The following is a 57,671-nucleotide window of genomic DNA, read 5'->3' as shown; positions in this document are numbered from 1 at the left end:
CGGGTGCTCAGCCACTCGCTGAAGGTCACGCCCTCCAACCACTTCATCAATCTGCAGCAGGATCCCTACGGCAATTATCTCGCCCGCTACGTCTTCCCGGACCCGGTAACGGAGCTCAAGATCGAGGTCGACCTCGTTGCCGACATGACGGTCTACAACCCGTTCGACTTCTTCGTCGAAGAAGAAGCGACCAAATGGCCCTTCGATTATCCCGAAACGATCCGCGAGGATCTGTCGATCTACATGACGCCCGAGCCGGCCGGCCCGCGCCTGAAAGCGCTGCTGCCGACACTCGACTGGTCGCCCGGACAGGCGACGGTGGATATGGTCGTCGGCCTGAATGCCCGCCTGCAGCGGCAGATCGGCTATGTCATCCGCATGGAAGCCGGCGTGCAGACGCCGGAGGAAACGCTGGAAACAGCCAAGGGCTCGTGCCGCGACACCAGTTGGCTGCTCGTCCAGATCCTTCGCCATCTCGGCCTCGCCGCCCGCTTCGTCTCCGGTTACTTGATCCAGCTGACGCCGGACCTGAAGGCGCTCGACGGCCCCTCCGGCACCGAGGTCGATTTCACCGACCTGCATGCCTGGGCCGAGGTTTACCTGCCCGGCGCCGGCTGGGTCGGTCTCGATCCCACATCGGGCCTCTTGACCGGCGAAAGCCACATTCCGCTGGCCGCCACGCCGCATTACCGCAACGCCGCACCGATCTCCGGCGGCTACTTCGGCGAGGCCGAAACCGAATTCGCCTTCGATATGAAGGTCTCGCGCGTCGCCGAACACCCGCGTATCACCAAGCCCTTCTCCGACGAAAGCTGGGAGGAGCTCAACGAACTCGGCGAGAAGGTCGACCGTGTCCTCGAAGCAGAGGACGTACACCTGACGATGGGCGGCGAGCCGACCTTCGTTTCGATCGACGACTTCCAGTCCGAAGAGTGGAACACCGCCGCCGTCGGCCCGACCAAGCGCGAAAAGGCCGACAGCCTGATCCGCCGGCTGCAGGAGCGCTTCGCCCCTGGCGGCTTCCTGCATTACGGCCAGGGGAAATGGTATCCGGGCGAAAGCCTGCCGCGCTGGACCTTCTCGCTCTACTGGCGCCGCGACGGCAAGCCGATCTGGCAGAACCTCGATCTGGTCGCCGCCGAAGGCAGGGATACCGGTGTTGCGGCCGAGGATGCCGAAAAGCTGCTGACGGCGATCGCAAAAGAACTGGCGATCAAGCCCGACATGGTGCAGCCGGCCTTTGAGGATCCGGCCGACTGGATCATCAAGGAAGGCAATCTTCCCGACAATGTCGATCCGGCGAATTCGAAGCTGAAGGATCCCGAGGAACGCAACCGCATCGCCCGCGTCTTCGATCGTGGCCTCACCGTCCCCACCGGTTACATCCTTCCGGTCCAGGCATGGAACGCCAGGGCCGCTGAAAGCCGGGTCTGGGTCAGCGAGAAATGGCGCACCCGCCGCGGCAGGATCTTCCTTGTGCCTGGCGACAGCCCGATCGGCTACCGTCTGCCGCTCGGCACCCTGCCCTATGTCCCCCGGGCACGCTATCCCTATATCCATCCCGCCGATCCGACGATCCCGCGCGAACCACTGCCTGACGTTTTCATACCGGCCGGCCGCGCCATGCCGGAAGCCTCCTTCCACGCCGGCGAGAACAATCGCAGCCGGATCGAACAGACGCTTGGAGAAATCGGCGGCGCCGTACGCACCGCCATGTCGGTCGAGCCGCGTGACGGCAGGCTCTGCGTCTTCATGCCGCCGGTCGAGCGGATCGAGGATTATCTCGAGCTGATCGCCGCTGCCGAAAACGCTGCCGCCGAGCTCAAGCTTCCCGTTCATATCGAAGGTTATCCGCCGCCGCAGGACGAGCGCATCAACGTCATCCGCGTCGCCCCGGATCCCGGCGTCATCGAGGTCAACATCCATCCGGCATCCAACTGGAAGGATTGCGTCGATATCACCACGGCAATCTACGAGGAGGCCCGCGCCACCCGGCTCGGCGCCGACAAATTCATGATCGACGGCCGTCATACCGGCACCGGCGGCGGCAACCATGTCGTCGTCGGCAGCGCCAATCCGAACAACAGCCCCTTCCTGCGCCGTCCGGATCTGTTGAAGAGCGTCGTCCTCCACTGGCAGCGCCACCCCTCGCTCTCCTACCTCTTCTCCGGCATGTTCATCGGCCCGACCAGCCAGGCGCCGCGCATCGACGAGGCTCGCCACGACAGCCTCTACGAGCTGGAGATCGCCATGGCGCAGATCGCCGCTCCCGGCCGCGGTCAGCCGCCGCTGCCCTGGCTCGTCGACCGCCTGTTCCGCAATCTCTTGACCGATGTCACCGGCAACACCCACCGCGCCGAGATCTGCATCGACAAGCTGTTTTCGCCCGACGGCCCGACCGGCAGGCTCGGCCTCATCGAGTTCCGCGGCTTCGAGATGCCGCCGAACGCACGCATGTCGCTTGCCCAGCAATTGCTGGTGCGCGCGCTGATCGCCCGCTTCTGGGTGAACCCGGTCGACGGGAAGTTCGTCCGCTGGGGCACGACCCTGCACGATCGTTTCATGCTGCCGCATTTCGTCTGGGCCGATTTCCTCGACGTGCTCGCCGATCTTCGCGAAAACGGCTTCGACCTCAGCCCGGAATGGTTCAAGGCCCAGCTCGAATTCCGCTTCCCGTTCTGCGGCGAAGTCGAATACGAGGGCTCGAAGCTGGAACTGCGCCAGGCGCTGGAGCCTTGGCATGTCATGGGCGAGGAAGGCGCGGTCGGCGGCACCGTCCGCTACGTCGACTCCTCCGTCGAGCGCCTCCAGGTGCGGTTCGAAACCAGCAATACGGCCCGCTACACCGTCACCTGCAACGGCCGCACGCTGCCGCTGACGCCGACCGGCACCTCCGGCGTATCGGTCGCCGGCGTCCGCTACAAGGCATGGCAGCCGGCCTCCGGTCTGCATCCGGTCCTGCCGGTCAACACGCCTTTGACTTTTGACATTTATGATACATGGTCGAAGCGTTCGATCGGCGGCTGCATCTATCATGTTGCCCATCCGGGCGGCCGGACCTATGACACCTTCCCGGTCAACGGCAACGAGGCGGAAGCAAGGCGGCTCGCCCGCTTCGAACCGTGGGGGCATACGGCAGGCGGCTATATCCCGCGCGCCGAGACGGGTTCGCTTGAATTCCCGCTGACGCTGGATCTGCGGCGACCCGCCGGAATTTGAGCCGGGATCGAGGCCAAGGGCTGAGGCCGGGGTTGGGATGTGAGTTTGATGGGTAAAAGGCCCGCAGCGGAGCGCAGGGGTGAGGCAGAGGATCGCATCGGCAAGGATGCGGCCTTCGACTATGCGCCGCTTCCCGGCACTGCCGACGAGATGGTCGACAATAATGGCGTCGTCCGCCCCGTCTGGCAGCGTTTCCTCTCGCATCTCGGCGCAATGCCGGAAAAGGATCTCACCGAGCGTTTCGCCCGCGCCGACCGCTATCTCAGAGATGCCGGCGTCTTCTACCGCGCCTACGGCAGCAAGGGCACCGGCGAACGCGCCTGGCCGATCTCGCATATCCCGGTGTTGATCGACGAGCGCGAATGGCAGGCGCTGTCGGCGGGCCTCGTCCAGCGCGCCGATCTGTTGGAAGCGATCGTCGCCGATATCTATGGCGACAATCGGCTGGTGGAGGAAGGTGTCCTGCCGCCGGCACTGATCGCCGCCAATCCCGAATTCCAGCGCCCGCTCTCCGGCATCAGACCGGCATCCGGCCACTATCTGCATTTCTGCGCTTTCGAGATCGGCCGCGGGCCTGACGGCAACTGGTGGGTGCTCGCCGACAGGACGCAGGCGCCATCGGGCGCCGGTTTCGCGTTGGAAAGCCGCGTCGCCACCACCCGCGCCTTCTCGGATATCTACGCCGAAACCCCGGTCCACCGCCTCGCCTCCTTCTTCGGCGCCTTCCGCGATGCGCTGCAGGGCATGAAACATTCCGGCGACGATCGCATCGCCGTGCTGACGCCGGGCCCGGCCAACGAGACCTATTACGAGCATGCCTATATTGCCCGTTATCTCGGCTTCATGCTGCTCGAGGGCGAGGATCTGACCGTGGTCAAGGGCCGCGTCATGGTGCGCACCGTCGCCGGCCTGAAGCCGATCGGCGTGCTCTGGCGCCGTCTCGATTCCGCCTTCGCCGACCCACTGGAGTTGAACCAGAATTCGCATATCGGCACGCCCGGCCTCGTCGAAGCCTTGCGCACCGAAAGCGTCACCATCGTCAATGCGCTCGGCACCGGCATTCTCGAAACCCGGGCGCTTCTGGCCTTCATGCCGACCATCTGCCGCCGTCTGTTGGGGCAGGCTCTGCGGCTGCCCTCGATTGCGACCTGGTGGTGCGGCCAGGAGGAAGAGCGCGAGCACGTCGCCAAGAATATCGAGAAGATGGTGATCGGCCCGGCCTATTCCCGGGCGCCCTTCTTCGATGACGACGGCGAATCCGTGCTCGGCTCGTCGCTGCGGGCGACCGCCAGGGATTCCATCACCGATTGGCTGAGTTCGGACGGCCCCAAGCTGGTCGGCCAGGAGGTCGTCACACTCTCGACGACGCCCGCCTGGGTGAACGGCAAGCTGGTGCCGCGGCCGATGTCGCTACGCGTCTTCGCCGCCCGCACCGCCGACGGCTGGCAGATTATGCCCGGCGGTTTTGCCCGCATCGGCTCCGGCGCCGATGTCGCGGCGATCGCCATGCAGTCGGGCGGCGCGGCCGCCGATGTCTGGATCGTCAGCGACAAGCCGGTCGAGCGCCACACGCTGCTGCCGGCCGAAGGCAGCTTCACCCGCAACATGCCGGGCAGCCTGCCGAGCCGGGCGGCCGACAACCTGTTCTGGCTCGGCCGCTATATCGAACGCGCCGAAGGGGCGTTGCGCATCCTGCGCGCCTGGCATGCGCGTTATGCCGAGGCCGCCGATCCGAGCCAGCCGCTGCTCGCCGACGTCTCGGCCTATCTCGCCGCCGTCGATATCGATACTGCCGAAGCCGTGCCGGAAACGCTCTTACGCAACATCGACAGCGCCGTTTATTCGGCGAGCAACATCCGCGACCGTTTCTCGCCGGACGGCTGGCTGGCGCTGAATGATCTGGCCAAGACGGCCCGCCGTTTCCGTGTCACTGTCACTGCCGGCGACGACGCCAGCCACGCGATGACGATCCTTCTGCGCAAGCTCGCCGGTTTTGCCGGCCTCGTGCACGAGAATATGTACCGCTTCATGGGCTGGCGCTTCCTCTCGCTCGGCCGCTATATCGAGCGCGGCCTGCACATGACCCGCCTGCTCGGCCACATGTCCGGCCCGGAAGCGCCGGACGGCGCGCTCGACATGCTGCTGGAGATCGGCGACAGCGTCATGACCCACCGCCGTCGCTACAACGTCAATACGGCTCGGCTGACGGTCACCGATTTGCTGGCGCTCGATCCGCTCAACCCGCGCTCGGTGCTCTTCCAGGTGAACGAGATCCACCACGAGGTCGAGCAATTGCCGAATGCCCTGATCAACGGCCAGATGTCGCCCTTCTACCGCGAGGCGATGCGGCTTCATTCCGGCCTGGCGGTGATGACGCCGGAGGGCATGGGGCCCGAGGTCTATCAGCGGTTCGAACGCGAATTGGAGCAGCTTTCCGACCTGCTCGCCCAGACCTATCTCGGGTGACGGCAGTGCTTTACGACCTCTCGCTCCGCATGGGTTACATCTACGACGTGCCGGCCTCCGGCGCTCGCCACATCATGCGCCTGATGCCGCTGTCGCTGACCAATCGGCAACGCCTCGTCGCCGGCTCGATCACGATTTCGCCGACGCCGGACGAGCAGTCGCATTTCGTCGATTTCTTTCAACACCCTGCCACCGCCTTCATGCTGCGCGCGCCGCACGAGGAGCTCGACATTCGCATGCAGGCCCGCGTGCAGGTCGAAAGCCAGCCCATCGCCGCCGATTTCTCGCCGCTGCTTGCCGAGCTGCCCGAGGAGATAGCAGGCATCTGGTCGCTGGCGCCGGATTCGCCGCACCACTTTCTCGGCGACAGCCCGCGCCTGACGCAGACGCGCGAGATCGCCGACTATGCACGAAGCTGCGCCAAGCCCGATCTGACGGCGATGCAGATCGCTCATGCGCTCTGCACCCGCATCAACAAGGATTTCACCTACGATCCCGACGCGACGACGGTCGACACGACACCGCTCGAGGCATTCAAGCTGAAGCGCGGCGTCTGCCAGGATTTTACCCACGTCATGATCCTGGCGCTGCGAAGCCTCGGCATACCGGCAGGTTACGTCTCCGGCTTCCTGCGCACCATTCCCCCGCCCGGCAAGGAACGCCTGGAAGGGGCCGATGCCATGCATGCCTGGGTCAGAATCTGGTGCGGCGAGACGATCGGCTGGATCGAGCTCGACCCGACCAACGACATCCCCGCCGGCACCGACCACATCGTCGTCGCCTATGGGCGCGATTATTCCGACGTCGTCCCCGTTATCGGTGTGTTGAAAAGCTATGGCGGCCAGCGCGCCGTCCAGGCGGTCGACGTGATCCCGCTGAAATAAGCCAATCCCAAAACTGGAAAAAACCGGCGATTCGTTAAAATTCTATTGACGCCGTAAGGTCGGCGTAAAGAACCAGCATGCGTTAATCACCTGACAGGGTTTCCAGTTGGGTGAACATGATGAGCACCTTCTTTTTGCATCCCTGCCTGCGTCGCATGTTCAGCGATCGAGGCGGTAATTTCGGTATCATGACGGCGGTTTTGGCGCCGGTTCTTCTCGGTGCTGCCGGCATGGCGGTCCATGTCGGCGATATGCTGCTCTCCAAGCAGCAATTACAGGAAGCCGCCGATTCGGCGGCGCTTGCGACCGCCACCGCGCTGGCGAATGGCACGATCCAAACCTCTCAGGCCGAAACCTTCGCGCGGAATTTCGTCGCAGGGCAAATGGCGAATTATCTGCAAAGCGGCGTCGATATTAAAAGCGCGACGGGCGTTACCGTGCAGACAAACACGTCGGGAAATTCGACATCCTACCAGGTGACGGTTTCGCCGAGCTACGACCTGACGGTCAATCCGCTGATGCAGGCGGTCGGCTTCACCACGCAGCACCTTTCGACATCAGGCACGACGGTTGGCGGCCATTCCCAGACCCAGACCCAGGGCTCCATCTCGATGTATCTGGCGCTCGACAAATCAGGATCGATGGGAGAAGACACGGCGACTGTCAACGAGGAGGATCCCACGGAATCCTATACCTACCCCTGCAATCCCCATTATAACAAGAAGGGCAAGGAAGTCTGGGACACCTGCACCGGCAGCCGCGCAAACTACTATACGAAAATAGAAGCGCTGAAGATGGCCGCCGGCAACCTCTTCGTCCAGTTGAGCAGCGCCGATCCCAACGCCCAATATGTCCGCACCGGCGCGGTATCTTACGATATCGTTCAATACGCACCCAGCAGTCTCGCCTGGGGAACTGTTGGTGTTTCGAGCTATGTCAATGCGCTTCAGGCAGGAGGCGGCACGAATTCCAGCGGCGCGATGGGCACTGCCTATTTGTCCCTGACGGCAAAGAATGCTGCGGGGAACGACGCCGAAGACTCCGCCCACCAGCTGAAGAGCGGGCAGATACCCAAGAAGTACATCGTCTTCATGACGGACGGCGACAATAACAACGACAGCAGCGGCGGCCGTTCATATGACACGCTGACCAAGGCGACATGCGACACGGCCAAGTCCAAGGGCATTGTGATCTATACGATCGCCTTCATGGCGCCCGAGGGCGGACAGGCGCTGCTGCAGTATTGCGCCTCAGACGCCTCGCACTATTTCCAGGCGGAAAAAATGGAAGACCTTTTCGCCGCGTTCAAAGCGATCGGAGCGAAGGCGTCCACTCAAGTGACGCGCCTGACGAACTGACGATACTGCCAACCGAAAGCCGATCAAAAAAGCCGCGCCGGAACAAACCGGCGCGGCTTTTCGTTATCGCTATCCCATCCATCTGATCGGGAAAAGTGTTTGAAATCAATCCTCTCGAACCCCGTGAATATGAAGGTTTGGCAAATTTTTCGTTTGCCCAAATCCTTTGTTGCAAGTGCTTCCTAACGATGCATAAACTGTGGTCCGCGCAAGCGACAAATCGATTAAATCAGGCATAACACCCTGAAACCAAATTAAAATTGGCGAGATCTGACCATGAATACCGTTTCCAAGCCGGTTATCCCTTCTCCCGCTCCCCGCAGTTCAAGGCCGGAAATTCTCGCTGAAGAAATCATCGAACGTCTGACTTACCGCATCGGCAAGGACGCCAAGGTGGCAAAGCCGCATGACTGGCTGACGGCGACGATCCTGGTGGTGCGCGACCGCATCATCGACAAGTGGATGGCCTCCACCCGCGAGGTCTACGCCACCGGCGCCAAGCGCGTCTATTATCTTTCCCTCGAATTCCTGATCGGCCGCCTGATGCGCGACGCCATCTCGAATCTCGGCCTGATGGAAGAGGTGCGCGATGCGCTCGCCTCGCTCGGCGTCGATGTCAACGTCATTGCCGGACTTGAGCCGGATGCCGCACTCGGCAATGGCGGCCTCGGGCGTCTCGCCGCCTGCTTCATGGAGAGCATGGCGACGGTCAACGTCCCGGCCTATGGCTACGGTATCCGCTATGTCCATGGCCTCTTTCGCCAGCAGCTGGCCGACGGCTGGCAGGTGGAACTGCCCGAAAACTGGCTCGCCCACGGCAATCCCTGGGAGTTCGAGCGTCGCGAGAGCTCCTATGAAATCGGCTTTGGCGGTTCCGTCGAATTCATCACCACCCATGACGACCAGCCGCGTTACGTCTGGAAACCGGCCGAGCGCGTCATCGCCGCCGCCTTCGACACGCCGGCCGTCGGCTGGCGCGGCAAACGCGTCAACACGCTGCGCCTCTGGTCGGCGCAGCCGATCGATCCGATCCTGCTCGATGCCTTCAACGCCGGCGACCACATCGGCGCGCTGCGCGAAAGCAACAAGGCCGAAAGTCTGACCCGGGTTCTCTATCCGGCCGACGCAACCTCGGCCGGTCAGGAATTGCGCCTGCGTCAGGAATTCTTCTTCTCGTCCGCTTCGCTGCAGGACATCCTGCGCCGCCACCTGCAGCAATATGATGATTTCACCTCGCTGCCGGACAAGGTGGCCATCCAGTTGAACGACACCCATCCGGCCGTCTCGGTCGCCGAACTCGTGCGTCTGCTCTGCGACGTGCACGGCATGGATTTCGAACAGGCCTGGGAGATCACCCGCCACACCTTCTCCTATACCAATCACACGCTTCTGCCCGAAGCGCTGGAAAGCTGGCCGGTACCGCTGTTCGAGCGTCTGCTGCCGCGCCACATGCAGATTGTTTATGCGATCAACGCCAAGATCCTGCTCGATGTCCGCAAGACCAAGAACTTTTCCGACAGCGAAATCCGCTCGATCTCGCTGATCGAGGAAAGCGGCGACCGCCGCGTGCGCATGGGCAACCTCGCCTTCATCGGCTCGCATTCGATCAACGGCGTCTCGGCGCTGCACACCGACCTGATGAAGGTCACGGTCTTTGCCGACCTGCACAAGCTCTATCCCGACCGCATCAACAACAAGACCAACGGCATCACGCCGCGCCGCTGGCTGCAGCAGTGCAATCCCGGTCTCACCGGTCTGATCCGCGAGGCAATCGGCGACGAGTTCCTCGATAATGCCGAAAAGCTGCGCCCGCTCGAGGCGCATGCTTCCGATCCGAGCTTTCAGCAGAAGTTCGCGGCGATAAAGCGGGCCAACAAGGTGGCGCTCTCCAACCTCGTCGCCAGCCGCATGGGCGTGAAGCTCGATCCGTCGGCGATGTTCGATATCCAGATCAAGCGCATCCACGAATATAAGCGCCAACTGCTGAACATCATCGAAGCCGTCGCCCTCTACGACCAGATCCGTTCGCATCCGGAGCTGGACTGGGTGCCGCGTGTCAAACTCTTCGCCGGCAAGGCGGCGCCGAGCTACTACAACGCCAAGCTGATCATCAAGCTGATCAACGACGTCGCCCGCACCATCAACAACGACCCGTCGGTGCGCGGCCTCTTAAAGGTCGTCTTCGTGCCCAACTACAATGTCTCGCTCGCCGAGGTCATGGTTCCGGCCGCCGACCTCTCCGAGCAGATCTCGACCGCCGGCATGGAGGCATCCGGCACCGGCAACATGAAGTTCGGCCTCAACGGAGCGCTGACGATCGGCACGCTCGACGGCGCCAATGTCGAGATGCGCGACAATGTCGGCGAAGACAACATCGTCATCTTCGGCCTCAGGGCCGACGAGGTTGCCAAGGTCCGCAGCGACGGCCACAATCCCCGCGCCATCATCGAGGGCTCGCGCGAACTCTCGCAGGCGCTCTCCGCCATCGGCTCCGGCGTCTTCTCGCCCGATGATCGCAACCGCTACACGGCGCTGATCGACGGCATCTATTCGCACGACTGGTTCATGGTCGCCGCCGATTTCGACGCCTATGCCCAGGCTCAGCGCGACGTCGACCAGATCTGGACCAACCAGTCCGACTGGTACACCAAGACGATCAACAATACGGCGCGGATGGGCTGGTTCTCTTCCGACCGCACGATCAGGCAATATGCAGACGAAATCTGGAGAGCCGGATGAAAACGCCGAAAACCATCCCTGAAGTAAAGCTTTCCTGGGAAATTTCGGCAGATGAAATCACGGCGATCCTTGCCGGCTCGCATTCCAATCCCTTTGCCGTCCTCGGTGTGCACCTGGCCGGCGACGCCTTCGTCGCCAGGTGTTTCATCCCGGGCGCCGAAGATGTGACCGCCATGACGCTCGACGGCGGCGTCATCGGCGAGCTGAAGCAGTTGCATGCCGACGGCTTCTTCGCCGGCCCCGTTTCGCTGACCAGGCTGCAGCCGGTGCGCTACCGCGCCCGGCGCGGCGATGCCGAATGGGCCGTCACCGACCCCTACAGCTTCGGGCCGGTGCTTGGGCCGATGGACGATTATTTCGCCCGCGAAGGCTCGCACCTGCGCCTGTTCGACAAGATGGGCGCCCACCTCATCAAGCATGATGGCGCCCAGGGCATCCATTTCGCGGTCTGGGCCCCGAACGCGCAGCGTGTCTCCGTCGTCGGCGATTTCAACAATTGGGACGGCCGCCGCCACGTCATGCGCTTCCGCTCCGATAGCGGCATCTGGGAAATCTTCGCCCCCGACGTGCCGATCGGCGTTGCCTACAAATTCGAGATCCGCGGCCAGGACGGCGTACTGCTGCCGCTGAAGGCCGATCCCTTCGCCCGGCGCAGCGAGCTCCGACCGAAGACCGCCTCGGTCGCCGCCGCCGATCTGGAGCAGGTTTGGGAGGACGAGGCCCATCTGAAGCACTGGCGCGAAACCGACAAGCGCCGCCAGCCGATCTCCATCTATGAGGTGCATGCCGCCTCCTGGCAGCGCCGGCAGGACGGCACGATGCTGTCCTGGGACGAGCTCGCCTCCAGCCTCATCCCCTATTGCGCCGACATGGGCTTCACCCATATCGAATTCCTGCCGATCACCGAGCATCCCTACGACCCCTCCTGGGGTTACCAGACGACCGGTCTCTACGCCCCGACCGCCCGTTTCGGCGAGCCGGAAGGTTTTGCCCGTTTCGTCAATGGCTGCCACAAGGTTGGCATCGGCGTCATTCTCGACTGGGTGCCGGCGCATTTCCCGACCGATGAACACGGCCTCGGCTGGTTCGACGGCACCGCACTCTACGAGCACGAAGACCCGCGCAAGGGCTTCCACCCCGACTGGAGCACGGCGATCTATAATTTCGGCCGCACCGAGGTCGTTTCCTATCTCGTCAACAACGCGCTCTACTGGGCCGAGAAATTCCATCTCGACGGTCTGCGCGTCGATGCCGTCGCCTCGATGCTCTACCTCGATTATTCGCGCAAGCACGGCGAATGGATTCCGAACGAATATGGCGGCAACGAGAACCTCGAAGCGGTGCGCTTCCTGCAGGATTTGAACATCCGCCTCTACGGCAATCATTCCAACGTTATGACCATCGCCGAAGAATCGACCTCCTGGCCGAAGGTCTCGCAGCCCGTGCATGAGGGCGGCCTCGGCTTCGGCTTCAAGTGGAACATGGGCTTCATGCACGACACGCTGAGCTACATGAAACGCGATCCGATCCACCGCAGGCACCATCACAACGAACTCACCTTCGGCCTGCTCTACGCCTATTCGGAAAATTTCGTCCTGCCGCTCTCGCATGACGAGGTGGTCCATGGCAAAGGCTCGCTGATCGCCAAGATGCCGGGTGACGACTGGCAAAAATTTGCCAATCTGCGTGCCTACTACGCCTATATGTGGGGCTATCCCGGCAAGAAGCTGTTGTTCATGGGCCAGGAATTTGCCCAGTGGAGCGAGTGGAGCGAGGCGAAATCGCTCGACTGGAACCTGCTTCAGTATCGTATGCACGAGGGCATGCGGCGCCTGGTGCGCGACCTCAACTTCACCTACCGCAGCAAGCCGGCGCTGCATGAGCGTGACTGCGAGGGCGAGGGATTTGAATGGCTGGTCGCCGACGACCACCAGAATTCCGTCTTTGCATGGCTGCGCAAGGCGCCGGGCCAGAAACCGGTTGCGGTCATCACCAATTTCACCCCCGTCTATCGCGAGAACTATACGATCCGCCTGCCGTCCGCAGGCCGCTGGCGGGAAATCCTGAACACCGATGCCGACATCTACGGCGGCAGCGGCAAGGGCAATGGCGGGCGCGTGCAGGCCGTCGATGCCGGCGGCGACATCACCTGCTCGATCACCTTGCCGCCCTTGGCGACAATCATGCTTGAACCTGAAAATTAGTGACTGGTGGGAGGAGAAAATGGTAGAAAAGCGTGTTCAGCCACTTGCCCGCGATGCAATGGCTTATGTTCTGGCCGGCGGCAGGGGGAGCCGTCTCAAGGAACTCACCGATCGGCGTGCCAAGCCTGCCGTCTATTTCGGCGGCAAGGCCCGCATCATCGATTTCGCGCTGTCGAACGCCCTGAACTCCGGCATCCGCCGCATCGGCGTTGCCACGCAATACAAGGCGCACTCGCTGATCCGTCACATGCAGCGCGGCTGGAACTTCTTCCGCCCTGAGCGCAACGAAAGCTTCGACATCCTGCCTGCCAGCCAGCGCGTCTCCGAGACGCAGTGGTATGAGGGCACTGCCGACGCGGTCTACCAGAACATCGACATCATCGAGGATTACGGTGTCGAATACATGGTCATTCTGGCGGGCGACCACGTCTATAAGATGGACTATGAATGGATGCTGCAGCAGCACGTCGATTCCGGCGCCGACGTCACCATCGGCTGCCTGGAAGTGCCGCGCATGGAGGCAGTGGGCTTCGGCGTCATGCATGTCAACGAGAAGGACGAGATCATCGCCTTCGTCGAGAAGCCGGCCGATCCGCCGCCCATTCCCGACAAGCCGGATTTCGCTCTCGCCTCGATGGGCATCTACGTCTTCCACACCAAGTTCCTGCTCGATGCGCTGCGCCGCGATGCCGCCGATCCGACCTCGAGCCGCGATTTCGGCAAGGACATCATCCCCTATATCGTCCAGCATGGTAAGGCGGTCGCTCACCGCTTCGCCAAATCCTGCGTCCGCTCCGATTTCGAGCACGAGCCCTATTGGCGCGATGTCGGCACGATCGACGCCTACTGGCAGGCCAATATCGACCTGACGGCGATCGTTCCGGAACTCGACATCTACGACAAGTCCTGGCCGATCTGGACCTATGCCGAGATCACCCCGCCGGCGAAATTCGTCCATGACGACGAAGACCGCCGCGGCTCGGCAACCTCCTCCGTTGTGTCGGGCGACTGCATCATCTCGGGCGCCAGCCTCAACAACAGCCTGCTCTTTACCGGCGTCAGGGCCAACTCCTTCTCCAAGCTGGAAGGGGCGGTCATCCTGCCGAACGTGAAGATCGGCCGGAGGGCGCAGCTCAAGAATGTGGTGATCGACCACGGCGTCGTCATTCCGGAAGGTCTTGTTGTCGGCGAGGATGCCGAACTCGACGCCAAGCGCTTCCGGCGGACGGAAAGCGGCATTTGCCTGATCACGCAACCGATGATCGACAAGCTGGATATCTGACGTATGAAAGTTCTTTCGGTTTCGTCCGAAGTCTTCCCTTTGATCAAGACAGGGGGCCTGGCCGATGTGTCAGGCGCCCTGCCGATTGCTCTGAACGCCTTCGGGGTCGAAACCAAGACCCTCCTGCCCGGCTATCCCGCCGTCATGAAGGTCATTCGCGACCCCGTCGTCAGGCTCGAATTCGCGGACCTGCTCGGAGAAAAGGCGACCGTGCTCGAGGTCCAGCACGAGGGCCTCGATCTTCTCGTCCTCCATGCCCCGGCCTATTACGACAGGCCGGGCGGCCCCTATCTCGATCCGCTCGGCAAGGACTATCCCGACAATTGGCGCCGTTTCGCCGCCCTGTCGCTCGCCGCCTCCGAGATCGCCGCCGGTCTGCTGCCCGGATGGCGGCCGGATCTGGTCCACACGCACGATTGGCAAGCGGCGCTGACCTCCGTCTACATGCGCTATTATCCGACGCCGGAACTGCCGAGCGTGCTGACGATCCACAACATCGCCTTCCAGGGCCAGTTCGGCTCCGAGATCTTTCGAGGTCTGCGCCTGCCCGATCATGCCTTCGCCATCGACGGCGTCGAATATTACGGCACGACCGGCTTTCTGAAAGGCGGCCTGCAAACCGCCCATGCGATCACCACTGTCAGCCCCACCTATGCCGATGAGATCCTGACGCCGGAATTCGGCATGGGGCTCGAAGGCGTGATTGCCACCCGCATCGACAATCTGCACGGCATCGTCAACGGCATCGACACCGATATCTGGAATCCGGCAACCGATCCTGTCGTCCACACCCATTACGGCCCGACGACGCTGAGGAACCGCGACGAGAACCGCCGCTCGATCGCCGAATTCTTCCATCTCGACAATGACGATGCCCCGATCTTTTGCGTCATCAGCCGTCTCACCTGGCAGAAGGGCATGGATATCGTCGCCAACGTCGCCGACGAGATCGTCGGCATGGGCGGCAAGCTCGTCGTGCTCGGTTCCGGCGAAGCCGCGCTCGAAGGCGCGCTGCTCGCTTCCGCCAGCCGTCATCCCGGCCGCATCGGCGTCTCGATCGGCTATAACGAGCCGATGTCGCATCTGATGCAGGCCGGCTGCGACGCGATCATCATCCCATCGCGCTTCGAGCCCTGCGGCCTGACCCAGCTTTACGGTCTGCGCTATGGCTGCGTGCCGATCGTGGCGCGCACCGGCGGGCTGAATGACACGGTGATCGATGCCAATCACGCCGCCCTTGCGGCGAAAGTGGCAACCGGCATACAATTCTCACCCGTGACGGAAACGGGCATGCTGCAGGCAATCCGCCGTGCGATGCATTTTTACGCGGACCGAAAACTCTGGACCCAATTGCAAAAGCAGGGCATGAAATCGGATGTCTCCTGGGAGAAGAGCGCCGAACGCTACGCTGCCCTCTATTCAAGCCTCGTCTCGAAAGGCATGTGACCTAAAATGATCAAGTCCGTACCCACCACGCCCTACCTGGACCAGAAGCCCGGCACGTCCGGTCTGCGCAAGAAGGTTCCGGTCTTCCAGCAGCCGAATTATGCGGAGAACTTCATCCAGTCGATCTTCGATTCGCTGGAAGGCTACCAGGGCAAGTGCCTCGTCATCGGCGGCGACGGACGCTATTACAATCGCGAAGTCATCCAGAAGGCGGTCAAGATGGCCGCCGCCAACGGCTTCGGCAAGGTGATGGTCGGCAAGGGCGGCATCCTGTCGACGCCGGCCGCCTCCCACATCATCCGCAAGTACAAGGCTTTCGGCGGCATCATTCTGTCTGCCAGCCACAATCCCGGCGGCCCGACCGAAGATTTCGGCATCAAGTACAACATCAACAATGGCGGCCCGGCCCCGGAAAAGATCACCGACGCGATCTATGCCCGTTCCAAGACGATCGACAGCTACAAGATCGCCGATTTCGCCGACGTCAATCTCGATCGCATCGGCAAGGACGAACTTCCCGGCGGCATGATCCTCTCGGTCATCGACCCGGTCGAAGATTATGCCGCGCTGATGGAAGAGCTCTTCGATTTCGGCGCCATCCGCAATCTGATCAGCCTCGGCTTCCGCATCGCCTTCGATGGGATGAGCGCCGTCACCGGCCCCTATGCCAAGGAAATCTTCGAAAATCGCCTCGGCGCTCCCTCTGGATCTGTGCGCAATTTCATGCCGCTGCCGGATTTCGGCGGTCATCACCCGGATCCGAACCCGGTTCATTGCAAGGAACTCTTCGATGAGATGATGGGTGATGACGCGCCCGATTTCGGCGCCGCTTCCGATGGCGACGGCGACCGCAATCTGATCATCGGCCGCGGCATCTTCGTCACTCCCTCCGACAGCCTGGCGATCCTTGCCGCCAACGCCAATCTCGCCCCCGGTTACTCCGGCGGCCTCGCCGGCATCGCCCGCTCGATGCCGACCTCGGGTGCTGCCGACCGCGTCGCCGAAAGACGCGGCATCGGCATGTATGAGACGCCGACCGGCTGGAAGTTCTTCGGCAATCTGCTCGATGCCGGCATGGCGACGATCTGCGGCGAGGAAAGCTCCGGCACCGGATCCAGCCACGTCCGCGAAAAGGATGGCCTCTGGGCGGTGCTGCTCTGGCTGAATATCCTTGCGGTGCGCGGCGAGAGCGTCGCCGATGTCGTCACCCAGCACTGGCAAACCTACGGACGCAACTATTATTCGCGCCACGATTACGAAGGCCTCGACACCGATGCGGCGAACGGGCTGATGGACAATCTCCGCAGCCAGCTTTCCACCCTGCCCGGCAAGAGTTTCGGCAGCCTGAAGGTCGAGAAAGCCGACGATTTCGCCTATCACGATCCGATCGACAAATCGGTGAGCGAGCACCAGGGCATCCGCGTCCTCTTCGAAGGCGGCTCCCGCGTCGTCTTCCGTCTCTCCGGCACCGGCACGTCTGGCGCAACCTTGCGTGTCTATATCGAGCGTTACGAGCCGGATTCGAACTCGCCACAACATCGAAACGCAGGAAGCACTCGCCGATCTCATCGCGGCAGCCGACAGCGTTGCCAGCATTCGGGAACGCACGGGACGCGACGCGCCAACCGTGATCACCTGATCCGGGGGAAACATGCGCGGGAACAATGCGGCGCAGGCCGGCGCGATCGTCTTCGATACCGGCGTCGAATTTGCTGTCTGGTCGCATCATGCCGCGCAGGTCGAGCTCTGCCTATTCGACAATGACGGCAACAGGGAATTCGCGCGCCTGCCGATGGCGCGCGACGGCAACCAGGTCCATCGCCTCTTCGTCGATGGCCTCAGGCAAGGCGCCCGCTACGGCTATCGTGCCGACGGTATCTACGCGCCGGACAACGGCCTCTGGTTCGATCCGTCGAAATTGCTGATCGACCCCTACGCCAAGGAGATCGACCGGCCGTTCCGCTACGATCCCCGCCTCGGCATCTATGGCGAAGACAGCCAGGATCTGATGCCGAAGGCGATCGTCACCTCAGATACGCGCGCCGCCGTCGCCAAGCCGCTCTTCAAACCGGGCGGCTTCATTTACGAAGTGGCGGTGCGGCCCTTCACCATTCTTCATCCCGACATACCGGAACACCAGCGCGGTACGATCGCCGCCCTTGCCCATCCCTCGGTCATCGCGCACCTGAAGCGGATCGGTGTCGATGCCGTCGAACTGATGCCGATCACCGCCTGGATCGACGAACGCCACCTGCCGCCGCTCGGCCTCACCAACGGCTGGGGCTACAATCCGGTTGCCTTCATGGCGCTCGATCCCCGGCTCGCCCCCGGCGGCATGACCGAGCTGCGCGAGACGATCGCCGCCCTCCATGCCGAGGGCATCGCCGTTATCCTCGACCTCGTCTTCAACCATACCGGCGAGAGCGACCGCTACGGCACGACGCTGTCGCTGCGCGGCCTCGACAACCTGCATTATTTTCGCCATGTCCAGAATGGCCCGGGCGAACTGGTCAACGATACGGGAACCGGCAACACGCTCGCCTGCGACCATCCCGAAGTTCGCCGTCTCGTCATCGACAGCCTGCGCCATTTCGTGCTCAACGCCGGCGTCGACGGTTTTCGCTTCGATCTCGCGCCCATCCTCGGCCGAACCGCGACCGGCTTCGAGCGCGATGGCGGAACACTTGCCGCCATTCTGGCAGATAATGTGCTCGCCGACCGGATCATGATTGCCGAACCCTGGGACATCGGTCCCGGCGGTTACCAGCTCGGCAACTTCCCGCCGCCCTTCCTCGAATGGAACGACCGGGTTCGCGACGATTTGCGCTGTTACTGGCGCGGCGACCAGTGGAAGACCGGCGCGCTGGCAACCGCGCTTGCCGGTTCTTCCGACATCTTCGCCCGCAATGACGGCAAAGGGACGCGCAGCGTCAATTTCCTTGCCGCCCATGACGGCTTCACGCTGATCGACCTCGTTTCCTATGCCGGAAAGCACAACGACGCCAATGGCGAGCACAATCGCGACGGCCATAATGAGAACCACTCGTGGAACAATGGCGTCGAAGGCGAAACCCTCTACCCCTCGATCCGCAAGCGCCGGATAAACGATGTGATGGCGCTGATATCAACGCTCTTTGCCACCCGCGGAAGCATCATGCTGACGGCCGGCGACGAAGGCGGACGCAGCCAGCGCGGCAATAACAATGCCTATTGCCAGGACAACGAGATCACCTGGCTCGACTGGAAGACATTGAATGAGGATCTCATCGCCCATACCGCCTTCGTCGCCGGGCTGCGCCGCCGCTTCACCGTCTTTTCCGAAACGGATTTCCTGTCGGGAAATGGCGACGTCGAATGGATCTCGGTTTCGGGCGGACCGATGACGGTCGCCGAATGGGAGACGCCGTCGCTCGCCGTCCTCGGCATACTGCTGGCAACCGGTGACCGGGCCTCAAGAGGCAAACGCACCCGGCTTGCCGTGCTCTTCAATCGCTCCGAAAGCCGCGAGCTCTTTACGCTTCCGTCGGAAGGCGAAGCTTGCTGGCGTCAATTGACGCCGGCGGGCGTGAAGATGGCCGCCGCCCGAGTCACCGTCGAGCCACGCTCCGTCGCCTTTTTCATAGAAAAATGACCGGCGCCTCCCATTGGCGCAAATCCTTGTCGCAATCGTCATAAATGCACGATAAGGCTTTGGCGCGGCGGGCTTATCTGACGAGGGAATGCATGGGCACGGAAATTTCACTCTCCGACGTGCGGGGATTGATCGGCATGGAAACGGGCCTTTCGGATTGGATCACCGTCGACCAGACGATGATCGATGCCTTTGCGGGGGCAACGGATGACCACCAGTTCATTCACGTCGATCCCGAGCGCGCCGCCGCCGAAAGCCCCTTCGGCGGCACCATCGCCCATGGCTTCCTGACACTGTCTCTGCTCTCGGCGATGAATTACAACTGTCTGCCGAAAGTGCGCGAGCAGACCATGGGCATCAATTACGGTTTCGATCGCGTCCGCTTCATGACGCCGGTCAAAAGCGGCGCCCGCGTGCGCGGCCGTTTCCTGCTCTCCGACGCCCGCTTCCGCGGCGGCGGCATGCTGATGACCACCTACGAGGTCACGATCGAAATCGAAAACGAGAAGAAGCCGGCCCTGACGGCAAAATGGATCACCATCATCCAGTTCGACCCGAAGGATCGTCCCGAGGACGCGTGAGCCGGATGCGGCTATGATTTCGCAGAATTGAAGACCGCTTCAAGAGCGTGGCTGTCCGGATCGATGTCATCCCAGACCCCGACATAACCGAGAGCGCCGAGGGCGGCATCGTAAAATGCCGCCGACCGCTCTATATCGGGAACGCCGAGGGAGGCATGATGCAGCATTCGTCCTCCCCTCGAATGGGCGCCCTAAACCGGCAGGACTGATCCGGGCTCAATGGCCGGCATCATGAGCCGCCTCGTTGAGCAGCCCGAAGACGAAGTCGGAAAACGACCGCCAGCATTCGACCCGGAACGTCTGTTCATCCGTGCGCAGAAGCACGATTTCCGCCTTGCCGAAGATCGTGCGGGACGCGGCCCCGACCGGAAACGAAGAATGCGACAGATCCTGCGGGCAGCTGGCGGCAAGCGTCTTTTCCGCGCCCGGTCCCGAGACGATGATCGCGACGTTGCGGTGGGAAACGTCGGTCGCCGAATGCACGGCACGGAGGCCGGAAAGCACCGCCATCAGATCGGCGCCATCCTCGTCGATTACCAGCCATTCGTCCGGCCCGATCCAGAGCGCTGAGCGCGCGCCGGCCCGACTGGAGGTCTTCGGAGCGTTCGGCACGGTGAGACCGAGCGCTTTGGTAAGCGCGGTAAGCGATTCCGCCGGGGCGCGCAGTGCCACCCGGCTCGCTGCCGGTGCCACCGTCAGCCGTACCGTTGCGGAGCCGCCGAGACGGCCGGCAAGCACTGGCTTGCGAATTGCGACATCAGCCATGGATGCGGCCTCCTTCCTTGTCAAAGAATACCAGATCCGTCACCTCGACGGCGATCGTCCGGTCCGGCATCGGCACGTAGAGCGTCTCGCCCATCCGCGCCCGGCCACCGGCGACGAGCGCGAAGGCGATCGACCGGCCGCAGCTTTCCGACCAGTAGGCCGAGGTGACGTGGCCGAGCATCGTCATCGGCTTCGGCTCGTTCGGGTTCGCGACGACCTGCGCGCCTTCTTCGAGCACCAGCTTCGGATCCTTGGTGATAAGCCCGACAAGCTGCTTGCGTCCCTCCTTCACGAGGTCCGGCCGCTGCAGGCCGCGAATGCCGACAAAGTCCTTCTTCTTCTTCGAAACGGCCCAGGCAACGCCCGCGTCATCAGGCGTAACCGTCCCGTCAGTATCCTGGCCGACGATGATATAGCCTTTTTCGGCGCGCAGAACGTGCATCGTTTCGGTACCGTAAACGCAGGCGCCGAGCGGTTCGGCGTTGGCCCAGACGGCTTCGAGCACCGACTGGCCATAATCTGCGGGCACGTTGATTTCGAAACCGATTTCGCCGGTGAAGGAGACGCGGAAGAGCCGCGCCGGCACGCCGCAGACCGTGCATTCCGCAACGCTCATATGCGGGAAGGCCTCGTTCGAGAGGTCGACCCCTGCGACCAGCGGCTCGACGATCTGGCGCGCCTTCGGTCCCTGCACCGCAATGACGGCCCATTGCTCGGTGACCGAGGTCAGCCATACCTTCAGGTCCGGGAATTCCGTCTGCAGGTAATCTTCCATATGGTGAAGAACGCGCGGCGCTCCGCCGGTCGTCGTCGTGACATGGAAACGGTCCTCGGCCAGTCGCCCGACGACGCCGTCGTCATAAACGAAGCCGTCTTCGCGGGTCATGATGCCGTAGCGGGCCTTGCCCGGCTTCAGCGTATCCCAGGCATTGGTGTAGATGAGGTTGAGGAACTTCGCCGCATCCGGCCCAACCACCTCGATCTTACCAAGCGTCGAAGCATCGAAGATGCCGGCCGACTCTCGGGCTGTGCGGCATTCGCGCGCGACCGCCTGATGCATGTTCTCGCCGGCACGCGGATAGAACCAGGCACGTTTCCAGTTTCCGACATCTTCGAAAACGGCGCCATGGGCTTCTTCCCACTCGTGCAGCGGCGTCTTGCGCGTCGGATCGAACAACGCTCCGCGCGAATGGCCGATCAGCGTGCCGTAGGTGACCGGCGTGTAGGGCGCGCGGAAGGTGGTGAGACCGACCTGCGGGATTTCCCTGCCGAGCATTTCGGCGGCGATTGCCAGGCCGTGCATGTTGGAAAGCTTGCCCTGGTCCGAGGCCATGCCGTTCGTCGTAAAGCGCTTGATGTGCTCGATCGAATGCATGCCCTCGCGCACGGCAAGGCGGATATCCTTGGCACAGACATCGTGCTGGAAGTCGATGAAGGCCTTGGCGTTGGTTTTCGGTCCGGCGCCTTCGGCGGCACCGATCATACCGCCCGTCCATTCAAAGGCCTGCTCGGCCGAAATTGCGATCTTCTCGCCGCTGCTTCCGCCGGTGGCCTGCGCCATCAGCTCGCCGGCGGCAAGCGATTCCTCGATCGTCCGCTGCAGATCGTCGGTGCCGTTGCAGGCACCGACCGACAGGCAATCCTGCGCGTAGGAGCCGGGCAGGAAACGCTGGCTTTCAGCGTCAAAGGCCACTTTGCCGCGCGACTGCGAGAACAGATGCACGGACGGTGTCCAGCCGGCCGAAACCAGCAGCGCATCGACGGCGATCTTGCGCGGCGAACCGCCGCCGTTGCGCGCCACCGTCATCGACGAGATACGCAGCCGCCCCGCGGTGTTGATGACCGACTGGCCGGCCAGCACGTCAATGCCGAGCGCACGCGCCTCCGCCAGCACCGCCGCGCCCGGCGCCTGCCTGATATCGACGATGGCGGCGATCGAAACGCCCGCGCGCTTCAGATCGAAGGCCGTTTCATAAGCCGAGTCATGCGCCGTGTAGATGCCGACATTCTTGCCGACGGCGACGCCGTAATGGTTGAGATAGGTCCGCGCCGCCGAGGCCAGCATGATGCCCGGCCGGTCGTTGTTCGGAAATACCATGTGCCGTTCGATCGCGCCGTTGGCGAGGATTACCCGCTTGGCCCGGACCTGCCACAGCCGTTCGCGCGGCAGATCATGGGCGGGATTGGCGAGATGGTCAGTGACGCGCTCGGCCAGGCCGACGAAATTGTGGTTGTAGTAGCCAAAGGCAGTCGTGCGCAGCAGCACTTGGACATTGTCCATCGCCTTCAGCTGCGCCACGGCCTTCTGCGCCCAGGTGAAGCCGTCCTGCCCGTCGATCTTGGCGCCGGCATCATGGCGCAGCGCACCGCCCGCCTCCGCCTGCTCGTCGCAGAGGATCACCCTGACGCCGGTCCGGGCCGCGGCCAGCGCCGCCGAAAGCCCGGCAACGCCGGCGCCGACCACCAGTACGTCGCAATGAGCGTAACGGCTGGCATAATGGTCCGGATCGCCTTCCGTCGGCGCAACACCGAGGCCGGCGGCGCGACGGATGAGCGGTTCATAGACATGCTTCCAGGCGGCGCGCGGCCACATGAAGGTCTTGTAGTAGAAGCCGGCGGCGAAGAATGGCGACATCAGATTGTTGATGGCGCCGACATCGCGGGCAAGCGAGGGCCAGCGGTTCTGCGAGCTGACGATCATGCCGTCGAAGACTTCCTGCACGGTGGCGCGCACGTTCGGCTGCTTGCGTGCTGCATCGCGAGCGACGTCGATCAGGGCGTTCGGTTCCTCGGCGCCGGCTGAAAGAATGCCGCGCGGCCGGTGATATTTGAACGAACGGCCGACGAGGTGCACGCCGTGGGCGATCAGCGCCGAGGCGACGCTATCGCCTTCGAGCGCCGTGTAGGTCTTGCCGTCGAAGCTGAAGCGCGCGGTTTTGGCCGGCGTCAGGCGCCCCTTGCCGGCGATACGGTTGACGCCGCTCATTGCGCCTCTCCTTCCAGGGCTTCATATGTCTCGACAGGCGCGTGCTTCTCGGCAGCAGCGCCGACCGCAGGCTTCGGCTCACCGGCCTGATAGGTCATGAGGAACTTGTCGCTCACCGTGTCGCGGACTGCATTGAAGAAACGTCCGCAGCCATGGATGTGCCGCCAGCGTTCGAATATCAGCCCCTTCGGATTGTCGCGCAGAAAGAAATAGGCTTCGAATTCCGCATCCGAGATCGAGGCAATATCTGCGGGCCGCGCAATATGCGCGTCACCCGCGCCGCGGAATTCGAGCTCGGAGCGCTCTTCCTGGCAGTAAGGGCAATGGATCAGCAGCATGTAGGATTTCCTTCTCCTCCACTTCTCCCCAGCGGGGAGAAGGTGCCTGAAAGACGGATGAGGGGGTGAGCGACGAAAGCAGCGAGCGTGAGCACGAAAACACCCATCGTCAGTGCGCCACCGCCGCCGCAGCAGCCTCGTCGATCAGCCGGCCGCTGCGGAAACGCTCCAGCGTCAAGCCGGCGTTGAACTTGTGCGGTTCGTCGCGGGCAATCAGATGGGCGAAAAGATTGGCCGAACCCGGCGTTGCCTTGAAGCCCCCGGTGCCCCAGCCGCAATTGACGTAAAGCCCGGGAACCGGCGTCTTCGACTGGATCGCCGAACGATCCGGCGTGTTGTCGACGATGCCGCCCCACTGGCGCATCATCTTGACGCGCCGGAACATCGGGAAGAGTTCGCAGATGGCATCGAGCGTATGGGTGATGATCTGCAGCCCGCCGGTCTGCGAGTAGGAATTGTACTGGTCGGTACCGGCGCCGATGACGAGTTCTCCCTTGTCGGACTGGGAGATATAGGCGTGCACCGTGTTCGACATGACAACACAGGGGAAGATCGGCTTCAGCGGCTCGGAAACCAGCGCCTGCAGCGGGCTCGACTGGAGCGGCACCCGCACATCGGCCATCTTCATGATCGTTGTGGTGTGGCCGGCCGCCGACACGCCGACTTTTCTGGCGCCGATGAAGCCGCGCGTGGTCTCGACGCCGGTAACGCGCCCATCGGGCGCACGGCGAATGCCGGTCACTTCACAATTCTGGATGATGTGGACACCGCGGTCCGATGCTGCGCGCGCATAACCCCAGGCGACCGCATCATGCCGCGCCGTGCCGCCGCGCCGCTGCAGTGCCGCACCGTTGATCGGGTAGCGCGCGCTGGCGGAGATATCGAGCGGCGGGCAATAGGCCTTCGCCTGTTCCGGCGTCAGCCATTCATTGTCGATGCCGTAGAGCCGGTTGGCGTGGATATGCCGCTTGAACGACTGCTGGTCGTGAATATTGTGCGAGAGCATCATCACGCCGCGCGGCGAATACATCACATTGTAGTTGAGCTCCTGCGAAAGCCCCTCCCAGAGCTTCATCGAATGCTCGTAAATGTGCATGCTCTCTTCATAGAGATAGTTCGAGCGGATGATGGTGGTGTTGCGCCCGGTATTGCCGCCGCCGAGCCAGCCCTTCTCGATCACCGCCACATTGGTGATGCCATGCTCCTTGGCGAGATAATAGGCGGCTCCCAGGCCGTGCCCGCCGGCGCCGATGATGACGACGTCGTATTCGGCGCGCGGTTCTGGTGAAGTCCACTGCTTCTCCCAGCCTCTGTGGCCACGAAGGGCCTCTCGCGCCACGGCAAAAACCGAATATTTCCGCATCCGCCTTCTTCTCCTTCGGGCAAGGACTATTCTCCGTGCCCATACAAATCGCAAATCCAAATGCGGCACAACGGCTCTTTTGCGACGCGCGAGAGCTTTGGTTTTGACACTGAGCGACATGATGTCGAAAAGCGCCCTGTTTTCCAGGACACGCGTTCCGCTTCCTCCGGCATTGGCACAACCAGCAATCCATCGGGGCCGCCGGCTAGCCCTCACCCAAGAGGGCGAGAAGACAAGCAGTTACTAAAATGTTAACTCTCCCCCCTTGCCAGGGTTCTTGTATCATGTGGGGTCAGCGTTCATTCTTCCACGCGCTTCTCATCGCGTTTTGCAGCGCCCAGGCGTCGCCCGCCGCCGAGCCGGTTGGTCAGGCTGTCCTCATCAAGACTGAAGTCACCGGACAGGCCGGACCGATTGAGGTCAATACCAACGTTCACCGTGACGAGCGGATTCGAACATCGCAATCCGGGCTTGGCCAGTTTCTGTTTCGAGACGGCACCAAGCTCGCGGTCGGCTGGGGGTCCTCTGTCGTCATCGACAAATATGTGTTCGACGATACGCAATCGGTCAGAAAGCTCACCATCAAGGCCGCCAAGGGGACTTTCCGCTGGGTCAGCGGCAATTCCAATTCGTCGGCCTATCAGATCCTGACGCCGGCCGGCACGATCGGCGTGCGCGGCACCGCATTCGATTTCTATGTCGGCCCCGACGGCACCACTGCCGTCGTCCTCTTGAACGGCGCGGCCAGCTTCTGCGGCCCCGGTGGCTGTCGCCAGCTGCAGCAACGCTGCGATTGCGTTGTCGCCAAACCGAATGGCGATATGACGGCGGCCGGCCGGGTCGATCGCAACGTCCTTGACAGACTTGGAAACCAGCGTGCCCTGCCTTTCCTTTCCGGCAACCAACGGCTTTCCGGCGGCCTCGGCATGCTCGGCGGCTGCAATATGGCCTCCGTTATGCCGGAAAGAAAAGACAGGACACGGCCTCCGCCGGCAGTTGCGCCTGCTCCGCAGAGGCAGGATGCGCCACAGAGACAGGCCGAGCCGCAAAAGGAGCGACCGAACAAGCCCGACAAGCCTTCCCACGACAAGCCTCATCACGACAGGCCGCACCATGATAAGCCCCACCATGACAAGCCGGATAGACCCGACAAGCATCAGGGCCATGGGAGCCATGACGATGACGGAAAGCCCGGAAATCACGGTTTGGATCATCGGGACCCCGAGCGCCACCATGATGGAGATCGCGACCATAAGAATGATCGAAACCACGACAGAAGTCGGAATTTCAATCGCGGTCGGTGAGGCTGTTTTCGGGATCCTCGCAAGTCAAGGCGTCGGCACTGGGCACCGCCCTTCGAAAATCGCTTCTACTTTTCGGCATCGGCGGCGCTCTTTTCGATCCCCGCAGGCAATTCCCGAAAATGGTCGGTCCTGCTGGGTATCCGCCGATAGAATTCCACCAAACCGCCCACCACCTCATCCGCCCTGAGCTTTGCCGTATCCATAAGTTTGCGGGTATTCTTTGAATGCGAATGCAGGGCTTGCATCAATTGCCGGTGAACGGCATTGAGCGCGGCGAATTCCCGGGATGCCGCCATATGCTCATCGCCGAGGACGGCAAGGATCTTGGTGCGGCTGCTCTTTCCCTTCAGTGGAATGGCGCCGGCGTCGATCAGCGCCATTCCTTTCACTGAGCGTGCAGTGCTGTCGGAGATGAGGATATCGAAGCCTACCTCTTTGCACGACGACTCGATGCGGGCCGCGACGTTGACGGCATCTCCGACAGCCGAATAGTTGAAGCGGGTCTTGGCGCCCATATTGCCGACGCAGGCAATGCCGGTATGGATGCCGATGCCGATCCCGACCTCGTGATCGGAACCGAAGCCGAAGGCGTCGCCGGCGTTCAGGTCGGCGAGTGTCTCGCGCATGGCCAGGGCTGTGCGAACCGCCTTGGTTTCATGATCCGCAACATCGACCGGCGCATTCCAGAACGCCATGATCGAATCGCCGATAAACTTGTCGAGTGTGCCTTCATTGGCGACGACATGACGGCTCAGCGCGTCGAGCAATGTGTTCAGGAAGGCGACGACATCCGTCGGCGCCAGCCGTTCACTCATCTCGGTAAAGTTTCTGACGTCGACGAACATGACCGTCAGCTCGCGGTCATCCCCACCCAGGCGCAATGCGTCGCGGTTATGCTCAATGCGATGGAGCAGCGACGGAGACAGATAATGTCCGAAGGCGCGCCGCACCTCGCGCCTTTCCCGATCGATCACCAGAATGCGGAACGAGGTTGCGGCAAAATGGGTGATCGATCCGCTGACGATCGGCGCCAGCGGATCGAGAAGAAGTCCCGCATAGAGAAATGACAACCACGACGCCACGAGCGCCATTGCCGTAATGAGCAGGCCGCAGACCAGAGCGACGGCGGGACTGACGAAGGTCGTCACCACGACGAGCAGGCATCCGAGCACCGCGATCGTGAGGATTTCCAGCCCGTCCGCCCAGTCGGGCCGCGACAGGAACTGGCCGGAGAGAATCTGCTCGACGGCCTGCGCATGCAGCGAAACGCCAGGGACATTCTCGCCGAGCGCGGTGACGCGAATGTCCTGCAGGCCGGCCGCCGAAGTCCCGACGAAAATGACGCTGCCGTTGATGGCGGCCGCAACCTCGGGGCTGGCGCCTGCACCGGCGAGCACCTGGCGTGCGGAGATATAACGCTCGGCCCGGTCCGGCGTGACATAGAGCCAAAGTTCGCCGGCCGTCGTCAGCGGCACGACGAAGTCGCCGATCTTTGCCGATGTCATAATGCCGGCGCGGTCGGGCGCGCCCGAGAGCACATAGGTCGACACCCCCTGCGCGACTCGCAGCGCCTCGATCGCCAGATTCGGATAGAGCTGCGCGCCATCGGTCAGGAACAGCGGAACCGCCCGAACCACAGGCGAGGGATTGCCCGGATTGAGGCTGATATGGCCAAGCCCCGCTGCATTGGCCTCCAGTTGCGGCCTGAGCGGCGTCGAAGCGTGCAGAAAGGGCGGGGCCGAGACAGGGCTTTCGCCCGTGAAGGCGAAGCCCGCCTTGACGGGCGGGCGGTAACCGCCCTCGTTGGACAAGCCGAAGCCGAGGACGACGGGCTTGCCGGCAATCGAGCCGGCGAATATCTCGTCGTTATCGGGCAGTTTCTCGGCAAGGGAAGGATCGACACCGGCGACCTCGCGAACGATGTTGCGCGGCGACAGCCGGTCCGGCTCGGCAAAGAGAACATCGAAGGCGATGGCCGCTGCTCCCATCTCCGAGAGCCTGTCCACCAACAGGGCCAGCCTGTCCCGCGGCCACGGCCACTGACCGAATTCGCGCAGCGAGGCTTCGTCGATGTCAACCACGCGGACCGGCATCGGTTCGAAGCTTCTCGGAACCAGCCGCTGATATTCGTCGAAGGTCACCCCGCGGATCAGCTTGAAAATCCCCGGATCGCCCGCCCGCAGGATCGTCAGCGCCGCCACGATCGCCAGGCCGACAACCACACCGATTTGCTGCACGCGTGTCATCATCTCACCGGCTGTCCCTCCCGCGGCCGACGGAGCGGCCTGCGTCTGCCGGCAGACAGGCTACGCCGCTTTCGGCCCGAATGCCATTCGCGCACGCGTCCTGGACGCTCCGTTTTCGACCTCTTGCCCTTCGTCTTTCCATCCAGCCGATAAGAAGCGCCGTCAATGAGCCCACGGCTCCGATTTTGGCCAGGCTTTTGCCGGGATGACAAGGCTTCGACCTTGCCGGGCGCCCGGCGAAATGTTCTTGTAGCGATCGAAAATCGCACGCTTTTTCAAGAGAAGGGTAAGGGTCGCCGTGATTTCCGAATCCGCCGCGCGCCGAAGCGGCTACTGGCTGATCGCCGTCGTGCTGGCCATGCTGGCCGGGCTGCCGCTTGCCGTCTGGCTCGACATCAGCGATCTCTCGGGAAATACCTTGCGACGACAGGCGCGTGACATGAGTTCGCTGATATCGAGCATTCGCTCCTATTATTCGGCGAACGTCGTCGGACGGGTTTTGGCCGCGCATGCCAGCGGTGCGACCGCCGGCACGGTCGTCTCCCACAACTACGCCAATATTCCAGGCGCCATTCCGCTGCCGGCAACGCTTTCGCTGGAGCTCGGCGACGTCATCAAGGAACAGCAGGCCAACATCACCTATCGTTTCGTCTCCGATCTGCCGTTCAAGAGCCGCGCATCCCACGAGCTCGACGACTTCGAAAGACAAGCGCTCGCGGCGCTGCGCGCCAATCCGCAACAGACGCTGAACGACCTCACGCGTGTCGGACTGACCGATACCCTGCGGTTCATCACCCCTGTCGTCATGGGCCAGGCCTGCGTTGCCTGCCACAACAGCCACCCGGAAAGCCCGAAGACCGACTGGAAGGTGGGCGATGTGCGCGGCATTCAGGAAGTGATCATCCGGCAGCCCTATGCCAGCAACGTCTTCGCCTTCAAATACCTGCTCTGCTATTTTCTGTTTGTCGCCATCATCGGCCTCAGCTTCATTCTGCTGCAGCGGCAGCAGGCGCGCGCGATCCATAACGCCAACCAGGACCTGGAAGCGGCCAACGAATTCCTCGCCAGCGTCTCGCTGAAGATTTCACGCTACCTCTCGCCGCAGATCTACAAGAGCATTTTCAGCGGGCAGAAGGACGTGGTCGTCCATACCGAGCGCAAGCGCCTGACGATCTTCTTCTCCGACATCAAGGATTTCACCGCGACCACCGAGCGGCTGCAGCCGGAAGCGCTGACGGAGATGCTCAACGAATATCTGACCGAGATGTCGAACATTGCCCTGGCGCATGGCGGCACGGTGGACAAGTTCATCGGCGACGCCATGCTGGTTTTCTTCGGCGACCCGGAAACGAAGGGGCCGGAGGAGGATGCGAAAGCCTGCCTGCGCATGGCCGTCGACATGCAGCGCCGCCTCGGCGAACTAAAGGACAGATGGCGCAGAAACGGCACCGAAGAGCCTTTCGTCGTGCGCATGGGAATCAATAGCGGCTATTGCAATGTCGGCAATTTCGGCAGCAGCGACCGCATGGACTATACGATCATCGGCGCGGAGGCCAATCTCGCCGCCCGCCTGCAATCGATCGCCCAGGGCGGAGAGATCGTCATCAGCTACGAAACCTATGCGCTGGTCAACGAGATCGTCGATGCCCATCCACTGCCGCCGATCACGATGAAGGGCATACAGCGCGAGATCGTGCCCTATGCTGTGGACGGGCTGACGCTCGGCGCGGATCATAAGAGCCGCGTTCTCAGCGAACATCTCGCCGGCCTCGACCTGCATCTGGATATGAGCCGGGTGGAGCCTGCCGACCGCCTTCGGGTCAGGACGGCGCTCAAGGAGGCGATTGCAGCTCTGGATGAAGCCTTGCCGGAGTCGGCGCGATCGAGACAGGATACCGGGCCGGTGTGATTTTTCCGCCTGCCTCCCATATCCGTCTGGACTTCCCCGACCCGATCTGCTATCCCGCATCACCAATCGCAAGGCTGCGGCCGCGCGAACGTTATTTTTTTGCCCCTGGCGCTGCGCCGCCTCAGGCATCAACCAAACCAAAGGAACGTGATTCTCGTGCAGGTACTTGTCCGCGATAACAATGTCGATCAGGCTCTCCGCGCTCTCAAGAAGAAGATGCAGCGCGAAGGCATTTTCCGCGAAATGAAGATGCGCGACTACTACGAGAAGCCGTCGCAGAAGCGTGCCCGCGAAAAGGCCGAGGCTGTTCGCCGCGTTCGCAAGCTGGCCCGCAAGCGCGCCCAGCGCGAAGGCCTGGTCGCACGCTAAGCGTTGCCGTCGTTTTTTCGACGTTTTCAGATGCATTGTGGCGGGGGCGATTGGTTCGCCGCCGCCTTTTTAGTTTGCCGCTGAAGATCGCATATCCAAATATCGGATATGCCGCATGGGGAAAGCGAGCCCGAATGGCTGTTACCACCTTCAATCCGTCCCGCGCCTGGCGCTTGCAGAAAACCGCATTGCTGCCCGCTATGGCGCTGGCCGCCCTGTTCGGCCTTGCCGGCTGCGAAACGACCAATACCACGGACGCCGTGATCCGCATCGACAAGGCGCAGGGTTCGGAAGAGAACATCGCGTCGCTGACGGCGGTTATCAACGCCAACCCCCGGGATCCCGAAGGCTATAATGTCCGCGGCTCCGCTTACGGTCGCGGCGGCCAGTTCCGTCCGGCGCTGAACGATTTCAACACGGCGCTGCAGATCAATCCACGCTTCTTCCAGGCCTATGCCAACCGCGCCCTCGTCTATCGCAACATGGGTCAGCAGGCCCAGGCGATCGCCGACTATAACGCCGCGCTGCAGATCAACCCGAGCTATGACGTCGCCTATATCGGCCGCGGCAATGTCTATCGCATGGCCGGCCAGGACGACCAGGCGTTCAACGATTTCGACCGGGCGATCCAGCTCGGCACCACCGATGGCCGCGCCTATCACAATCGCGGTCTGATCTATCAGAAGCGCAATCAGCAGGACAAGGCGATCGACGATTTCTCGAAAGCGATCTCGCTCGCGCCGAACTCGCCCGAGCCCTATAATGGCCGCGGCATTTCCTATATCGCGCTGAATGACGACGACAACGCCTTTGCCGACTTCAACCATGCGATCGAGCTCAACGGCAACATCGCCGAATCCTGGGCCAACCAGGCGCTCGTCTACGAACGCCGCGGCGACAAGGCCAAGGCCGCCCGCTCCTATCGCCATGCGATCGGCCTTGACCCGAAGTACCAGCCGGCCCGCGATGGTCTCGCGCGCGTCGGCGTCGCCCCAGCCGGCTAAGGATGTGCATTGGGGCGGCCGGGCCATCGGATGCTCCAAATCCTTGCCGTTGCGAGATATCTCCGGCGGAGCCGCCTTATCTGTGATCGGCCCGATGCGCGTGCAGCGACCGCCGATGACGTCGACGCTGTCATGAAGGTGGCTGCATCGCCTTGAAAAGAGAGGCGGAAAAAACATCCGTCGTCCTCGATGGCATGTCATACGATGTTGCAACCCGCTCTTGCTCCCCCTAACATGTCGCTGCTTCGACAGCCCGCTATCGGGCGTTGGAAAAACGTGTTGAGGGCGTTTTGCGAGAGATACGGATCTTTGCGTTCCTGACCGCGAGCGAAAACTGTTGCGGGCAGCGCCCCCCCAGCGCCGCGCATCGTCCGAGCGACGCAAGGGATGCGGCCATGTTTTGTGCCCGGTGATTTTATCCTTCGCTCGATGGGACTCGATGGATTGTGCGATGGCGCAGGCGGCGTGGCGCATTCAATGAAGATCGTTGCGCTGTTCTTTCCAAAGGCTTCGATCGGCACCTATCTCGTTGCCATGGCGGTGGCGATCGCGCTGCCGATTTTCGCCTTCGTGACGCTGCTTCTGCTGCAGCTGGAGGACAATCAGCGTTCGGCGCTGAAGCGCGAGACGGCGCAGGACGCGCTTGCCCTTTCGCGCATCATCGACCGCCAGCTTCAGGACATGGCGACGACGCTGCGGCTGCTGTCGAGTTCGCCGGAACTTGAAAACGGCGATCTCGCCTCCTTCCACGAGCGCACGGAAACGGCTCTGCGCAACAATTCGCTTTACGTGCTTGCCGTCGACCGCACCGGCCGGCAACTGCTGAATACACGCCGGCCTTTCGGCACGCCGCTCGGAGAGATGGCAAATATCGCCTCCCTCGATGCCGCCATGAAATCCGGTCGCATCGAGGCTTCCGATGTTTTTCGCGGCAGAACCAGCGGCGATTGGGTCTATAACGTCACCCTCCCGCGGGCAGCGGATGATCCGGTCGCCGCCCTCATCATCACGCAGGATGCCAAGGATCTCGGCAGGCTGGTGACGACTCAGGGCCTTGCTGCCGGCTGGTCGGCCGCCGTCATCGATCAAAGCGGTCACGTGGTCGTTGCCGCCGGCCCCGCAGCCCTGGAACCCGGCACGCCCTTCGATCCGCGCATCCTGCCGGCGCTTGGTTTCTCCCGGGGTGTCTTCGAAGACAAGACGATCCTGCCTCACATGCTTCTCGGTTATGCTCAAATTCCCGGCTGGTCATGGAAGACGGTGATCTGGGGGCCGGTGGCACAGGCTTCGATCCTCAGCACCTGGCGCTTCCTCATCATCGGCGGCGTGGCGCTTGTGCTCGTCGCGGTACTCGCTGCCTATGCCGTCGCGAGACAGGTGCGTACCACCATCCGCGATATCGCCGAAATGGCAAAGCGTATGGGCGACGGCCACATTGTCTCGCCGGTCGAGACCAGCGTCATCGAGGCGAACCAGGTGGCGATCGCCCTGTCGAATGCCTCCTTCGACCGCAGCCAGACCGAGGACCGGCTGCGTTTCGTCATGCACGAGCTCGTCCACCGCACGAAAAATCTCCTGACGCTTGCCCAGGCAATGATGCGCCAGCTCGCCAAGCAGGCCGACAGCGTCGAGACCTTCCAGGCCGCTGTCGCCGACCGCCTCGAGGGGCTGGTGCGTTCGATCGAGCTCCTGACCAGCGAGCAATGGGGAGGCGTGTCGCTGCGGCGGGTCGTCGATATCCATCTGCAGGCCTTCCCGCAATCGCGCGAACAGATCGAAATCACAGGTGAGGATTTCGTCCTGAAGCCGGATGCGGTGCAGAATCTCGGTCTGGCGCTGCATGAGCTTGCCACCAATTCGGTGAAATACGGCGCGCTTTCCGTTCCGCAAGGCCGTGTCCGCTTCGAATGGCGCGATGTCAGGGAGGAAGACAAGCCGGATGCCCTGCTCCGCTTCACCTGGGAGGAGCGTGGCGGCCCGCCGGTGATAGAGCCCTCACGCACAGGCTTCGGCACGACCGTGATCAAGGCCCATGCCGCCGCCGCCTTCCGCGGCACAGTTGAGATCGATTTCCTGCCTGAAGGCCTGTTATGGGTGTTGACGGCGCAGCGCGCCGCGCTGGAGCGGGACTGACGCATGTCGCCCGGCAGAGCGGAGCGTTTCCCCGGAAATCCTAGCGCCAGAGCGCATCCCATGAATCACGTTTGATACGGCGTGCTTCAGCCTCCCGGAACAATCGCCACCTGCACCCGTTTCGAACAGGTCGTTCCCAAGGAGAAAGACCATGTTCAAGCAAACCATGATCGCAGCCGCGGCTCTGACGGCCGCAGCCTGGGCAAGTCCGGCGGGCGCGGAAAACTATGTCACGCTTGGCCGCCTGGTCTGCGGATCGGATGGCGGCCAGGGTCTGATCATCACGTCGCAGAAGAACCTGATCTGCACCTACACGCCGGCATCCGGCGGCGCCAAGGCGGTCTACGCCGGCAAAATCGAGAAGTTCGGCCTCGACATCGGTCAGACCGGCAAGAGCGTGATGATTTGGCAGGTGCTTGCGAAAACCGGCACGGATATGCCGCAATACGCCTTGGCCGGTGAATATTATGGCATCGGGGCGGATGCGAGCATCGGAGCGGGCGCCGGCGCCAAGGTGATCGCCGGCGGCACCAACAAAGCGTTCATGCTGCAGCCGTTGAACGTCCAGGCTCAGGAAGGACTGAACCTGGCGATCGGGGTCGAGAAGATGACGCTGGTGCCGGGCGAGACATAAGAAAGCAGCCCCAGCTGCACACTTCCTGGCGACATGCAGGAGGGCGGCTGCATTTCACTCGATCAATGCGAAATCGCCTTGTTGATATCCTCGGTCATTTTCTTCGCATCGCCGAGCAGCATCATCGTGCCGTCCTTGTAGAACAGCGTATTGTCGATGCCGGCATAACCGGAGCCGAGCGAGCGCTTGACGAAGAGGCAGGTCTTCGCCCGGTCGACGTCGAGGATCGGCATGCCGTAGATCGGCGAGGTCTTGTCGTCACGCGCGGCTGGATTGGTGACGTCGTTGGCGCCGATGACATAGGCGACATCGGCCTGGGCGAATTCCGAATTGATGTCCTCGAGTTCGAAGACCTCGTCATAGGGAACATTCGCTTCGGCGAGCAGCACATTCATGTGGCCGGGCATGCGGCCGGCAACCGGATGAATGGCATATTTCACTTCGACGCCGTTCTTCTTGAGATTGTCGGCGAGTTCACGCAAGGCATGCTGGGCCTGGGCAACCGCCATGCCGTATCCCGGCACGATGAGGACCTTCGAGGCATTCGCCATCAGATAGGCCGCGTCCTCGGCCGAGCCGAGCTTGACGGTCCTGTCCGAGGTATCGGGTCCGCTGGCCGCCGTCTCGCCGCCGAAGCCGCCGAGGATAACGGAGATGAAAGAGCGGTTCATGCCCTTGCACATGATGTAGGAAAGGATCGCGCCGGAGGAACCGACGAGCGCGCCGGTGATGATCAGCGCCAGATTGCCGAGCGTGAAGCCGATGCCGGCCGCGGCCCATCCCGAATAGGAGTTCAGCATCGAAACGACAACGGGCATATCGGCGCCGCCGATCGGCACGATCAGCAGAACCCCAAGCGCCAGCGACAGCGCCACCACGGCCCAGAAGTCAAAATGGCTTTCGGTGGCGGCAAGTCCGATGATGAAGAGCACAATCAGAACCAGCAGGGCCGCATTGATCAGATGCCGGTAGGGCAGCAGGATCGGCTTGCCGGACATGCGCCCGTCGAGCTTCAGGAAGGCGATGATCGAGCCGGTGAAGGTCAGCGCTCCGATCGCCACACCGAGCGCCATCTCGACGCGCGCCTCGGTATGGATGTGGCCGATCTCGCCGATGCCGAACGAGGCCGGCGTATAGAGCGCCGAAGCCGCGACCAGGACGGCCGCAAGTCCGACCAGCGAATGGAAGCCGGCGACGAGCTGCGGCATCGAGGTCATGGCGATGGTGCGGGCGACATAGGCGCCGACGCTGCCGCCGATGGCAAGCCCAAGGATGATCAGCACAAAGCCGCCGAAGTCAGGCGTCGCCAGCACCAGCGTCGTCAGGATCGCGATCCCCATGCCGACCATGCCGTAGAGATTGCCCTTGCGGCTGGTGGCCGGATGCGACAGGCCGCGCAGCGCCAGGATGAACAGAACGCCGGAGACGAGGTAGAGGAAGGCTGCGATATTGGTCATCGGTCGCTCACCGGTCCTTCTTGCGGTACATCGACAGCATCCGCTGCGTAACGAGGAAGCCGCCGAAGATGTTGACCGAAACCAGCACCAGGGCGACGAAGCCGAAGCCGGTCGCAAGTCCGCTCGTCGAGATGCCGACCGCCAGCAGCGCGCCGACGACGATGACCGAGGAGATCGCATTGGTGACGGCCATCAGCGGCGTATGCAGGGCCGGCGTTACCGACCACACGACGTAATAACCGACGAAGATCGACAGGACGAAGATCGCGAATTGAAAGACGAAGGGATCGATCGCGCCGCCGGTCGCGGCACTGGCCGCTTCCGGCGCCTGGGCCGCCGCCGCAATCACGGCGGTCACCGCCTGGTCGAGCTGTTCCAGCGCTCTGTCCATTGCTTCATTGGCCATCAGTTGTCCCCTTCTTCGCGCCGCCGAAGGCGGGATGAACCACGTCGCCGGCATAGGTCAGCATCGTCGCCTTGACCAGCTCGTCGTCGAGGTTGACGACGACGCTGCCGGTTTCCTTGTTGACCATGGTCTCGAGGAAGGTGACGAGGTTCTTGGCGTAGAGCGCCGAGGCGCTGGCCGCAACCCGGCCCGGCATATTGGCAAAACCGATCACCTTGACACCGTCGACATCGGCGACCTCGCCGGCGACGACACCCTCGATATTGCCGCCGCGCTCGACCGCGAGGTCGACGGCAACGGCACCCGGCTTCATCGAGGCGAGCATGGCGCGTGAAACCAGCCGCGGAGCGGCGCGACCGGGGATCAGCGCGGTGGTGATGACGATATCCTGCTTGGCGATATGTTCGGCCACGAGTGCGGCCTGCTTGCCCTGATAGTCGGCCGACATTTCCTTGGCATAGCCACCGGCTGTTTCCGCCGCCTTGAACTCGTCGTCCTCGACGGCGATGAACTTGGCGCCGAGCGAGGCGACCTGCTCCTTGGCGGCCGGGCGGACGTCGGTGGCCGAAACCGCCGCGCCGAGACGGCGCGCGGTGGCGATCGCCTGGAGGCCGGCGACGCCGGCACCCATGACGAAGACCTTGGCGGCCGGCACGGTGCCGGCCGCCGTCATCATCATCGGCATGGCGCGGTCATAGACCGCCGCCGCCTCGATGACGGCCTGGTAACCGGCGAGATTGGCCTGGGACGACAGCACGTCCATCGATTGGGCGCGGGTGATGCGCGGCATCAGTTCCATCGCGAAAGCCGAAAGCCCGGCACTTGCCAGAGCCGCGATCGCTTCGTCATTGCCGTAGGGATCCATGATGGCGATCACCGCGGCGCCGCTTTTATAGGATGAGATTTCCTGTTCGTTCGGGCGGCGGACCTTCAGCACCACGTCGGCGGAGGCGGCGTCGGCAAAACTGCCGATCCTGGCGCCCGCCGCCGCGAACTCTCCGTCCGGAATACGTGACGCCGCCCCGGCGCCGGCCTCGACGACGACGTCGAAGCCGAAACTCTTCATTTTCTTCACGGTCTCGGCGGAGGCCGCGACACGCGTCTCCTCGCCGGCAATTTCCCTTGCAACGAAAACGATATTGCCCAACTGCCCCCTCCTCCGGGTCAGCCAGACCGCCGCAGGCTTCCCTGCGCAGGCCAAGCACCTAAGCATGTTCGCGCAAAACTGTCCGGCGGTTCTGCGATAACGATATGCGAGAAAATGAAGACCTGAGGCACGAACAGCGAATCTGAACGATCGCAACGCGCTTCAGTCACAAGCTTCGGCGAAGCCCTCCCTTTGCCGCGATCAGCGGACCAGGAAGACGCCGGCAGCGAGAAGAATGATGAAGACGAAGAGGCCGCCGAGAAGGCCGGCGCCGCCGAAGAAACCGGCAGTCATCGCAAGCAGGAGGACGATGAGAAGCATCGAGCCGTATTTCGTGGCCGCGATGAACATGTCGTAGGTCTTTTCATGTTCCCGGTAATCCATCGGCGCGCCGGTCTCGACCGGTCCGGTATGATGTTCGGCCATAAATATCGTCTCCCTGAAATGCCTCTGCGCTGCCTGATTCCCCCGCTTAGGCCGAGGGAAATCCCTGCCTGCAGGAATTACACAATGACAGGCGAAAGCGCAATGCATGAGAATGCCGCAGCCACAGTTCCAAACCACCCCTCTCCCACGGAGGAAAAAGCATGGCGGGACATCGGCTGCGGATCTTGTCATCGCCCTATGTCGCCCCGTCCGGTGGCAGGAGAAATCAGAGCGGCAGGTCAGTGCCGAGTTCACCCGGCGGCACGAAACGCGCCGTCGGAATAATGGTGAGCGGCGGCAACGTGTCGTTGGGATTGCGCGAGAACATCATACGCTGCTCGCTGGCGCTGGAGATGAAGAAGGGATAGCGCGTCAACAGCTTGCGCCCGACTTCGACCACATTCGTCGCCATCAGCGTCATGTCGATCCCGTAATTCTTCGCCAGTCGGCCGGGGACGATCGTGTCGGCATAGAAGACCCGCTTATAGAAAGCGGCATGCGGCGGTCGAACGAACTGAAGCACACGGTCTGCGCGGAAATAAGCGGCCGCAACGATGGTGGGTCTCAGCGTCAGATAGGGAACCCAGGGCAGATCCGCGGTGAGTTCCGGGTCAGCTGCGAAACGCGCCGGATCAATCAACGTCAACCCGGCATCCAGGAGCTCGTCCATCGCCTCGGGAAAGGCGCCGCCGGACTGACTGAGGCGGTGATCAGGTGTCACATAATGAACTCGGATCGTGCTGATCAGCTCACCATAATAGTACAACCCGAAAATATAGGCGTGGCTGTCGAAATCGCTGTCATCAAGCAGACCTTTCGGAGCGAGCGCCAGGACGTCATGGGCCTTGTAAGCCTTGTAACGCAGGCGTTCCACCTGTTCCATGTCTTCGCTGCTTTCGACGCGGCGATATTCGACATGATCCAAAATATCCAAAATTTTCGTGCTGAAATCACCACGCTTGAACAGTGTCTCTGACATTCTCTCGATCCGCTCGTTAACGGATCATTAATCATACGCCGGTGAAATTTAGGCAAGGAAATCCGATAATTCGGCCCGTATATAAACTATTAAGGTTAACGGTGCGGGGGATTGTCAGCGGAAGAATTGGCGCTCACAGAGCGCTCAAGCGACCTTATTGCGGCGACGTTGCACGGGGCGGCGGCCGATGCCCTGCTGCAACAGCGGGATGTTTTGGGAAGGCACCGGCTGCGAGAAAACATAGCCCTGCACCAGATCGGTGCTGCGGTGCTTGTTGAGCAGCGCGAGCTGCTCCTCGGTCTCGACGCCCTCGATGACGATCTTCAGGCCGAGTTCGCGGGCGAGATGGACCGTGCCGCGCAACAGCTTGAGACGGCGGGTATCCTCGACGATGTTGCGCACGAAGGAACGGTCGATCTTGACGATATCGAGCGGCAGCGTGTCGAGATAGCTGAGGCTGGAGAAACCGGTGCCGAAATCGTCAATGGCGATGGTGATGCCGCGGGCCCTCAGCTCCGCGAGGATGGCGCGCACGGCCTGCGGCTCGTCGATCAGGCAGCTTTCGGTGACTTCGAGATGCAGCCGCGCCGCATCGAGGCCGGAATGAGCGAGCGCATCGGCGACCACGGAAAGGATATCGGCATCGCGCAGGTCGCGCGCCGAGAGGTTGACCGAGACGGCGATATGGTCCGGCCAGCTCATGCACTCGGTGCAGGCCTTGAACAGGACGAAACGGGTGATGTCGGAGATAATGCCCATCTCTTCGGCAAGCCGGATGAAGACGTCGGGCGGAATCGAGCCCTTCTCCGGATGCACCCAGCGCGCTAGGGCCTCGGCGCATTCTATCCGTGTGCCATCGGCCCGGAACATCGGCTGGAAGACGAGATGCAGCGCCTGCGCCGAAACCGCTTCGCGCAGGTCTGCCTTCAGCTTCTGCTGCTCGATATAGCGCCCGTCCATCTCGCGCTCGAATCCGGATATGCCGCCCTTGAGGCGGGACTTGCTCTCGAACAGGGCAAGATCCGCCTTGACGCTCCACTCGTCCATTGCGAAGGCCGAGCTTTCGAGGATCGCGTAGCCGGCGCTGAGCGACACGAGGAAGGTCAGCTCGTCGACCTCGTAATGGCCCTGGATCGCGGCGTGCACGCGGCGAATCGAGAGCTCGAGCGATGTGGGCTCCTTCGCATGCGGGAAGAACAGGATGAACTGATCGCCCATCAACCGTCCGAGGATGGCATTGCCGCAAGCCTGCTTGATGCGGGCGGCGATGGCGCAAAGCAGATGGTCGCCGGTGACGTGACCACGCATGTCGTTGACATGTTTGAACTCGTCGATATCAAGAACCATGAAGCCGAGCGGTCCTGATTTGCGCGGGTGCCTGGCGAGATATTCCTGGACCAGTTGTCCGAAATATTCGCGGTTCGGAAGGCCGGTCAGCGCATCGAAGCGGACCATGTGCATGATCTTCTGCTCCGCCTTCACCCGGCTCGACACGTCTTCGAAGATCAGAACGGCTCCGCCGTCGGCCCTCCGACTGGCGGAGAATTCAAGCGACAGGTTCTCAGGGAAATGAATGAGCGTACGTGACAGGTTGCCGTCGGCGACCTGGGTGAGCTGGCGCAGGATGAGCTCCGGCTGCGAGGCATCCATGAAGCTGTAGCGTGCGCCGTAACGCAGCACCGCGCCGAGATCGCGGTCCTTCAGCCGCTCCGGCGCACCGATCTTCAGAAGCTCGCAGGCCTTGCGGTTGACGACCTGAATGCGGTTTTCCACATCCACCATCACCAAGCCATGCGGCATGTTGTTGAGCGCCGTATCGAAACGGTCGGCGATCATGGTGATTTCTCGGCGCGCGATCACGTTATCGTAAAGGAACTCGCGCACGCCATTCGCCATTGCCCGCGTCGTCAGCCAGAAGGGAATAAGGAAGATCGACAGTAGACCGCGGTAGAAATCCAGCGCCAACAGGCTGCAGACGATCATCGGCAGGCAGCAGGAGAATGTCTGAAGGTCGACCGCGAGGCGCGAACCGTAGTTGCGGCCGACGACCGAAACCATTGTTGCCATAGTGACGGCAATGCAGGCAAGCTCGGCAAAGGAATCGCGCACGACGAAGATCGCGTAGCCGCTGGCGATACCAAGCAATGCCGTGGTGCAGGCAGCACCGGCAACCAGAATCCGCTCCCAACGCTCGATTCCGGCGTGCGACAGCCTCTCCTTGTCGACACGGTCAAACTGCCGGAAGATGGCCATGCGCGCGCTGAAGACCAGAAGGAAGGCGGCAGAGAGGAGAATGTAGACGGAAGACTGTGTCTTGGCGGCGACGGCAAGGCATGTCGCCACGTGGACGATTACGCCAGCAAGAAGCGTCATGCGGTTCCCGGAAAGGGAACTCACAAACGACAGATACACATCTAAGGGGACCCTGTTCGGGCTATCTGGCTTCATCCACACTTTCCCTGTGCGCGGGAATTCTAGAGGCAACCCTTTAAAAATTGATTTCAATCGAATCAAACATTTGGTCAAATTTTCTAAAACCCCAGGATGAACAGCACAGCCTTGGCGTGATAATGCAGCCTTGTCGCGAGATTGTTGAAATAATCATCCACGCCTGGGTTGTTAAAATATTTACCGGCCATGCGGGCCGGCCGTCTTAGTGGCGCCTCAACCCCGAAAATCGGAATCGTTTTCGGAAAAATCCGAAGCGCGCGAGAAAGGAGACGGCGCTATACGACTATGCGCCAATGCGCGGCATTTATCCTTCCAATTTCGAGGGCCGTGGTCTACACCGATTCCAAAGAGGGAAAGCTGCCGAATAACGGCAGGACAAGAATAAGGGAAACGAATGTCGGGACTTCTGGCGGCAAGCCGGCTGATCGATTCGGTCAGTCAAATCATGGGCAAACTTTCCGAATATATGGTGCTGTTCTGCTGTCTGATCAGCGCCGGAAACGCCATCGTCCGTTATGCCTTCAACTACAGTTCGAACGGCTGGCTGGAAATCCAGTGGTATCTGTTCGCCTTCGTCGTCATGCTCGGCGCCTCGCATGCGCTGCGCAACAATGAGCATGTCCGCGTCGACCTGATCTATGGCGCCGTGTCCGACAAGGCGAAGATGTGGATCGACATCGTCGGCCTCATCCTGTTCCTCATCCCCGTCTGCATCTTCCTCACCTGGCTCTGCTGGCCTTTCTTCGCGCTGTCCTACCGGCAGGGGGAAATATCGGGCAATGCCGGCGGACTGATCCGCTGGCCCGTCAAGCTGATCCTGGTCGCAGGCTTCGGGCTGCTGTCCCTTCAGGGCGTCTCCGAGCTGATCAAGCGGATCGCCGCCCTCACCGGCTATATCAGCATCGACACAAAATACGAAAAGCCGCTGCAATAGCGCCCCGGGAGGAACGGATTTGTTTGATTTCGGCATTATTCCGCCGGCCATGTTCCTGGGCATGGTCATCTTCATGCTCTACGGCTTTCCGGTCGCCTTTTCGCTCGCCGCCGTCGGACTGTTCTTCGGCATCATCGGCATCGCCACCGGCCATTTCAGCGAAGCCTTTCTGCAAGCGCTGCCCCTGCGCTTTTTCGGCATCGTCTCCAACGACCTGCTGCTCGCCATTCCCTTCTTCACCTTCATGGGCGCGGTGCTGGAACGCTGCGGCCTTGCCGAGGATCTGCTCGAAGGCACCGGCAAGCTCTTTGGCGGCATTCCCGGCGGCCTCGCCTATGCCGTCATCCTGGTCGGCGCCGTCCTCGGCGCCATCACCGGCACGGTGGCCGCCTCCGTCATCACCATGGGCGTGATCTCGCTGCCGATCATGCTGCGCTACGGTTACAACCCGCGCCTTGCCACCGGCGTCATCGCCGCCTCCGGCACCATCACCCAGGTGATCCCGCCCTCGCTCGTGCTCGTCGTCCTCGCCGACCAGCTCGGCAGATCGGTCGGCGACATGTATCTCGGCGCGATCGGCCCCTCGATCCTGCAGGTGGCGATCTTCGTCCTCTTCATCCTTGTCATGTCGATCATCCGGCCGAAATCGATGCCACCGCTGCCGAAAGAGGTGCGCGGCAACCTTGACTGGGCGCTGCTCGCCAAAGTGCTGATGGGCATGGTGCCGTCGATCGTGCTGATCTTCCTCGTGCTCGGCACGATCTTCATGGGGCTTGCGACGCCGACGGAAGCCGGCGCGCTCGGCGTGGTCGGCGCCATGGGGCTCGCCGCCCTGCATCGCCGTCTCACCTGGCCGCTGATCCGTGAGGCGATGACGTCGACCACCCATATCACCTCGATGGTGGTGATGATCCTGATCGGCTCCACCTGTTTCAGCCTGGTCTTCCAGGGCATGGACGGTTCGCGCTGGATCGAGCACATGCTCTCGGGCATCCCTGGCGGCCCGGTCGGCTTCCTGATCTTTGTCAACATCTTCATCTTCGTGCTCGCCTTCTTCCTCGATTTCTTCGAAATCGCCTTCATCGTCATCCCGATGCTCGCCCCCGTCGCTTCCAGTCTCGGCATCGACCTGATCTGGTTCGGCGTGCTGATCTGCGTCAACATGCAGACGAGCTTCATGCATCCGCCCTTCGGCTTCGCGCTCTTCTATCTGCGCTCGATCGCCAGCAAGGACGTCAAGACCTCCGATATCTATATGGGCGCGCTGCCCTGGGTCGGCATGCAGATCATCCTGGTGGCAATCGTGATCTTCTGGCCGCAATCGGTCACCTACTGGCTGGATCACGGCCCGAAGGTCGACCCGAACTCGATCAAGATCGAAGTGCCGGGCTTCGGCGGCCAGCTCGGCCTGCCGCCGGTGGGCGGCGGCGGCAATGGCACGCCGCAGATCCCCGGCCTGAACCTGCCGCCGCTCGGCTTGCCGGGAGCCCCGCCGCCACCTGCGAAATAACTCCCCCAAAATAACAGGGCCAAAACAAAACCCCGGACCAAGCGATCCGGGGTTTTGGTATGCGTTCGTGTCAGGCGCCGATGGAAGCCCTCAGAGCTTGCCAGCCCGCTGCTGGATCATCATGAACGTATCAAACGTGTATTCCGAGAGCTGCATCCACAGATAGGCGTCGCGCTTGAAAGCGGTCTGGTCGTCGTAGATCTTCTTGAAATACTGGTTGTTGGCCGCGATTTCGCCGTAGATGCCCATGGCCGCCTGGAAGCAGGCCTCCATGATCTCCTGGCTGAACGGGCGCAGCGTCGCGCCTTCGGCGACGAGCTGCTTCAGCGCCGTCGGGTTCTTCGTGTCGTATTTCGCCAGCATGTTGGTGTTGGCGAAGGCGCAGGCGTCGGTGAGCGCTGCCTGGTAGTGCTTCGGCAGGTTGCTCCATTTGTCGAGATTGAAGAACGCATGCACCGTCGGGCCGCCTTCCCACCAGCCCGGATAATAGTAATATTTCGCCACCTTGTGGAAGCCGAGCTTCAGATCGTCATAGGGACCGACGAATTCCGCCGCATCGATCGTGCCCTTTTCAAGCGCCGGGTAGATGTCGCCGCCGGCGATCTGCTGCGGGACGACGCCGACCTTCTCCATGACCCGGCCGGCAAGGCCGGCGATGCGCATCTTGACGCCCTTCAGGTCATCGAGCGTATTGATTTCCTTGCGGAACCAGCCGCCCATCTGGGCACCGGTATTGCCGGCCGGCAAAGCATACATGCCCTGCGTGGCATAAAACTCGTTCATCAGCTTGTTGCCGTTGCCGTCATTAAACCAGGCATTGGTCAGGCGGCTGTTGAGGCCGAAGGGGATCGCCGTTCCGATGGCGTAGGTCGGATCCTTGCCGACGAAATAATAAGAGGTGGTGTGGGCTGCCTCGACCGTACCGGCAGCCACCGCATCGACGGCCTGCAGACCCGGCACGACTTCACCGGCCGCGAAAGGCTGGATGGTGAAATTGCCGTCGGTTGCGGCGGCAACATGCTTGGCGATGTCTTCGGCACCGCCATAGATCGTATCCAAGCTCTTCGGAAACGACGACGTCATGCGCCACGCGATCTTCGGATTCTCCTGCGCGATCGCAGGCGCTGCCAATGCCGTTGCGGCAACCGCGCCGGCCCCGGCGGTTCCCGCCTTCTTGAAAAACGAACGACGATCCATCAAAAACCTCCCGTATAGATGGCACTGCGCGGCCAATCTTCACCCCTACCCGCAGCGAGGGCAGAGCTAAGCATGGCGAGGGCCGCGATTCAAGCTTTAGTCTATTAGCCTTTGGCATCAAGACGGCAATAAGGCAACACGCAGGCGCCCATCAAAATCAGCAGCTTAGCCGCGAGGACAGACGCCACGACGAGGCGCTGGCGGAAATCGGCCGCCAGCTGCAGCCAAACGTTGACTTCGCGGCCATTCTGGCGGCAGAAACGACAAGCAGAAGATTTCACCGGGGCGAACATGACGAAACCGATCGTTGCCATTCCTGCCGATATCCGCAGCTTCGACGGCGCGACCTGGCACGCCGTGCAGCATCAATATCTCAGCGCCGCGTTGAATGCGGCCGGCGTCATGGCCTTTGTCATCCCGGCTTTCGAGGCGGGCTACGACACAGACGCGATCCTCGACCGCGTCGATGGTCTGCTGGTATCGGGCTCGGCCAGCAATGTGCATCCTTCGCTTTACGGCGCCGAGGCGAATGACAAGGACGGTCCCTTCGATCCCGCCCGCGACGCCACAAGCCTGCCGCTCATCCGCCGCGCCATCGATCGCGCCATCCCGCTGCTCGCCATCTGCCGCGGCATTCAGGAGCTGAATGTCGCTCTCGGCGGCTCGCTGGCAAGCGAGATCCACGAGCAACCCGGCATCTGGGACCATCGCCGGCCGGAAGGCGTCGACCGTGACGGCATGTACGCCATCCGCCAGACTGTCCACGTCAAGGAAGGGTCCTGTATTGCCGGCATCATCGGCCCGGGCGATATCCGCGTCAACTCGCTGCATCGCCAGGCGATCGCCAGGACCGCGCCGCGCCTGCAGGTGGAGGCCACCGCCGAGGACGGCACCGTGGAGGCCGTTTCCGTCATCGATGCCAAGGCCTTCGCTGTCGGCGTGCAATGGCATCCGGAATATTGGGCCGAAACCGACAAGACGTCGAACCGGCTGTTTGCCGCCTTCGGCGACGCCGTTCGCAGTTATGCCGCCGCCAAACCGCCCGTGACCGCGGCGCAGGCGATCGCCTGACCACTGGCCAGGTCAAGTGCGCCAGCTTGAACCATCGCGTCTAAACCTTTTGCGGTGTCTCCGGCACCGGCGTCAGCGCCGTCCCCTTCTCGAACCAGGCGATCAGATTGTCGGCCACGAGGTCGGCCATCGCATTGCGCGTGGGCACGGAGGCCGAGGCGACGTGCGGCAGCAGCACGGCATTGGCCGGTTCCATGAGCGTCGCCGGCACGGTCGGCTCTTCATAGAAGACGTCGAGGCCGGCCGCGCCGAGCGCGCCTGACGCCAGAGCCGCACTCAGCGCCTCTTCATCCACCGTCCAGCCGCGGCCGACATTGACGAGGATGCCGTTCGGACCGAGAGCGGCGAGAATATCGGCATCGATCGTCTTGTGCGTCTGCGGCGTCTTCGGAACGATGGCGATCAATGTGTCCACCGCCTCGGCCAGTCCCTTCAGCGTCGGGTAATATTCATAGGGCGCATCGGCATGGCGCGACCGTGTGTGATAGCTGATCTTCACCTTGAACGGCTCCAGCCGTTTGGCAATCTCGAGCCCGATGCGGCCGAGGCCGTAGAGCCCGACGTGACGGCCCTTGAGCGAGAAACGCGACAAGGGATAGGCCGTGCCCGGCTTCCAGTTGCCCGCGCGCAGCCAGGCTTCGGCCCGCGGCAATTCGCGGATCGTGTTCAAGAGCAGGCCGATCGCCGTGTCGGCAACCTCGTCGTTCAGAACGTCAGGCGTATTGGTGACGACGATGCCCTTTTCGGCCGCCCGTTTTACATCCATTCCGTCATACCCGACGCCGAAACTGGCGATCACCTCGACGCCAGGCAGCTGGTCCATCCAGGCACCTGGAAAAGCGCCGGAGACGGCGACGCCGCGGATGCGGCCGGCTGTCTCGCCGTTGAGCGCCAGCTTCTCCTCGCGGGCGACGGCAATGATCTCAAAACGATCCTTCAGCCTTTCGAGAACACGCTCGTGTATCTTCCCAGGAACGAGAATGGCGATGCGGGACATGGCTTTTCCTCTTGGACGGGGTCTGGTTCAGGCGCGGGGCCGATGGGGACTGGTCGACTGGCGGATGCGCATTTCCGGCTTGATGAGATGCATGCCGTCAGGTTCGTGGCTGCCGGCGAGACGATCGAGAAGCGCGCGCGCAGCCAGGCGGCCGACTTCGGTCTGGCCGTTCCAGACGGTCGTCAGCGCCGGTGTGGCGATCGAAGCTTCCTCGAGATCGTCATAACCGGTGACGGAAATGTCGCGCCCCGGCACCAGTCCGGCACGGGCAATGCCGTTCATCAGGCCGATGGCGACGAGATCGTTCCAGCAGACGGCCGCCGTCGGCTTCTGCGGCAGCGAGAGGAAATGCACCGCGGCCTCGAAACCGCCCTGCTTCGAGCGCGGACCGGGAATGCGCAGGTTCGGATCGACTTCGATGCCGGCCTTGCGCAGCGCATTGACATAACCCTGGTAGCGGTCGCGGCCGGTGGACGTCTGGTCCGTGCCGCCGATCATCGCGATCGAGCGGTGACCGAGGCCGATCAGGTGGTTGGTGGCAAGAGAAATGCCATAACTGTCGTCACCGCGATAGGTCGGCAGTTCCAGACCGTCCATCGAGCGGGCGACAAGGATTGCCGGCATGCCGTTTTCCTCCGCCAGCTGTAGATCTTCCGGCGGCGTGCCGATCGCCGGCGACATGATGACGCCGTCGCCGCCGAGCTGCAGGAGCGTTTCGATGAAGGTGCGCTGCTTTTCGACATTGTCGTAATGGTTGGAAAGGATGAAGGTGTGGCGGCTGCGATCGAGCTCGCTTTCGATCGCCTTCAGGATCTCGCCGTAGAAGGGGTTCATGATGTCGTGCACGACGACGCCGATGATGCCGGAGCGCGAGGTGCGCAGGCTGGCGGCACGGCGATTGTAGATGTAGCCGAGCGCGCGCGCCTGTTCCTTGATCTTCTCCCGCGTATTGCCGGCAACCAGCGGACTGTCGCGCAAAGCGAGCGATACGGTCGCCGTTGAAATGCCGAGCGTTTCGGCGATTGTCGAAAGCTTGATCTTCTGGACCACGTGTCCTCCTCCAGGCAGCACGCAAGACAGCAGACCTCGTCGGAAAACCGGCGCGGTCCCTTAAAATGTTTAATTAAAAGATTTAACAGGCGGAAGCAATTCGTCTTTTCAGCGAAATTTCAGTCTTCATCAGGTTCTTCCAAAGGAAGCGCTTCGGCCTGCAGATTGGCGTCGATCGCCTTCAGCAGACGCACGAGATTGCGGATTTCCTTTTCTGAAAATTCCAGCGTCGCCAGCCTGTCGCAGGCCGAGGCCGCCATCTCGATCGCCCGCACGCTGTCGCGGCCGAGCGCCGTGAGATAGACCTTGGTCAGGCGCGCATCCTCGGCGTCGGGCTTGCGCTCGAGGAAGCCCTGCGCCTCCATGCGGCCGATCGTGCGGGTCATCGTCGGCGCCTTGACGCCGAGCTTTTGGGCAAGACCGCCCGCCGTCATGCCGTCGCTCTCGGCGAGCGAGAGAATGACGCCGTCCTGGCCGGCATAGAGGCCGCTTTCGAACAGGTTGCGCGACAGCACCGTACGCATGGAACGAGCCGCCTGGGTCAGCGCCGGCGAGAGATCGACGAGCGTATACTCCGTCTGGTCCTTCTTCTTGGACTTGCTCTTCTTGCCGTCCTTATGCTTCTTTCCCATAGCCATCCCTTTGATCTTTAAGCCCCGACGCCGCTGCGATATGACATTGCCCAGGATCTCGTCATAAACAAGAGGCAACGACCGGATGATGACGCCTTCGCCCCGCTTCGACGAAAGCCGCCCGGCCTCGACCCCTGCCGCGCGCCGCCCGATCGCCGTGCTGCCGCTTGGTGCTCATGAGCAGCACGGCCCTCACCTGCCCTTCGAAACCGACACGCTGATTGCCGAAGGCATCGCCCAACGATTGAAGGCGGCCCTGCCCGCCGGTCTGCCGGTCACCTTCCTGCCCGCCGAATCGGTCGGCTACTCCATAGAGCATATGGATGTTGAAGGAACAAAGACGCTCGCCTTCGACGAGGCGGTCCACCGCTGGCTCGGCATTGCCGAAGGCCTGGCCAAGCAGGGTACCCGCAAATTGGTGATGCTGAACGCCCATGGCGGCAACTCGCCCCTGATGACCATCGTCGCAACCGAGGCGCGGGGCCGCTTTGCCATGCTGGCTGTGGCGACGAGCTGGACCCGCTTCGGCCTGCCGGACGGGGTGATCCCGCCGGGGGAAAAGGCGATCGGCGTTCATGGCGGCGATATCGAGACCTCGGTCATGCTGGCGCTTCATCCTGACAGGGTCGATATGGCGAAGGCTGCAGATTTCCCTTCGCGACAGACGGAATTTGCCGAACGCTTCAAACATCTGCGCGCCTACGGGCCGCACGCCTTCGGCTGGAAGATGTCGGATCTCAATGCCGAAGGCGTGGCAGGCAATGCCGCGGCGGCGACGGCTGAAAAGGGCGAGGCGCTGATTGCCCATGCGGTAAGGGGCCTGGTGGAACTGCTGGAAGATGTCGATGCCTTCGACGTCGGCGAGTTCCGGTGAAGACGGATCCGCACCGGCAGATGATGTGATCTTATAACATTATAAAACCCTTTGAACTGCCGCGCCCATGCCATTATATGAGACCAACCGTTTAAGCAGCCGATCCAAAACGCTCGGCCCACGCCTAATCCTAGAGGTTCTCATGACCGACGCGACAGCCACCCTGAAGCCCATTCCCGTCACCGTGCTCACCGGTTATCTCGGTGCCGGCAAGACGACGTTGCTCAACCGCATCCTGTCGGAAAATCACGGCAAGAAATATGCGGTCATCGTCAATGAATTCGGCGAGATCGGCATCGACAACGACCTGATCGTCGAGTCGGATGAAGAGATCTACGAGATGAACAATGGCTGCGTCTGTTGCACGGTGCGCGGCGACCTGATCCGCGTCGTCGAAGGCCTGATGCGCCGTCCCGGCCGCTTCGACGGCATCATCGTCGAAACGACGGGCCTTGCCGATCCGGTGCCGGTCGCCCAGACCTTCTTCATGGATGACGACGTGCGCGCCAAGACCGAGCTCGACGCCGTCATCGCTCTTGTCGACGCCAAGCACCTGCCGCTGCGCCTGAAGGACAGCCGCGAGGCCGAAGATCAGATCGCCTTCGCCGACGTCGTCGTCATCAACAAGAGCGACCTGGTGACCGCGGAAGAACTTGACGTGATCGAAGACATCGTCCGCGCCATCAACCCGGCCGCCCGCGTTTACAAGACCAGCCGCTCGGGCGTCGACCTCGCCCGTGTGCTCGACCAGGGCGCCTTCAACCTGGAGCGTGCGCTCGAAAACGATCCGCATTTCCTCGAGCACGGTCATGACGATCATGTCTGCGGCCCGGATTGCGATCATCATCACCATGATCACGATCATCAGCATGATGATCACGACCACCACCATCACGACCATGACCATCACCATCATGGCGCGATGTCGGCGATTCACGATGTCACGGTGCAGTCGGTGTCGCTGCGCGGCGGCGAGATGAACCCGGAGCGCTTCTTCCCCTGGATCCAGAAGGTCACCCAGATTCAGGGCCCGAACATCCTGCGCCTCAAGGGCATCATCGCCTTCAAGGACGATCCCGAGCGTTACGTCGTTCAGGGCGTGCACATGATCATCGAGGGCGATCATCAGCGGCCTTGGAAGGACGGCGAGAAGCATGAAAGCCGTCTGGTCTTCATCGGCCGCGATCTCGACCATGAAAAGCTCGAGGCCTCCTTCAAGGCATGCGAGGCAGCCGCCTGATGCCGACAGTTGCACCGCTTGATCTCGACGGCCACGTTCTGGCCGTCGAATTTTTAGGTGACATCCCCTTCTTCGCAAACGCAAACGGCACGTTTCATCGGCTGGGCGGCGGCGAGAGGGTTTGCGAGGCCCATCAGGGCATGCTCACCGCCATCCGCGATCCCTATAGCGACAGCCTGATCTCGGGCGGCGAGGACGGCAAGGTGCTGCGCATTGCCGCCGACGGCAGCGTCAGCGAACTCGCGACGGCGCCGCGCAAGTGGATCTCGCAGGTCGCGGCCGGCCCGCAAGGCGCCGTCGCTTATTCTCATGGCAAGGGCTCGCTCGTCCGCCTCGCCGACGGCACCACCAAGGAATTCCCGGAGGAACGCACCGTCGAAGGCATCGCCTTCGCGCCGAAAGGCCTGCGCATCGCCGCCGCCCGCTACAATGGCGTGTCGCTGCATTGGGTCGGCACGAGCGCCAAACCGGTCGATCTCGAATGGAAGGGCGCCCATACCGGCGTCACCTTCTCGCCTGACGGCAATTTTCTCGTCACCTCGATGCAGGAAAATGCCTTGCACGGCTGGAAGCTCGACAGCAAACCCGGCGCCGAGGCCCGGCACATGCGCATGACCGGCTATCCCGCCAAGGTGAAATCGCTGTCCTGGTCGGTGAAGGGCAAATGGCTCGCCTCATCAGGCGCGCCCGCGGCCATCGTCTGGCCCTTCCAGGGCAAGGACGGGCCGATGGGCAAGGCGCCGCTCGAGCTCGGCACCCGCGCCAATATCATGGCGACCTCGGTGAAATTTCATCCGCTGGAAGACATTCTTGCCATCGGCTTCATCGACGGCATGATTCTGGCCGTACGCATCGCCGACAGCAAGGAAGCGCTGCTGCGCCGCCCCGGCAAGGGGGCGATCACGGCGATGAGCTGGAGCGCAAACGGCAAGCTGCTCGCTTTCGCCTCCGAAGCCGGCGATTGCGGCGTCATCGATATTTCGGCGTGAATTCCTGTTGCCGGCAATGGGCGACGCCGTGACCGAACCGGAGATCGTGGCGCTTGGCGCCGAGCATATGCAGGCGGCGGCGGCAATCAGGCGCGTCGCCCTGTGGCGGCGATTGCCTTGGCTGCCGGATCTGCATACGCCTGAGGAAGAAGAGCAGTACTGGCGCACGCATCTCCTGCCGAATTGCACCATCCTCGGCGCCGAGATCGGAAACCGGCTGGTCGGCGTTATCGCCTATTGTGACGGTTGGATCGAACAGCTTTACGTTCTCCCTGATTTCCAGAATATCGGCATCGGCTCCCTGCTGCTCGGCTGCGCCCGGGAGGAGATGGATGAAATCAGGCTCTGGACGCTCCAGCGCAATAGCGGCGCCCGCGCTTTCTACGAGCGGCACGGTTTTTCCGTCGAGGAAAAGACCGATGGTCTCGATAATGAGGAAAAAGAGCCCGACGTGCTCTATCACTGGCGCCGGCTTCCGGAGCTGACGCGTGGCCTACAGCCGTCTGATCCAGGGCCGTAGAACATCGGACTTGCCAAATGCCCTAGAACAGGATGATTTTAGGCCCGGTCGGCCTAAAATCATCCTGTTCTAAATTAAAGAGTTAGAGCATGATGTCGTCCGAAAACCGCTCACACTTTTCGGCATCATGCTCTAGCCAGGCGAAACATGAACCGCGCGCAGCAAGTGGCTGCGCTGTCGCTGACAGAGGAAACGGGAATGCCGAAATCGACCGGCCTCGGTTTGGCCGAACAACAGCCGCCGTCCCCGGACAATGCCTCCGTCTGGGCGGTGATCCGCGCCGAGGCGGCCGAACTTGCCGTGCGCGAGCCGATCTTGCGACGGCTGCTGGCCACAGAGGTAACGGATGCCATCGGCAACAATGAGATCATCGCCCGGGTGCTGGCGGCGCGGCTTTCGGTGACGCAGGTGGAAACAGGCAATCTGTTCGATCTTATCCTCTCCACCCTCACCGACGATATCATGCGGAAGATCGAGGCCGATCTCGCAGCCGTGCGCGAGCGCGACCCGGCCTGCACGACGTTCCTGCACGCGCTCCTCAACCTTAAGGGTTTTCATGCGCTGCAGACACACCGCATCGCCCACGCGCTCTGGAACGCCGGCCGGCCGGAAATCGCCACCTGGCTCGCCAATCTTGCCTCGCTGGTCTTCGGCCCGGATATCCATCCGGCCGCACGGATCGGCGCTTCCATCATGCTCGATCATGGCTCGGGCATTGTCATCGGCGAGACGGCAGTGATCGAGGATGAAGTATCGATCCTGCAGAATGTGACGCTCGGCGGCACCGGCAAGGAAACCGGCGACCGCCACCCGAAGATCCGCCACGGCGTGATGATCGGCGCCGGCGCCAAGATCCTCGGCAATATCGAAATCGGCGCTTTCAGCAAGATCGCCGCCGGCAGCGTCGTGCTAAAAGCGGTTCCCGAACATTGCACGGTCGCCGGCGTGCCGGCCACCGTCGTGCGTATTCACCGCGCCGATGAAATCCCGGCCGAAACGATGGATCAGAATATCTAGATGTTTAGGGCCTTTCCTGGTTAGATCGAATCATTCTGTTGGCTCAAACGGAGTTGGATGGTCGACCGGCCGGCGCGTGTCGTAGCCCAGCTCTACGGCCAAGCCGGCCGGTCGATCAGCCGGCCCGTTTCAGCCAACCCGAAGGGCCGGGCATCTTTCCGCCGGGATCAGAGGCGATCGGCTCGGACGTACCTTGGGGTATGCCCGTCGCCAATCGCCTCTGCCCCGACGAAAACCTGCTCCGGCAGAATGCTTCAATCTAACCAGGAAAGGCTCTAGCTACGCCGCCTGCTGACCTTCCCAGAAGGTTTCGACGCGGTTGCGGCCTTCGCGCTTCGAGCGATAGAGCGCTTCATCCGCCTTGTGGACCAACCGCTCGAAATCCCCGTCGCTTTGTGCGCGCGTGGCGACACCGATGCTCAGCGTCGGAAAGACGGCCAGATCCGGCTGTTGCATGACGGCGGCTGCGAAAGTGAGACGAATGCGCTCGGCGATCGCTACCGCCTCTTCTTGGGAAGCCTTTTTCAGCACCGCCAGGAACTCATCGCCGCCTTGCCGGGCGAGCAGATCATGGGGCTGCAAGATGTTTCTCGAAACATTGACAAAGAGCCGCAGGATCTCGTCGCCGGCGGCATGGCCGTGCCTATCGTTCAGCTGTTTGAAATGGTCGATATCGATGATCAGCAGCGAAACCGGCTGGGAGCCGAGAGCGGGCAGACGCTGGGCAAGTCCCCCGCGATTGAGGGCACCGGTCAGCGGATCGTGATGGGCGAGTTCGGTCAGCTGATTTCGGCTACGCTCGGCCGCCATCAGCACCATCGCCATGCTGCGCAGCATGATGAAGGCGACGGCCGACACCGCCATCCAGCTATGAGCCGCGCTGGCGCCGAAAGGATCCGGCCCGCCGATCTCGCCGGTTGCCGCAAGAATGCTGCGCGCGGCAAAAATCATCGCTGTGCAAATGTAAAGACCGACAAGCAGGGCTGCCGAATACAGCCTTTCGCGCCGGACGATGCTGACGGCTTCCCTCGCAATGGCAAGATCGCAGAGGCAGCAGATGACGGAGACATAGAGGAGCCTTGCCGATACCGCGGTGGGGTCGCTGACGATAAGCACGACAGGCACGCTGACGAGGAGGATCGCAAGCCAGAAATAGCGTTGGTCGAGACCCCGTCCGGAAAAGATGCGCACGGCAAAGAACATCAGCATGTAGCCGGCGATGGTGACGATATTGCCGCCGTCGACCGAAACCGAATAGGGAACGATACCGCGCAGTGCGACGAGGAAGGATCCGACGCCGACAAGCAGGTTGCTTAAACCCCAGCAGAGCGGCCACCTGTCGAAGCGGCCAGTGGCATAGGCTGCAAGCTGGAGAATGCCCAGCACGAAACAGCTCACGGCAACAATGAAATAGATCGTCCTGAGATCCAGCAGCATGACGCTTTCCCAAAATTCTCGCGGACCCTACAGGAAGCCTTTTGCGGTTTGATTGGAGGCTTTGCTAAAAATTTATCGATCACCGTTTTTTCAAGCTGCCCGCACCGCGCCGATGATATCCGCCAGCAGGCCGTGCAGCAGATCCCTGTAGCCGTTTCGCGCCGAGGCGCCGCTCTCCTCGGAAGTCATGACGACCGTCAGGTCGAGCGACGGCACGATATAGAGCATCTGACCGCCGTAACCCCAGGCAAAATGCACCTGCTCGCCGCCGATCTGCCGGGTGAACCAGCCATAGCCATATTCATCGCCGGAGAAGCGTGAGTTGGTCCGATGCTGCCATGACTGGGAAATCCAGTCCCCGGGGACGACCTGGCGGCCTTCGGCGGTCTTGCCGCCGTTGCGATAGAGTTCGCCGAAGGCAAGCAAGGACCGCGCGCTCATCGCCATCTGATTGCCGCCGAGATAGATGCCCTGCGGATCCTGCTCCCATGCACCGATGCGAAAACCCTCGACCGGGCCGAGCCAATCGCGCGCCAACGCCAGCGTCGAGCGGCGGCCGACCCTAGTGAGAATGGCCGAAAGCAGATGCGTGGATGCGGTGGAATAGAGCATTTCGCCGCCGGGCCGATCGACGAAAGGCTGCGAAAGCGCAAAACGAACCCAGTTGCGCGAGGAGACCCAGTGGCCGTAATTCGGTCCGGACATGCGATCGAGCCCCGTCTGCATGGAGAGAAGATTGCCGATGGTGATGTCATTGAGACGCGGATCCGGTGTTTCAGGCAGATCGGCTTTCAGGATCGGCGCGATCTTCTGATCGGGTCCCTCAAGCAGGCCTTTGCCGATGGCGATGCCGACAAGCGCCGAAACGATCGCTTTCGAAGCGGATTTGATATTGGCCGATTCCGCCGGAGAATGTCCGCGGAAGCCGCGTTCGGCAAGCACGCGTCCGCCGCGCGCGACGATCACCGTTTTGAGCGGCCGCATCGCCGGGTCGCTGGCCGCCCGATCGAGACGCGGACCAAGCCCGGTGACGGCGCGGGCCGTGCTCTGGGCGGCAGCCGGCGCCGCTGCGGCAAGCGACAGAAAAAGAAAAACAGCAGCGAGAGAGCGCGGACCATGCGGGGCAAGATAAGGTATCGCCGCGACAGGGTCGCGGGCCGACCGCATTTTTCACGCGATTGTGTTGCCAGTGCACCGGTGGCCGCGGTGCCCGCTTCGCCACGCCGCCGGGCGGGAAGACAATCCGCGCCGCGACCACGGCAGGCCCGCCTGCCTGCATGGTTAAGCGGCGCGGATATTGCCGGCCGGAGGAAGGATATCCGACCCCGGCCAGCCGATGGGTTAGGCGGCGCGGCGAACCGGCGCGCTGGCCAGCATGCGCCCGGACGGGACGATCATGCCGGCCGCGCCGTCAAGCCAGCCTTCCGTAAGCTCGAGCGCAAGAAAGCGCGAGCGTTCGAACGGACCCGGCATGACGAGATGGCGAGCCTTTTCGGCAAAGAAGCCGAAACGCTCGTAATAGGCGGCGTCGCCGACGAGCAGGACAGCGCCATGCCCGCGGTTCTTTGCTTCGAGGATCGCTGCGCGCATCAGCGCCGCGCCGATGCCCTTGCCGCCGTGACGGGAATCGACGGCGAGCGGACCGAGCAGCAGCGCATTGATCGGCGTGCCTGCATCGTTGACGCCGGCCTCGACATTCCAGAGCCGCACCGTGCCGATGACATGACCGTCGCGGTCACGCGCGACCAGCGCCAGGCCCTCGGCCGGAACACGGTTGCGGCGGATCTTCTCCGACGACTTCTTGCGGCGATCCGGCCCCATGACGCGGTCGAGCAGGTTTTCACGGGCAACGACATCCGAGGGATTTTCGGCGTCGATGGCGAAGGTGGTGGGCGCAAAGAATGCGCGGACAGAATCAAGAACAGCGGCCATCTTGGCCTCCCGTACCCAATACCGTTATCAGCGGCGATGAAGGAAAATTGTGAAGTTGCCGCCCCGGCTGGTTACGGGGCCGGCGGAAACGACCTTAGATAACGTAGGCCTTCAGCGGCTCGAAACCGTTGAAAGCGACCGCCGAATAGGTCGTCGTATAGGCGCCGGTGCCTTCGATCAGGACCTCGTCGCCGATCGAAAGGGAGATCGGCAGCGGATAGAGGTTCTTCTCGTAGAGCACGTCGGCCGAATCGCAGGTCGGGCCGGCGATGACGCAGGGCTCCATCTCGTCGCCGTCGTGCTCCGTGCGGATCGGATAGCGGATGGCTTCGTCCATCGTCTCGGCGAGACCGCCGAACTTGCCGATGTCGAGGAAGACCCAGCGGGCATCGTCATTGTCCGACTTCTTCGAAATCAGAACGACTTCAGCCTTGATGACGCCGGCATTGCCGACCATGCCGCGGCCCGGCTCGATGATCGTCTGCGGGATCTGGTTGCCGAAATGCGTGCGCAGCGCCTGGTAGATCGACTTGCCGTAAGCTTC

General features: G+C 62.3%; 43 protein-coding genes and 3 pseudogenes (2 of these 46 cut by a window edge). 25 read left to right on the top strand and 21 right to left on the bottom strand.

What is annotated here, in order from left to right:
• The 11 genes and pseudogenes from MHI61_RS26625 to MHI61_RS26575 all read left to right on the top strand — a co-directional run.
• Nucleotides 1–3,219 carry the 3' portion of a transglutaminase family protein gene (locus tag MHI61_RS26625; protein WP_239791202.1) on the top strand. 108 nt of this gene lie to the left of the window's left edge, so 3,219 of the gene's 3,327 nt are visible here — the last part of the coding sequence; the start codon falls outside the window, past its left edge; the stop codon is at nt 3,217–3,219.
• A gap of 48 nt (nt 3,220–3,267) precedes the next feature.
• Nucleotides 3,268–5,685: a circularly permuted type 2 ATP-grasp protein gene (locus MHI61_RS26620; RefSeq protein WP_239791201.1), complete on the top strand. Its 2,418-nt coding sequence runs from the start codon at nt 3,268–3,270 to the stop codon at nt 5,683–5,685.
• On the top strand, nt 5,682–6,569 hold the full coding sequence (locus MHI61_RS26615) for a transglutaminase family protein (RefSeq protein WP_239791200.1): 888 nt from the start codon (nt 5,682–5,684) through the stop codon (nt 6,567–6,569). The genes MHI61_RS26620 and MHI61_RS26615 overlap by 4 nt, the downstream gene beginning before the upstream one ends.
• A gap of 119 nt (nt 6,570–6,688) precedes the next feature.
• The gene (locus MHI61_RS26610; protein ID WP_239791199.1) at nt 6,689–7,927 is read left to right on the top strand and encodes a pilus assembly protein; all 1,239 of its coding nucleotides are present in this window, start codon (nt 6,689–6,691) and stop codon (nt 7,925–7,927) included.
• 276 nt (nt 7,928–8,203) lie between these two features.
• Nucleotides 8,204–10,666 (top strand): glycogen/starch/alpha-glucan phosphorylase, encoded by a 2,463-nt coding sequence (locus MHI61_RS26605; RefSeq protein ID WP_239791198.1) that lies wholly within the window; start codon nt 8,204–8,206, stop codon nt 10,664–10,666.
• Complete coding sequence (gene glgB / locus MHI61_RS26600; RefSeq protein WP_239791197.1) at nt 10,663–12,870, top strand: 1,4-alpha-glucan branching protein GlgB; 2,208 nt, start codon at nt 10,663–10,665, stop codon at nt 12,868–12,870. The genes MHI61_RS26605 and glgB overlap by 4 nt, the downstream gene beginning before the upstream one ends.
• A 19-nt stretch (nt 12,871–12,889) precedes the next feature.
• Nucleotides 12,890–14,152, top strand: a complete 1,263-nt coding sequence (gene glgC, locus MHI61_RS26595) for a glucose-1-phosphate adenylyltransferase (RefSeq protein ID WP_097580404.1) — start codon at nt 12,890–12,892, stop codon at nt 14,150–14,152.
• 3 nt (nt 14,153–14,155) lie between these two features.
• Nucleotides 14,156–15,598, top strand: a complete 1,443-nt coding sequence (glgA, locus tag MHI61_RS26590; RefSeq protein ID WP_239791196.1) for a glycogen synthase GlgA — start codon at nt 14,156–14,158, stop codon at nt 15,596–15,598.
• A gap of 6 nt (nt 15,599–15,604) precedes the next feature.
• Nucleotides 15,605–17,237, top strand: a pseudogene (locus MHI61_RS26585) (alpha-D-glucose phosphate-specific phosphoglucomutase).
• A 12-nt stretch (nt 17,238–17,249) separates the two neighbouring features.
• Entirely contained in the window at nt 17,250–19,229 is a 1,980-nt protein-coding gene (gene glgX, locus MHI61_RS26580; protein WP_239791195.1) for a glycogen debranching protein GlgX, read from the top strand.
• Between the two features lie 92 nt (nt 19,230–19,321).
• Entirely contained in the window at nt 19,322–19,810 is a 489-nt protein-coding gene (locus MHI61_RS26575; protein WP_239791194.1) for a MaoC family dehydratase, read from the top strand.
• A 56-nt stretch (nt 19,811–19,866) separates the two neighbouring features.
• Here the strand turns inward: MHI61_RS26575 and MHI61_RS26570 are convergent.
• The 5 genes and pseudogenes from MHI61_RS26570 to MHI61_RS26550 all read right to left on the bottom strand — a co-directional run.
• Nucleotides 19,867–19,977 (bottom strand): annotated as a pseudogene (locus MHI61_RS26570) (VOC family protein); the annotation flags it as partial.
• Nucleotides 19,978–20,026: 49 nt separating this feature from the next.
• Nucleotides 20,027–20,575: a sarcosine oxidase subunit gamma gene (locus tag MHI61_RS26565; RefSeq protein WP_239791193.1), complete on the bottom strand. Its 549-nt coding sequence runs from the start codon at nt 20,573–20,575 to the stop codon at nt 20,027–20,029.
• A complete protein-coding gene (locus MHI61_RS26560) occupies nt 20,568–23,561 on the bottom strand; it encodes a sarcosine oxidase subunit alpha (RefSeq protein WP_239791192.1) in 2,994 nt (997 codons plus the stop codon). The genes MHI61_RS26565 and MHI61_RS26560 overlap by 8 nt, the downstream gene beginning before the upstream one ends.
• Nucleotides 23,558–23,899 (bottom strand): sarcosine oxidase subunit delta, encoded by a 342-nt coding sequence (locus tag MHI61_RS26555; protein ID WP_239791191.1) that lies wholly within the window; start codon nt 23,897–23,899, stop codon nt 23,558–23,560. The genes MHI61_RS26560 and MHI61_RS26555 overlap by 4 nt, the downstream gene beginning before the upstream one ends.
• A 109-nt stretch (nt 23,900–24,008) precedes the next feature.
• Entirely contained in the window at nt 24,009–25,262 is a 1,254-nt protein-coding gene (locus tag MHI61_RS26550; RefSeq protein WP_064683204.1) for a sarcosine oxidase subunit beta family protein, read from the bottom strand.
• Nucleotides 25,263–25,546: 284 nt separating this feature from the next.
• Between MHI61_RS26550 and MHI61_RS26545 the strand changes: the two genes are divergently transcribed.
• On the top strand, nt 25,547–26,566 hold the full coding sequence (locus MHI61_RS26545) for a FecR domain-containing protein (protein WP_239791190.1): 1,020 nt from the start codon (nt 25,547–25,549) through the stop codon (nt 26,564–26,566).
• Between the two features lie 65 nt (nt 26,567–26,631).
• On the opposite strand, the gene MHI61_RS26540 is transcribed toward MHI61_RS26545, so the two are convergent.
• Nucleotides 26,632–28,812: an adenylate/guanylate cyclase domain-containing protein gene (locus MHI61_RS26540; protein ID WP_239792915.1), complete on the bottom strand. Its 2,181-nt coding sequence runs from the start codon at nt 28,810–28,812 to the stop codon at nt 26,632–26,634.
• Between the two features lie 298 nt (nt 28,813–29,110).
• Here MHI61_RS26540 and MHI61_RS26535 point away from each other — a divergent pair, with 298 nt between their 5' ends.
• The 5 genes from MHI61_RS26535 (at nt 29,111) to MHI61_RS26515 (ending at nt 34,861) form a co-directional block, all read left to right on the top strand.
• Nucleotides 29,111–30,721: an adenylate/guanylate cyclase domain-containing protein gene (locus MHI61_RS26535; protein WP_239791189.1), complete on the top strand. Its 1,611-nt coding sequence runs from the start codon at nt 29,111–29,113 to the stop codon at nt 30,719–30,721.
• Nucleotides 30,722–30,877: 156 nt separating this feature from the next.
• Nucleotides 30,878–31,090, top strand: coding sequence for a 30S ribosomal protein S21 (gene rpsU, locus MHI61_RS26530; protein ID WP_003585885.1), 213 nt, complete (start codon nt 30,878–30,880; stop codon nt 31,088–31,090).
• A 134-nt stretch (nt 31,091–31,224) separates the two neighbouring features.
• The gene (locus tag MHI61_RS26525) at nt 31,225–32,094 is read left to right on the top strand and encodes a tetratricopeptide repeat protein (RefSeq protein WP_064683202.1); all 870 of its coding nucleotides are present in this window, start codon (nt 31,225–31,227) and stop codon (nt 32,092–32,094) included.
• Nucleotides 32,095–32,571: 477 nt separating this feature from the next.
• The gene (locus MHI61_RS26520) at nt 32,572–34,227 is read left to right on the top strand and encodes a sensor histidine kinase (protein ID WP_239791188.1); all 1,656 of its coding nucleotides are present in this window, start codon (nt 32,572–32,574) and stop codon (nt 34,225–34,227) included.
• Between the two features lie 151 nt (nt 34,228–34,378).
• Entirely contained in the window at nt 34,379–34,861 is a 483-nt protein-coding gene (locus MHI61_RS26515; protein ID WP_239791187.1) for a DUF992 domain-containing protein, read from the top strand.
• 62 nt (nt 34,862–34,923) lie between these two features.
• Here the strand turns inward: MHI61_RS26515 and MHI61_RS26510 are convergent, their stop codons facing one another.
• The 6 genes from MHI61_RS26510 to MHI61_RS26485 form a co-directional block, all read right to left on the bottom strand.
• Nucleotides 34,924–36,318: an NAD(P)(+) transhydrogenase (Re/Si-specific) subunit beta gene (locus MHI61_RS26510; protein WP_239791186.1), complete on the bottom strand. Its 1,395-nt coding sequence runs from the start codon at nt 36,316–36,318 to the stop codon at nt 34,924–34,926.
• A 7-nt stretch (nt 36,319–36,325) separates the two neighbouring features.
• Nucleotides 36,326–36,724, bottom strand: a complete 399-nt coding sequence (locus tag MHI61_RS26505) for a proton-translocating transhydrogenase family protein (RefSeq protein ID WP_239791185.1) — start codon at nt 36,722–36,724, stop codon at nt 36,326–36,328.
• The gene (locus MHI61_RS26500; protein WP_239791184.1) at nt 36,714–37,871 is read right to left on the bottom strand and encodes a Re/Si-specific NAD(P)(+) transhydrogenase subunit alpha; all 1,158 of its coding nucleotides are present in this window, start codon (nt 37,869–37,871) and stop codon (nt 36,714–36,716) included. Before MHI61_RS26500 ends, MHI61_RS26505 begins: the two co-directional genes overlap by 11 nt.
• A gap of 201 nt (nt 37,872–38,072) precedes the next feature.
• On the bottom strand, nt 38,073–38,297 hold the full coding sequence (locus MHI61_RS26495; protein WP_097580418.1) for an aa3-type cytochrome c oxidase subunit IV: 225 nt from the start codon (nt 38,295–38,297) through the stop codon (nt 38,073–38,075).
• A gap of 226 nt (nt 38,298–38,523) precedes the next feature.
• Nucleotides 38,524–39,276: a hypothetical protein gene (locus MHI61_RS26490; protein ID WP_222139414.1), complete on the bottom strand. Its 753-nt coding sequence runs from the start codon at nt 39,274–39,276 to the stop codon at nt 38,524–38,526.
• Between the two features lie 144 nt (nt 39,277–39,420).
• Nucleotides 39,421–41,724: an EAL domain-containing protein gene (locus tag MHI61_RS26485; protein ID WP_239791183.1), complete on the bottom strand. Its 2,304-nt coding sequence runs from the start codon at nt 41,722–41,724 to the stop codon at nt 39,421–39,423.
• A 397-nt stretch (nt 41,725–42,121) separates the two neighbouring features.
• Here MHI61_RS26485 and MHI61_RS26480 point away from each other — a divergent pair, with 397 nt between their 5' ends.
• Entirely contained in the window at nt 42,122–42,661 is a 540-nt protein-coding gene (locus tag MHI61_RS26480) for a TRAP transporter small permease subunit (RefSeq protein WP_097664187.1), read from the top strand.
• A 19-nt stretch (nt 42,662–42,680) separates the two neighbouring features.
• Complete coding sequence (locus MHI61_RS26475) at nt 42,681–44,171, top strand: TRAP transporter large permease subunit (RefSeq protein ID WP_239791182.1); 1,491 nt, start codon at nt 42,681–42,683, stop codon at nt 44,169–44,171.
• A 90-nt stretch (nt 44,172–44,261) separates the two neighbouring features.
• On the opposite strand, the gene MHI61_RS26470 is transcribed toward MHI61_RS26475, so the two are convergent.
• Together MHI61_RS26470 and MHI61_RS26465 are read right to left on the bottom strand one after the other, a co-directional pair.
• Nucleotides 44,262–45,368 (bottom strand): TRAP transporter substrate-binding protein, encoded by a 1,107-nt coding sequence (locus tag MHI61_RS26470; protein ID WP_239791181.1) that lies wholly within the window; start codon nt 45,366–45,368, stop codon nt 44,262–44,264.
• 104 nt (nt 45,369–45,472) lie between these two features.
• Nucleotides 45,473–45,682, bottom strand: coding sequence for a hypothetical protein (locus MHI61_RS26465; protein WP_183841554.1), 210 nt, complete (start codon nt 45,680–45,682; stop codon nt 45,473–45,475).
• Between MHI61_RS26465 and MHI61_RS26460 the strand changes: the two genes are divergently transcribed.
• Entirely contained in the window at nt 45,660–46,439 is a 780-nt protein-coding gene (locus MHI61_RS26460) for a gamma-glutamyl-gamma-aminobutyrate hydrolase family protein (RefSeq protein ID WP_239791180.1), read from the top strand. The two genes, MHI61_RS26465 and MHI61_RS26460, sit on opposite strands and share 23 nt — an antisense overlap.
• 40 nt (nt 46,440–46,479) lie before the next feature.
• On the opposite strand, the gene MHI61_RS26455 is transcribed toward MHI61_RS26460, so the two are convergent.
• The 3 genes from MHI61_RS26455 to MHI61_RS26445 all read right to left on the bottom strand — a co-directional run bounded on the left by MHI61_RS26455 (nt 46,480) and on the right by MHI61_RS26445 (nt 49,118).
• A complete protein-coding gene (locus MHI61_RS26455; protein WP_239791179.1) occupies nt 46,480–47,436 on the bottom strand; it encodes a 2-hydroxyacid dehydrogenase in 957 nt (318 codons plus the stop codon).
• Nucleotides 47,437–47,463: 27 nt separating this feature from the next.
• Entirely contained in the window at nt 47,464–48,486 is a 1,023-nt protein-coding gene (locus MHI61_RS26450; RefSeq protein WP_020922290.1) for a LacI family DNA-binding transcriptional regulator, read from the bottom strand.
• 119 nt (nt 48,487–48,605) lie between these two features.
• Entirely contained in the window at nt 48,606–49,118 is a 513-nt protein-coding gene (locus tag MHI61_RS26445) for a MarR family winged helix-turn-helix transcriptional regulator (RefSeq protein ID WP_041683777.1), read from the bottom strand.
• An 85-nt stretch (nt 49,119–49,203) separates the two neighbouring features.
• Here MHI61_RS26445 and MHI61_RS26440 point away from each other — a divergent pair, with 85 nt between their 5' ends.
• The 5 genes from MHI61_RS26440 to cysE all read left to right on the top strand — a co-directional run bounded on the left by MHI61_RS26440 (nt 49,204) and on the right by cysE (nt 53,758).
• Nucleotides 49,204–49,992, top strand: a complete 789-nt coding sequence (locus tag MHI61_RS26440) for a creatininase family protein (protein ID WP_239791178.1) — start codon at nt 49,204–49,206, stop codon at nt 49,990–49,992.
• A 142-nt stretch (nt 49,993–50,134) separates the two neighbouring features.
• Nucleotides 50,135–51,232, top strand: a complete 1,098-nt coding sequence (locus tag MHI61_RS26435; protein WP_239791177.1) for a GTP-binding protein — start codon at nt 50,135–50,137, stop codon at nt 51,230–51,232.
• The gene (locus tag MHI61_RS26430) at nt 51,232–52,221 is read left to right on the top strand and encodes a WD40 repeat domain-containing protein (protein WP_239791176.1); all 990 of its coding nucleotides are present in this window, start codon (nt 51,232–51,234) and stop codon (nt 52,219–52,221) included. The genes MHI61_RS26435 and MHI61_RS26430 overlap by 1 nt, the downstream gene beginning before the upstream one ends.
• A gap of 16 nt (nt 52,222–52,237) precedes the next feature.
• Nucleotides 52,238–52,741, top strand: a complete 504-nt coding sequence (locus MHI61_RS26425; protein WP_239791175.1) for a GNAT family N-acetyltransferase — start codon at nt 52,238–52,240, stop codon at nt 52,739–52,741.
• A gap of 198 nt (nt 52,742–52,939) precedes the next feature.
• Nucleotides 52,940–53,758 (top strand): serine O-acetyltransferase, encoded by an 819-nt coding sequence (gene cysE / locus MHI61_RS26420; RefSeq protein WP_239791174.1) that lies wholly within the window; start codon nt 52,940–52,942, stop codon nt 53,756–53,758.
• A 279-nt stretch (nt 53,759–54,037) separates the two neighbouring features.
• Here cysE and MHI61_RS26415 read toward each other — a convergent pair whose 3' ends face one another.
• From MHI61_RS26415 to odc2, 4 genes and pseudogenes are all read right to left on the bottom strand, one after another.
• Entirely contained in the window at nt 54,038–55,195 is a 1,158-nt protein-coding gene (locus MHI61_RS26415) for a GGDEF domain-containing protein (RefSeq protein ID WP_239791173.1), read from the bottom strand.
• 90 nt (nt 55,196–55,285) lie between these two features.
• Nucleotides 55,286–56,313 (bottom strand): annotated as a pseudogene (locus MHI61_RS26410) (serine hydrolase).
• A 223-nt stretch (nt 56,314–56,536) separates the two neighbouring features.
• Nucleotides 56,537–57,127: an N-acetyltransferase gene (locus MHI61_RS26405; protein ID WP_239791172.1), complete on the bottom strand. Its 591-nt coding sequence runs from the start codon at nt 57,125–57,127 to the stop codon at nt 56,537–56,539.
• Between the two features lie 94 nt (nt 57,128–57,221).
• A protein-coding gene (gene odc2 / locus MHI61_RS26400) for an ornithine/lysine decarboxylase (protein ID WP_038691369.1) crosses the window boundary here: on the bottom strand, nt 57,222–57,671 show its 3' portion. 684 nt of this gene lie beyond the right edge of the window; the window shows 450 of its 1,134 coding nt (coding positions 685–1,134); its start codon lies beyond the right edge, outside the window; its stop codon occupies nt 57,222–57,224.

The organism is Rhizobium sp. K102, assembly GCF_022385315.1.
GTDB classification, from domain to species: domain Bacteria; phylum Pseudomonadota; class Alphaproteobacteria; order Rhizobiales; family Rhizobiaceae; genus Rhizobium; species Rhizobium croatiense.
The sequence above is the reverse complement of the archived record's forward strand: the minus strand, read 5'-3'. Positions and strand labels throughout refer to the sequence as shown.

Bases quoted from the DNA above. Each gene is read 5' to 3' on its own strand.
- MHI61_RS26620 (WP_239791201.1), top strand. From the start codon at position 3,268: ATGGGTAAAAGGCCCGCAGCGGAGCGCAGGGGTGAGGCAGAGGATCGC.
- MHI61_RS26610 (WP_239791199.1), top strand. From the start codon at position 6,689: ATGAGCACCTTCTTTTTGCATCCCTGCCTGCGTCGCATGTTCAGCGAT.
- MHI61_RS26605 (WP_239791198.1), top strand. From the start codon at position 8,204: ATGAATACCGTTTCCAAGCCGGTTATCCCTTCTCCCGCTCCCCGCAGT.
- glgB (WP_239791197.1), top strand. From the start codon at position 10,663: ATGAAAACGCCGAAAACCATCCCTGAAGTAAAGCTTTCCTGGGAAATT.
- glgC (WP_097580404.1), top strand. From the start codon at position 12,890: ATGGTAGAAAAGCGTGTTCAGCCACTTGCCCGCGATGCAATGGCTTAT.
- glgA (WP_239791196.1), top strand. From the start codon at position 14,156: ATGAAAGTTCTTTCGGTTTCGTCCGAAGTCTTCCCTTTGATCAAGACA.
- glgX (WP_239791195.1), top strand. From the start codon at position 17,250: ATGCGCGGGAACAATGCGGCGCAGGCCGGCGCGATCGTCTTCGATACC.
- MHI61_RS26575 (WP_239791194.1), top strand. From the start codon at position 19,322: ATGGGCACGGAAATTTCACTCTCCGACGTGCGGGGATTGATCGGCATG.
- MHI61_RS26565 (WP_239791193.1), bottom strand. From the start codon at position 20,575: ATGGCTGATGTCGCAATTCGCAAGCCAGTGCTTGCCGGCCGTCTCGGC.
- MHI61_RS26560 (WP_239791192.1), bottom strand. From the start codon at position 23,561: ATGAGCGGCGTCAACCGTATCGCCGGCAAGGGGCGCCTGACGCCGGCC.
- MHI61_RS26555 (WP_239791191.1), bottom strand. From the start codon at position 23,899: ATGCTGCTGATCCATTGCCCTTACTGCCAGGAAGAGCGCTCCGAGCTC.
- MHI61_RS26550 (WP_064683204.1), bottom strand. From the start codon at position 25,262: ATGCGGAAATATTCGGTTTTTGCCGTGGCGCGAGAGGCCCTTCGTGGC.
- MHI61_RS26545 (WP_239791190.1), top strand. From the start codon at position 25,547: ATGTGGGGTCAGCGTTCATTCTTCCACGCGCTTCTCATCGCGTTTTGC.
- MHI61_RS26540 (WP_239792915.1), bottom strand. From the start codon at position 28,812: ATGACACGCGTGCAGCAAATCGGTGTGGTTGTCGGCCTGGCGATCGTG.
- MHI61_RS26525 (WP_064683202.1), top strand. From the start codon at position 31,225: ATGGCTGTTACCACCTTCAATCCGTCCCGCGCCTGGCGCTTGCAGAAA.
- MHI61_RS26520 (WP_239791188.1), top strand. From the start codon at position 32,572: ATGAAGATCGTTGCGCTGTTCTTTCCAAAGGCTTCGATCGGCACCTAT.
- MHI61_RS26515 (WP_239791187.1), top strand. From the start codon at position 34,379: ATGTTCAAGCAAACCATGATCGCAGCCGCGGCTCTGACGGCCGCAGCC.
- MHI61_RS26510 (WP_239791186.1), bottom strand. From the start codon at position 36,318: ATGACCAATATCGCAGCCTTCCTCTACCTCGTCTCCGGCGTTCTGTTC.
- MHI61_RS26505 (WP_239791185.1), bottom strand. From the start codon at position 36,724: ATGGCCAATGAAGCAATGGACAGAGCGCTGGAACAGCTCGACCAGGCG.
- MHI61_RS26495 (WP_097580418.1), bottom strand. From the start codon at position 38,297: ATGGCCGAACATCATACCGGACCGGTCGAGACCGGCGCGCCGATGGAT.
- MHI61_RS26490 (WP_222139414.1), bottom strand. From the start codon at position 39,276: ATGTCAGAGACACTGTTCAAGCGTGGTGATTTCAGCACGAAAATTTTG.
- MHI61_RS26485 (WP_239791183.1), bottom strand. From the start codon at position 41,724: ATGAAGCCAGATAGCCCGAACAGGGTCCCCTTAGATGTGTATCTGTCG.
- MHI61_RS26480 (WP_097664187.1), top strand. From the start codon at position 42,122: ATGTCGGGACTTCTGGCGGCAAGCCGGCTGATCGATTCGGTCAGTCAA.
- MHI61_RS26470 (WP_239791181.1), bottom strand. From the start codon at position 45,368: ATGGATCGTCGTTCGTTTTTCAAGAAGGCGGGAACCGCCGGGGCCGGC.
- MHI61_RS26460 (WP_239791180.1), top strand. From the start codon at position 45,660: ATGACGAAACCGATCGTTGCCATTCCTGCCGATATCCGCAGCTTCGAC.
- MHI61_RS26465 (WP_183841554.1), bottom strand. From the start codon at position 45,682: ATGGCAACGATCGGTTTCGTCATGTTCGCCCCGGTGAAATCTTCTGCT.
- MHI61_RS26455 (WP_239791179.1), bottom strand. From the start codon at position 47,436: ATGTCCCGCATCGCCATTCTCGTTCCTGGGAAGATACACGAGCGTGTT.
- MHI61_RS26445 (WP_041683777.1), bottom strand. From the start codon at position 49,118: ATGGGAAAGAAGCATAAGGACGGCAAGAAGAGCAAGTCCAAGAAGAAG.
- MHI61_RS26440 (WP_239791178.1), top strand. From the start codon at position 49,204: ATGATGACGCCTTCGCCCCGCTTCGACGAAAGCCGCCCGGCCTCGACC.
- MHI61_RS26435 (WP_239791177.1), top strand. From the start codon at position 50,135: ATGACCGACGCGACAGCCACCCTGAAGCCCATTCCCGTCACCGTGCTC.
- MHI61_RS26430 (WP_239791176.1), top strand. From the start codon at position 51,232: ATGCCGACAGTTGCACCGCTTGATCTCGACGGCCACGTTCTGGCCGTC.
- MHI61_RS26425 (WP_239791175.1), top strand. From the start codon at position 52,238: ATGGGCGACGCCGTGACCGAACCGGAGATCGTGGCGCTTGGCGCCGAG.
- cysE (WP_239791174.1), top strand. From the start codon at position 52,940: ATGCCGAAATCGACCGGCCTCGGTTTGGCCGAACAACAGCCGCCGTCC.
- MHI61_RS26415 (WP_239791173.1), bottom strand. From the start codon at position 55,195: ATGCTGCTGGATCTCAGGACGATCTATTTCATTGTTGCCGTGAGCTGT.
- MHI61_RS26405 (WP_239791172.1), bottom strand. From the start codon at position 57,127: ATGGCCGCTGTTCTTGATTCTGTCCGCGCATTCTTTGCGCCCACCACC.